This window comes from Pseudomonas sp. GW821-FHT11G12, assembly GCF_058808055.1.
This window is the reverse complement of sequence record NZ_JBXARH010000002.1, coordinates 677,634-735,304: the sequence shown is the minus strand read 5'-3', so window position 1 is coordinate 735,304 and position 57,671 is coordinate 677,634. Positions and strand designations below refer to the sequence as shown.

Annotated in this window: 51 protein-coding genes and 1 tRNA gene (2 of these 52 cut by a window edge); 32 read left to right on the top strand and 20 right to left on the bottom strand. The window is 61.4% G+C overall.

Going from position 1 to position 57,671, the window contains the following annotated elements:
• From AC1RR7_RS11110 to AC1RR7_RS11055, 12 genes are all read left to right on the top strand, one after another.
• Window positions 1-1,843: the 3' end of a bifunctional diguanylate cyclase/phosphodiesterase gene (locus tag AC1RR7_RS11110; protein ID WP_102619783.1), read on the top strand. Its footprint begins 1,904 nt before the window's first position; only the last 1,843 of its 3,747 coding nucleotides appear in the window; the start codon falls outside the window, past its left edge; the stop codon is at window positions 1,841-1,843.
• A 15-nt stretch (window positions 1,844-1,858) separates the two neighbouring features.
• Window positions 1,859-1,935 (top strand) — tRNA-Ile (locus AC1RR7_RS11105).
• A gap of 56 nt (window positions 1,936-1,991) precedes the next feature.
• Entirely contained in the window at window positions 1,992-2,453 is a 462-nt protein-coding gene (locus AC1RR7_RS11100) for an Lrp/AsnC family transcriptional regulator (RefSeq protein ID WP_493157400.1), read from the top strand.
• A gap of 146 nt (window positions 2,454-2,599) precedes the next feature.
• The gene (locus tag AC1RR7_RS11095) at window positions 2,600-4,282 is read left to right on the top strand and encodes a flavin monoamine oxidase family protein (RefSeq protein ID WP_096817873.1); all 1,683 of its coding nucleotides are present in this window, start codon (window positions 2,600-2,602) and stop codon (window positions 4,280-4,282) included.
• Between the two features lie 12 nt (window positions 4,283-4,294).
• A complete protein-coding gene (locus AC1RR7_RS11090) occupies window positions 4,295-5,089 on the top strand; it encodes a carbon-nitrogen hydrolase family protein (protein WP_096817871.1) in 795 nt (264 codons plus the stop codon).
• A 38-nt stretch (window positions 5,090-5,127) separates the two neighbouring features.
• Window positions 5,128-7,554, top strand: a complete 2,427-nt coding sequence (gene pqqF / locus AC1RR7_RS11085) for a pyrroloquinoline quinone biosynthesis protein PqqF (protein WP_493157398.1) — start codon at window positions 5,128-5,130, stop codon at window positions 7,552-7,554.
• A 159-nt stretch (window positions 7,555-7,713) separates the two neighbouring features.
• Window positions 7,714-7,788, top strand: a complete 75-nt coding sequence (gene pqqA, locus AC1RR7_RS11080; RefSeq protein WP_003444522.1) for a pyrroloquinoline quinone precursor peptide PqqA — start codon at window positions 7,714-7,716, stop codon at window positions 7,786-7,788.
• Between the two features lie 84 nt (window positions 7,789-7,872).
• On the top strand, window positions 7,873-8,784 hold the full coding sequence (gene pqqB / locus AC1RR7_RS11075) for a pyrroloquinoline quinone biosynthesis protein PqqB (RefSeq protein ID WP_493065745.1): 912 nt from the start codon (window positions 7,873-7,875) through the stop codon (window positions 8,782-8,784).
• A 21-nt stretch (window positions 8,785-8,805) separates the two neighbouring features.
• Window positions 8,806-9,558, top strand: a complete 753-nt coding sequence (gene pqqC, locus AC1RR7_RS11070) for a pyrroloquinoline-quinone synthase PqqC (protein ID WP_011336228.1) — start codon at window positions 8,806-8,808, stop codon at window positions 9,556-9,558.
• Window positions 9,555-9,830, top strand: coding sequence for a pyrroloquinoline quinone biosynthesis peptide chaperone PqqD (pqqD, locus tag AC1RR7_RS11065; RefSeq protein ID WP_476199381.1), 276 nt, complete (start codon window positions 9,555-9,557; stop codon window positions 9,828-9,830). The genes pqqC and pqqD overlap by 4 nt, the downstream gene beginning before the upstream one ends.
• 7 nt (window positions 9,831-9,837) lie before the next feature.
• Window positions 9,838-10,974, top strand: coding sequence for a pyrroloquinoline quinone biosynthesis protein PqqE (gene pqqE / locus AC1RR7_RS11060; protein ID WP_493157438.1), 1,137 nt, complete (start codon window positions 9,838-9,840; stop codon window positions 10,972-10,974).
• The gene (locus AC1RR7_RS11055) at window positions 10,940-12,748 is read left to right on the top strand and encodes a S9 family peptidase (protein ID WP_493157396.1); all 1,809 of its coding nucleotides are present in this window, start codon (window positions 10,940-10,942) and stop codon (window positions 12,746-12,748) included. Before pqqE ends, AC1RR7_RS11055 begins: the two co-directional genes overlap by 35 nt.
• A 3-nt stretch (window positions 12,749-12,751) precedes the next feature.
• Here the strand turns inward: AC1RR7_RS11055 and AC1RR7_RS11050 are convergent, their stop codons facing one another.
• The gene (locus tag AC1RR7_RS11050) at window positions 12,752-12,910 is read right to left on the bottom strand and encodes a YqaE/Pmp3 family membrane protein (RefSeq protein WP_003228885.1); all 159 of its coding nucleotides are present in this window, start codon (window positions 12,908-12,910) and stop codon (window positions 12,752-12,754) included.
• Between the two features lie 206 nt (window positions 12,911-13,116).
• Entirely contained in the window at window positions 13,117-14,400 is a 1,284-nt protein-coding gene (locus tag AC1RR7_RS11045; RefSeq protein ID WP_493157394.1) for an aspartate aminotransferase family protein, read from the bottom strand.
• Between the two features lie 169 nt (window positions 14,401-14,569).
• Between AC1RR7_RS11045 and AC1RR7_RS11040 the strand changes: the two genes are divergently transcribed.
• Entirely contained in the window at window positions 14,570-15,499 is a 930-nt protein-coding gene (locus AC1RR7_RS11040; RefSeq protein ID WP_102619775.1) for a LysR family transcriptional regulator, read from the top strand.
• A 227-nt stretch (window positions 15,500-15,726) separates the two neighbouring features.
• Here AC1RR7_RS11040 and AC1RR7_RS11035 read toward each other — a convergent pair whose 3' ends face one another.
• From AC1RR7_RS11035 to bioB, 11 genes are all read right to left on the bottom strand, one after another.
• Entirely contained in the window at window positions 15,727-17,505 is a 1,779-nt protein-coding gene (locus AC1RR7_RS11035; RefSeq protein WP_102619774.1) for an acyl-CoA dehydrogenase C-terminal domain-containing protein, read from the bottom strand.
• A 184-nt stretch (window positions 17,506-17,689) separates the two neighbouring features.
• Window positions 17,690-19,486 carry an acyl-CoA dehydrogenase C-terminal domain-containing protein gene (locus tag AC1RR7_RS11030; RefSeq protein WP_102619773.1) on the bottom strand — a complete coding sequence of 599 codons (1,797 nt, stop codon included), beginning with the start codon at window positions 19,484-19,486 and terminating at the stop codon, window positions 17,690-17,692.
• A 90-nt stretch (window positions 19,487-19,576) separates the two neighbouring features.
• A complete protein-coding gene (locus AC1RR7_RS11025) occupies window positions 19,577-20,866 on the bottom strand; it encodes a GGDEF domain-containing protein (RefSeq protein ID WP_096817856.1) in 1,290 nt (429 codons plus the stop codon).
• Between the two features lie 208 nt (window positions 20,867-21,074).
• Window positions 21,075-23,189 carry a cytochrome-c peroxidase gene (locus AC1RR7_RS11020; RefSeq protein WP_493157391.1) on the bottom strand — a complete coding sequence of 705 codons (2,115 nt, stop codon included), beginning with the start codon at window positions 23,187-23,189 and terminating at the stop codon, window positions 21,075-21,077.
• Between the two features lie 260 nt (window positions 23,190-23,449).
• Complete coding sequence (locus tag AC1RR7_RS11015) at window positions 23,450-25,255, bottom strand: phenylacyl-CoA dehydrogenase (RefSeq protein WP_096817852.1); 1,806 nt, start codon at window positions 25,253-25,255, stop codon at window positions 23,450-23,452.
• Window positions 25,256-25,530: 275 nt separating this feature from the next.
• The gene (locus AC1RR7_RS11010; protein ID WP_085731685.1) at window positions 25,531-25,827 is read right to left on the bottom strand and encodes a pyrroloquinoline quinone biosynthesis protein PqqE; all 297 of its coding nucleotides are present in this window, start codon (window positions 25,825-25,827) and stop codon (window positions 25,531-25,533) included.
• 106 nt (window positions 25,828-25,933) lie between these two features.
• Window positions 25,934-26,614: a dethiobiotin synthase gene (gene bioD, locus AC1RR7_RS11005; protein ID WP_096817848.1), complete on the bottom strand. Its 681-nt coding sequence runs from the start codon at window positions 26,612-26,614 to the stop codon at window positions 25,934-25,936.
• A complete protein-coding gene (gene bioC, locus AC1RR7_RS11000) occupies window positions 26,611-27,423 on the bottom strand; it encodes a malonyl-ACP O-methyltransferase BioC (RefSeq protein ID WP_096817846.1) in 813 nt (270 codons plus the stop codon). The genes bioD and bioC overlap by 4 nt, the downstream gene beginning before the upstream one ends.
• Entirely contained in the window at window positions 27,416-28,147 is a 732-nt protein-coding gene (locus AC1RR7_RS10995; RefSeq protein WP_493157389.1) for an alpha/beta fold hydrolase, read from the bottom strand. Before AC1RR7_RS10995 ends, bioC begins: the two co-directional genes overlap by 8 nt.
• Entirely contained in the window at window positions 28,140-29,318 is a 1,179-nt protein-coding gene (bioF, locus tag AC1RR7_RS10990; protein WP_493157386.1) for an 8-amino-7-oxononanoate synthase, read from the bottom strand. The genes AC1RR7_RS10995 and bioF overlap by 8 nt, the downstream gene beginning before the upstream one ends.
• 67 nt (window positions 29,319-29,385) lie before the next feature.
• Window positions 29,386-30,441 (bottom strand): biotin synthase BioB, encoded by a 1,056-nt coding sequence (gene bioB / locus AC1RR7_RS10985; RefSeq protein ID WP_085731680.1) that lies wholly within the window; start codon window positions 30,439-30,441, stop codon window positions 29,386-29,388.
• Window positions 30,442-30,532: 91 nt separating this feature from the next.
• Here bioB and AC1RR7_RS10980 point away from each other — a divergent pair, with 91 nt between their 5' ends.
• The 5 genes from AC1RR7_RS10980 to rarD all read left to right on the top strand — a co-directional run bounded on the left by AC1RR7_RS10980 (window position 30,533) and on the right by rarD (window position 36,115).
• Window positions 30,533-31,273: a ComFC family protein gene (locus AC1RR7_RS10980; protein WP_493157384.1), complete on the top strand. Its 741-nt coding sequence runs from the start codon at window positions 30,533-30,535 to the stop codon at window positions 31,271-31,273.
• A gap of 58 nt (window positions 31,274-31,331) precedes the next feature.
• The gene (locus AC1RR7_RS10975) at window positions 31,332-32,096 is read left to right on the top strand and encodes a TOBE domain-containing protein (protein ID WP_102619768.1); all 765 of its coding nucleotides are present in this window, start codon (window positions 31,332-31,334) and stop codon (window positions 32,094-32,096) included.
• 72 nt (window positions 32,097-32,168) lie between these two features.
• Complete coding sequence (locus AC1RR7_RS10970; RefSeq protein ID WP_096817837.1) at window positions 32,169-34,070, top strand: PhoX family protein; 1,902 nt, start codon at window positions 32,169-32,171, stop codon at window positions 34,068-34,070.
• Window positions 34,071-34,186: 116 nt separating this feature from the next.
• Complete coding sequence (locus AC1RR7_RS10965) at window positions 34,187-35,161, top strand: serine/threonine protein kinase (protein WP_096817835.1); 975 nt, start codon at window positions 34,187-34,189, stop codon at window positions 35,159-35,161.
• Window positions 35,162-35,227: 66 nt separating this feature from the next.
• Window positions 35,228-36,115 (top strand): EamA family transporter RarD, encoded by an 888-nt coding sequence (rarD, locus tag AC1RR7_RS10960; protein WP_096817833.1) that lies wholly within the window; start codon window positions 35,228-35,230, stop codon window positions 36,113-36,115.
• 223 nt (window positions 36,116-36,338) lie between these two features.
• Here rarD and AC1RR7_RS10955 read toward each other — a convergent pair whose 3' ends face one another.
• Complete coding sequence (locus AC1RR7_RS10955) at window positions 36,339-36,857, bottom strand: glycine cleavage system transcriptional repressor (RefSeq protein WP_011336250.1); 519 nt, start codon at window positions 36,855-36,857, stop codon at window positions 36,339-36,341.
• Between the two features lie 454 nt (window positions 36,858-37,311).
• On the opposite strand from AC1RR7_RS10955, the gene AC1RR7_RS10950 reads away from it, so the two are divergent.
• Window positions 37,312-39,489, top strand: coding sequence for a malate synthase G (locus tag AC1RR7_RS10950; RefSeq protein ID WP_493157382.1), 2,178 nt, complete (start codon window positions 37,312-37,314; stop codon window positions 39,487-39,489).
• Between the two features lie 70 nt (window positions 39,490-39,559).
• On the opposite strand, the gene AC1RR7_RS10945 is transcribed toward AC1RR7_RS10950, so the two are convergent.
• A complete protein-coding gene (locus tag AC1RR7_RS10945) occupies window positions 39,560-40,006 on the bottom strand; it encodes a response regulator (protein WP_096817828.1) in 447 nt (148 codons plus the stop codon).
• Window positions 40,007-40,259: 253 nt separating this feature from the next.
• Here AC1RR7_RS10945 and AC1RR7_RS10940 point away from each other — a divergent pair, with 253 nt between their 5' ends.
• The 8 genes from AC1RR7_RS10940 to AC1RR7_RS10905 all read left to right on the top strand — a co-directional run bounded on the left by AC1RR7_RS10940 (window position 40,260) and on the right by AC1RR7_RS10905 (window position 49,170).
• Window positions 40,260-42,200, top strand: a complete 1,941-nt coding sequence (locus AC1RR7_RS10940; protein WP_096817826.1) for a putative nucleotidyltransferase substrate binding domain-containing protein — start codon at window positions 40,260-40,262, stop codon at window positions 42,198-42,200.
• Window positions 42,197-42,904: a 3'-5' exonuclease gene (locus tag AC1RR7_RS10935; RefSeq protein ID WP_192559153.1), complete on the top strand. Its 708-nt coding sequence runs from the start codon at window positions 42,197-42,199 to the stop codon at window positions 42,902-42,904. The genes AC1RR7_RS10940 and AC1RR7_RS10935 overlap by 4 nt, the downstream gene beginning before the upstream one ends.
• Window positions 42,905-43,015: 111 nt before the next feature.
• Window positions 43,016-43,534 carry an RNA polymerase sigma factor gene (locus AC1RR7_RS10930; protein ID WP_096817822.1) on the top strand — a complete coding sequence of 173 codons (519 nt, stop codon included), beginning with the start codon at window positions 43,016-43,018 and terminating at the stop codon, window positions 43,532-43,534.
• Window positions 43,531-44,502, top strand: a complete 972-nt coding sequence (locus AC1RR7_RS10925) for a FecR family protein (protein WP_273539992.1) — start codon at window positions 43,531-43,533, stop codon at window positions 44,500-44,502. The genes AC1RR7_RS10930 and AC1RR7_RS10925 overlap by 4 nt, the downstream gene beginning before the upstream one ends.
• Before the next feature lie 164 nt (window positions 44,503-44,666).
• Window positions 44,667-47,093, top strand: a complete 2,427-nt coding sequence (locus AC1RR7_RS10920) for a TonB-dependent siderophore receptor (protein ID WP_096817819.1) — start codon at window positions 44,667-44,669, stop codon at window positions 47,091-47,093.
• Window positions 47,094-47,167: 74 nt separating this feature from the next.
• The gene (locus tag AC1RR7_RS10915) at window positions 47,168-48,298 is read left to right on the top strand and encodes a PepSY-associated TM helix domain-containing protein (protein ID WP_096817817.1); all 1,131 of its coding nucleotides are present in this window, start codon (window positions 47,168-47,170) and stop codon (window positions 48,296-48,298) included.
• Window positions 48,295-48,474: a hypothetical protein gene (locus AC1RR7_RS10910; RefSeq protein ID WP_096817815.1), complete on the top strand. Its 180-nt coding sequence runs from the start codon at window positions 48,295-48,297 to the stop codon at window positions 48,472-48,474. The genes AC1RR7_RS10915 and AC1RR7_RS10910 overlap by 4 nt, the downstream gene beginning before the upstream one ends.
• A gap of 66 nt (window positions 48,475-48,540) precedes the next feature.
• Entirely contained in the window at window positions 48,541-49,170 is a 630-nt protein-coding gene (locus AC1RR7_RS10905) for a glutathione S-transferase (protein ID WP_493157380.1), read from the top strand.
• An 87-nt stretch (window positions 49,171-49,257) separates the two neighbouring features.
• Here the strand turns inward: AC1RR7_RS10905 and creD are convergent, their stop codons facing one another.
• Entirely contained in the window at window positions 49,258-50,628 is a 1,371-nt protein-coding gene (gene creD / locus AC1RR7_RS10900) for a cell envelope integrity protein CreD (protein ID WP_493157378.1), read from the bottom strand.
• A gap of 165 nt (window positions 50,629-50,793) precedes the next feature.
• Here creD and AC1RR7_RS10895 point away from each other — a divergent pair, with 165 nt between their 5' ends.
• Complete coding sequence (locus AC1RR7_RS10895) at window positions 50,794-51,804, top strand: acyltransferase family protein (RefSeq protein WP_493157376.1); 1,011 nt, start codon at window positions 50,794-50,796, stop codon at window positions 51,802-51,804.
• A 24-nt stretch (window positions 51,805-51,828) separates the two neighbouring features.
• On the opposite strand, the gene creC is transcribed toward AC1RR7_RS10895, so the two are convergent.
• The 3 genes from creC to rloA2 form a co-directional block, all read right to left on the bottom strand.
• Window positions 51,829-53,247 (bottom strand): two-component system sensor histidine kinase CreC, encoded by a 1,419-nt coding sequence (gene creC, locus AC1RR7_RS10890; protein WP_493157374.1) that lies wholly within the window; start codon window positions 53,245-53,247, stop codon window positions 51,829-51,831.
• The gene (gene creB, locus AC1RR7_RS10885; RefSeq protein WP_096817806.1) at window positions 53,247-53,927 is read right to left on the bottom strand and encodes a two-component system response regulator CreB; all 681 of its coding nucleotides are present in this window, start codon (window positions 53,925-53,927) and stop codon (window positions 53,247-53,249) included. The genes creC and creB overlap by 1 nt, the downstream gene beginning before the upstream one ends.
• Before the next feature lie 68 nt (window positions 53,928-53,995).
• Window positions 53,996-54,502 carry a retropepsin-like aspartic peptidase RloA2 gene (rloA2, locus tag AC1RR7_RS10880; RefSeq protein WP_102619757.1) on the bottom strand — a complete coding sequence of 169 codons (507 nt, stop codon included), beginning with the start codon at window positions 54,500-54,502 and terminating at the stop codon, window positions 53,996-53,998.
• 173 nt (window positions 54,503-54,675) lie between these two features.
• Between rloA2 and yihG the strand changes: the two genes are divergently transcribed.
• Window positions 54,676-55,563: a 1-acylglycerol-3-phosphate O-acyltransferase, YihG family gene (yihG, locus tag AC1RR7_RS10875; protein WP_102619756.1), complete on the top strand. Its 888-nt coding sequence runs from the start codon at window positions 54,676-54,678 to the stop codon at window positions 55,561-55,563.
• A gap of 1 nt (window position 55,564) precedes the next feature.
• On the opposite strand, the gene AC1RR7_RS10870 is transcribed toward yihG, so the two are convergent.
• A complete protein-coding gene (locus AC1RR7_RS10870; RefSeq protein WP_096817801.1) occupies window positions 55,565-56,122 on the bottom strand; it encodes a DUF2780 domain-containing protein in 558 nt (185 codons plus the stop codon).
• A gap of 158 nt (window positions 56,123-56,280) precedes the next feature.
• Between AC1RR7_RS10870 and AC1RR7_RS10865 the strand changes: the two genes are divergently transcribed.
• The 3 genes in view from AC1RR7_RS10865 to AC1RR7_RS10855 are tightly spaced (at most 57 nt apart) and all read left to right on the top strand, a layout consistent with a single transcriptional unit that may run on beyond the window.
• Complete coding sequence (locus AC1RR7_RS10865; RefSeq protein ID WP_493157437.1) at window positions 56,281-56,907, top strand: sigma-70 family RNA polymerase sigma factor; 627 nt, start codon at window positions 56,281-56,283, stop codon at window positions 56,905-56,907.
• Complete coding sequence (locus tag AC1RR7_RS10860; protein ID WP_493070037.1) at window positions 56,904-57,578, top strand: anti-sigma factor; 675 nt, start codon at window positions 56,904-56,906, stop codon at window positions 57,576-57,578. The genes AC1RR7_RS10865 and AC1RR7_RS10860 overlap by 4 nt, the downstream gene beginning before the upstream one ends.
• A gap of 57 nt (window positions 57,579-57,635) precedes the next feature.
• A protein-coding gene (locus tag AC1RR7_RS10855; RefSeq protein WP_493157372.1) for a hypothetical protein crosses the window boundary here: on the top strand, window positions 57,636-57,671 show its 5' end (the start). It continues 345 nt past the right edge of the window; 36 of the gene's 381 nt are visible here — the first part of the coding sequence; it begins with the start codon at window positions 57,636-57,638; the stop codon falls past the right edge of the window.

The following is a 57,671-nucleotide window of genomic DNA, read 5'->3' as shown; positions in this document are numbered from 1 at the left end:
TTTCACCTGCCACATCCGCCGCAGTGACGGGCAGATCCGCCTCTGCGAGGTGTCCAGTCGTCCACTGCCGATCGGCGACGAAGACTGCATGCTGACCATCGCCCGGGACATCACCGAGCGCCACCTGATGCAGGAAAAACTGCAACAGGCCGCGACTGTGTTCGAGAGCACCGCTGAAGGCGTATTGATCACCGACACTCAACAGCACATCAGTGCGGTGAACCGTGCGTTTACCGAAATCACCGGATACAGCGAAAGCGAGGCGCTCGGGCATACCCCGCGCCTGCTGGCCTCAGGGCTGCACGACAGCGCGTTTTACGCGGCGATGTGGCATCAATTGACTGACGAAGGCCACTGGCAGGGCGAGATTTCCAACCGACGCAAGAATGGCGAGTTATACCCCAGTTGGCTGACCATCAGCGCCGTGCGCAATCGCGACAAGTTCATCACCCACTTCGTCGCGGTGTTTGCCGATATCTCCAGCCTCAAGCACGCCCAGGCCAAACTCGATTACCAGGCCCACCACGATCCGCTGACCGGCCTGCCGAATCGCACGCTGTTCGAAAGCCGTCTGCAGATGGCGCTGAACAGCCAGCAGGAAAACGGCAGCCTGGGCGCAGTGTTGTTCCTCGACCTCGACCGCTTCAAGCACATCAACGACAGCCTCGGCCACCCGGTTGGCGACCTGCTGCTCAAGGGCATTGCCGTACGCCTCAAAGAACAGCTGCGCGACATCGACACCGTGGCGCGACTGGGGGGTGACGAATTCATCATCCTGCTGCCAGGGCTGCAACAGGCCGGTGATGCCGACAACATTGCCACCAAACTGCTGAACTGTTTCGGCGCACCGTTCCAGGCGGGCGAGCACGAGTTTTTCATCAGCGCCAGCATCGGCACCAGTCTTTATCCCCGTGACGGCTGTGACGTCGCCACCCTGATCAAGAACGCCGATGCGGCGATGTACCGTTCCAAGGCCAAGGGCCGCAACCGCGTCGAAAGCTACACCCGCGACCTCACCGCCCAGGCCAGCGAACGGGTGGCGCTGGAACATGAACTGCGCCGGGCTATCGAACGCGAGGAGCTGTACCTCTACTACCAACCGAAAATCAGCCTCGACGATCACTCTCTGGTCGGCGCCGAAGCCCTGATCCGCTGGCGCCACCCGACCTTCGGCGAGGTGCCGCCGGAGCACTTCATACCGTTGGCGGAAGAGAACGGCATGATCCTGCAAATCGGCGACTGGGTGCTGGAAACCGCCTGCCGGCAGATGTTCGAGTGGAACCAGATTTACGAATCCCTGGGCCCACTGTCGGTCAACCTCGCCGGCGCACAGCTGCGCCAGCCGAACCTGCTCGGACGCATCGAACAACTGCTCAAGGACAACCGCCTCAGGCCGGATTTACTGCAACTGGAAATTACCGAAAACTTCATCATGAGCCAGGCCGAAGAAGCCCTGGCGGTGCTGCATCAACTCAAACACCTCGGCGTGCAGCTGGCCATCGACGACTTCGGCACCGGTTACTCCTCGCTGAGCTACCTCAAACGCCTGCCGCTGGACATCCTCAAGATCGACCAGTCTTTCGTCCGCGGCCTGCCCGACGACCCGCACGACGCGGCGATTGTCCGCGCCATCATCGCCCTGGGCCGCAGCATGCAATTCACTGTGATCGCCGAAGGCGTGGAAACCCAGGCCCAACAACAATTCCTCGCCGCCGAAGGCTGTGAACAGATCCAGGGCTACATCGTCAGCCTGCCGCTACCGCCGGAGGAATTCGCCGCAACGTTTCTTCGCATAGCCGTATCAGATTTTTCGGATAGCACAGCCGAGAAACCGTCGCTATAATCCGCGGCCTACTGAGGGCCTATAGCTCAGTTGGTTAGAGCAGAGGACTCATAATCCTTTGGTCCACGGTTCAAGTCCGTGTGGGCCCACCAAACATGAAAAAGCCGCGCATATGTGCGGCTTTTTCGTATCTGCGTGGAGAAGTCCCTTGCCCGACATCCGCCCACCCGTGCTTGATGAAATCGACCGCCAGCTGATCGCTGCCCTGCAAATCAACGCCCGTGAAAGCGTGGCAATGCTGGCCAGGCAACTGGGCATCGCACGCACGACCGTGACTTCTCGGCTGGCGCGACTGGAAAAGGCCAAAGTCATCACCGGTTATGGCGTGCGCCTGGGCCAACGCGTCGTGGATGGCGGGTTGCAGGCGTATGTCGGGATCAAGGTGCAGCCGCGCTCCGGCAAAGAGGTGTTGCGGCGGTTGAGTGCGATGGCCCAGGTGCAGCAGTTGTGTGCGGTGAGTGGCGAATTTGATTATGTGGCGTGGCTGCAAACCGACTCGCCGGAACAACTGGATCAATTGCTGGATCAGATCGGCAGCGTAGACGGCGTGGAGAAGACCACGACTTCAATCATCCTCAGCAGCAAAATTGATCGCGGACATCCAGTCTGATCATTATATTCGTCAGATTGCAGCACCAACGCTCAAAACGACGACACTTTGCGTCTTATTAACGTGTTCTACGCTCCCTAGAATGGCTGGCATCTTTTCCTATACTCAGACGCGCATCCAGCGTCGGGTCGCCAGCAAGGTCAGCCATGAACAAGAACAATCGCCATCCTGCAGACGGTAAGAAACCGATCACCATTTTCGGCCCGGACTTTCCTTTCGCCTTCGACGACTGGATCGAACACCCGGCCGGTCTCGGCAGCATTCCCGAGCACAATCACGGCGCCGAAGTGGCGATCGTCGGTGCCGGCATTGCAGGTCTGGTGGCGGCTTACGAGCTGATGAAACTGGGCTTGAAACCCGTCGTTTATGAGGCCTCGAAGCTTGGCGGCCGTTTGCGCTCCCAGGCATTCAACGGCACTGACGGCATCGTCGCCGAGCTCGGTGGCATGCGCTTCCCGGTGTCTTCCACCGCGTTCTATCACTACGTCGACAAACTCGGTCTGGAGACCAAGCCTTTCCCCAACCCGCTGACGCCGGCCTCCGGCAGTACCGTGATCGACCTGGAAGGTAAAACCCATTACGCACAGAGCCTGAAGGATCTTCCTGCACTGTTCCAGGAAGTGGCTGACGCCTGGGCCGACGCTCTGGAGGCCGGTTCGCAGTTCGCCGATATCCAGCAAGCAATCCGCGACCGCGACGTGCCACGCCTCAAAGAGTTGTGGAACACCCTGGTGCCGCTGTGGGACGACCGCACGTTCTACGACTTTGTCGCCACGTCGAAAGCCTTCGCCAAACTGTCGTTCCATCACCGCGAAGTGTTCGGCCAGGTCGGTTTCGGTACCGGCGGCTGGGACTCGGACTTCCCCAACTCGATGCTGGAAATCTTCCGTGTGGTGATGACCAACTGCGACGATCACCAGCACCTGGTGGTCGGCGGTGTGGAACAAGTGCCGCAGGGCATCTGGCGTCATGCGCCGGAGCGCTGCGTACACTGGCCGCAAGGCACCAGCCTCAAGTCGTTGCACCATGGCGCACCGCGCTCCGGGGTGAAGAAAATCGCCCATGCGCCTGACGGACGTTTCGCGGTCACCGACAACAACGGTGACACCCGCGAATACGCCGCCGTGTTGACCACTTGCCAGAGCTGGCTGCTGACCACCCAGATCGAATGCGACGAAACCCTGTTCTCGCAAAAAATGTGGATGGCGCTGGACCGCACTCGCTACATGCAATCGTCGAAGACGTTCGTGATGGTCGACCGGCCGTTCTGGAAGGACAAGGACCCGGAAACCGGCCGCGACCTGATGAGCATGACCCTCACCGACCGCCTGACCCGTGGCACCTACCTGTTCGACAACGGCGACGACAAACCGGGCGTGATCTGCCTGTCGTACTCGTGGATGAGCGACGCGCTGAAGATGCTCCCGCACCCGGTGGAAAAACGCGTGAAACTGGCGCTGGATGCATTGAAGAAGATTTACCCGAAAGTCGACATCGCCGCGCGGATCATCGGCGATCCGATCACCGTGTCGTGGGAAGCCGACCCGCACTTCCTCGGCGCATTCAAGGGCGCCCTGCCCGGCCACTATCGCTACAACCAGCGCATGTACGCGCACTTCATGCAGGACGACATGCCGGCGGAGCAGCGCGGGATCTTCATCGCTGGCGACGACGTGTCGTGGACGCCAGCCTGGGTCGAAGGTGCAGTGCAGACTTCGCTCAACGCGGTGTGGGGAATCATGAAGCACTTCGGCGGGTCCACACATAAAGAGAACCCCGGCCCGGGTGATGTGTTCAACGACATCGGCCCGATCGCCCTGCCCGAGTAAGAGGAATCCCTGATGCGTGTAGCCCTTTACCAATGCCCACCGCTGCCGCTGGAACCCGCCGCCAACCTCCAGCGCCTGCAACAACTGGCGATGGAGGCCAAAGGCGCCGACCTGCTGGTGGTGCCGGAAATGTTCCTGACCGGCTACAACATCGGCAAGGAAGCGGTCGCGACGCTGGCCGAGGTCTACAACGGTGAATGGGCGCAACAAGTCGGGCGGATCGCCAAGGCTGCCGGCCTGGCGATTCTCTACGGATACCCCGAGCGCACGGCGGATGGGCAGATTTACAACGCCGTGCAGCTAATCGACTCGAACGGCGATCGCTTGTGCAATTACCGCAAGACGCATCTGTTCGGCGATCTGGATCGTTCGATGTTCAGCCCCGGCGATGGCGAATTTCCCATCGTCGAACTCAACGGCTGGAAGCTCGGGTTCCTGATCTGCTACGACCTGGAGTTCCCGGAGAACGCCCGGCGCCTGGCCCTTGAAGGTGCCGAGCTGATTCTGGTGCCGACGGCGAACATGATTCCTTTCGATTTCATTGCCGATGTTTCCGTACGCTCTCGCGCTTTCGAAAACCAGTGCTACGTGGCTTACGCCAACTACTGCGGCCACGAAGGCGATATCCATTACTGCGGACAAAGCAGCATTGCCGCGCCGGATGGCAGCCGCATCGCCCAGGCCGGACTGGATGAAGCCTTGATCGTCGGTGAGCTCAATCGCCAGTTGATGGTCGACTCCCGCAGCGCCAACCGCTACTTCAACGACCGCCGCCCCGAACTTTACGACGCGCTCAACAAGCGCTAATCCGCTAGCATTGGCACTTCACTGTTCTGGAAGTGCCCATGCCTGCGCCGACTCATCCCCGCCCCCACACCGAAACCCTGGCCAACGGCTTGCGCGTGACCCTGCGTCACGTGCCCGGCCTGAAGCGCAGTGCCGCCGCGTTGCGGGTGGCTGCCGGTAGTCATGACGTGCCGTTGGCGTGGCCGGGACTGGCGCATTTCCTTGAGCATTTGCTGTTTCTCGGCACCGAGCGTTTTCCTGCAAGCCAAGGGCTGATGGCCTACGTGCAAGGTCACGGCGGCCAGGTGAATGCCAGCACCCGCGAGCGCACCACCGATTTCTTCTTTGAGTTGCCGCCAGCGTCCTTCAACGGTGGGCTAGAGCGTCTGTCAGACATGCTCACCCATCCCCGTATGAATCCGGACGATCAGTTGCGGGAACGGGAAGTGTTGCAGGCAGAGTTTGTCGCGTGGTCCCAGGACGCCAAAGCTCAGCAGCAAGAGGCGCTGTTCGAGGGATTGTCAGCAGAGCATCCGTTGCGCGGCTTTCATGCAGGGAACCGCGACAGTCTGCCGGTAGAACACGCGGAGTTTCAACAGGCACTGAAAGACTTCCATCAGCAGTTTTACCGCACGGGGCAGATGACCCTGAGTCTGGTCGGGTCGCAGAGCATTGAAGAGCTGCGAGTGCTGGCCGAGCAGTTTGCCGCCGCGCTGACCGCTGGGGATAAAACTGCACAGGCAGCACCAGCTCGCTTGATGGACAACCCACAGACAAGTTATCAACAGGTCGGCGAGCGGCGCGGCAATCTGCTGTTTGCGCTGGAGGACCTGCCGGAGTCGTCGGCCGAAGCGCTGGCGTTTCTCTGTCACTGGTTGAACAGCGCCAAACCCGGCGGGCTGCTCGCCCACTTGCAGCAGCAGGGTCTCGCTGACAGCTTGCAAGCCTGCGTGCAGTACCAGTTCGCAGGGCAAGCCTTGCTGCATCTTCAGTTCACTGCACCCTGCGGGTCACTCGATGCCATTCGCGAGCAATGGCTGGATTGGCTGAGTTTCTTCGCCGCACAGCAGGACTGGCCGGTATTGCGTGAGGAATATGCGGCGCAGCTTCAACGTCAGCAGCAAGTCAGCGGTGCACTGAATCTGGCGCGACTCGACAGCGAACAACTCGAAAGCGGCTTGTCCGAATCGGCCGTTGCGGCGCTCAAAGAGATTCTCGGCAAAATTGGCACTGTGGATAACTTCAGCGGCCACTGGCATCTGCCCGCCGCCAACCCGTTTCTGCGTACAGCCGAACCGCTGGCCAACGCTGGCCTGATCCGTGGCCAGACCAGCGCTCACCGAGGTCTGCGCACGTTTGCTCAGGATCGCTCGCGCACCCGCCGCGAACGCTCCCCAATGCAATTCAGCCAGGCGCTGCCGGATAACAGTGACGAAGGTGCGGTGTATGTGCGCTGGCAGATGGAAGCGGCGGCCACGGCCGACCTGCAAGCGAAACTGCAACGCAGTCTGCGGGAAGTGTCGGATGAAGCACGCCAGGCCGGGGTCGAGCTTTCGTTCAGCACCACGGGCAATCAGTGGCTATTGAAGGTGTCCGGTCTGCAGGACATATTGCCCAGCGTCCTCGAGCATGCGCTGAAACATCTGACGCAAGTTGATCCCGATTCCGCGCGAAGTGAACCGGAAACTCCGTTGATGCCGATTCGCCAATTGCTCAAGGCATTACCCGAACACGCCCTGCAATCGCGAACGACGTCTGACAATGCCACGCACCTGTGGACAACTTCGCGCTGGGACGGCCTGGCGTTGGGACTCAACCCACAGACCCAATCCGCCATGGGCCTGGCCCTGAGCCGCATCCCCGGCATCCCGGACAGTCAATTGCCCGCCCCCTGGGCAACCAATGCCCAATACCTGTGGCAGCAAATCGACAGCGACTCCAGCGAACACGCCTTGCTGCTGTTCTGCCCGACCGCCAGCCACGAAATCGCCGATGAAGCCGCGTGGCGCCTGCTCGCCCACCTGTGCCAGACGCCGTTCTACCAACGCCTGCGAGTCGAACTGCAACTCGGTTACGCGGTGTTCAGCGGGTTGCGTCAGATTCATGGCCAGAGCGGATTGCTGTTCGGCGTGCAATCGCCCTCGGCTACCGCCGCGCAACTGCTCGACCACATTCAGCAGTTTCTCGATGGCCTGCCAGCCCTGATCGAACAACTCGATGACGCCAGCCTCACCCAGCAACGCCAGACGCTTGCCGATCAGTTCGATGACAGCGCCCTGTCCGGCAAAGATGCGGCCGAGTTCCTGTGGCAGGCCCGACTCGCCGGCCACTCGTCGGATTATCTGGCACAACTGCGCTGCGCCATCGCTCAACTGGATCGCCCGGCATTACTGGCCGCCGCACAACGCCTGATCCGCGCCGAGGGCGGCTGGCACGGCCTGTCCAACAACCTTGCGCCGGGCACGCCCTGGCAAGCGGCAAAATGATCATTACCGGGGCTGCAAGGAGCTTTCTCAAAGATTCACGGGCCAACCCCCTGAAATTTTGAGTAACATAGCCACCTAACTATTTGGAACATCCCTGCGCTGCCGTGGACTATACCTATGGATAGCGCTATCTCACCCACCTGAAAAAGGAGTCACCCGATGGCCTGGACCAAACCTGCTTACACCGACCTGCGCATCGGCTTCGAAGTCACCATGTACTTCGCCAGCCGCTGAGTCCTGCCTCAAGCAGAACACTGCAGTGCAACGCCTCGGCTCGCCGGGGCGTTTTATTTTCAGCGTTGAAATGATGGAGCGTTCATGTTCGTCCAGATTCTGGGTTCGGCCGCCGGTGGCGGTTTTCCGCAGTGGAACTGCAACTGCGTCAATTGCGCCGGTTTTCGCGACGGCAGCCTGAATGCCAAGGCCCGCACCCAATCGTCCATTGCCATCTCCGATGACGGCGTGAACTGGGTGCTGTGCAACGCCTCGCCGGACATCCGCGCGCAGCTTCAGAGCTTCGCCCCGATGCAACCGGGCCGAGCCCTGCGTGACACCGGCATCAGCGCGATCATCCTGATGGACAGCCAGATCGACCACACCACCGGCCTGCTCAGCCTGCGCGAAGGCTGCCCGCATCAGGTCTGGTGCACGGACATGGTCCACGAAGACCTGAGCACCGGTTTCCCGTTGTTCACCATGCTCAAGCACTGGAACGGCGGGCTGGACTGGAACCGCATCGAACTCGATCAGAGCTTCACCGTCGCCGCCTGCCCGAACCTGCGCTTCACCCCGCTGCCGTTGCGCAGCGCCGCACCGCCCTATTCGCCACACCGTTTCGACCCGCACCCGGGCGACAACATTGGCCTGATCGTCGAAGACCTCAGCACCGGCGGCAAACTGTTCTATGCCCCGGGCCTGGGCAAGGTCGACGCGCCGTTGCTGGACATCATGGCCGGCAGCGACTGCGTGCTGGTGGACGGGACGATGTGGGACGACGATGAAATGCAGCGCCGTGGCGTCGGCACCCGCACCGGTCGCGAAATGGGCCACCTGGCGCAGAACGGCCCCGGCGGCATGCTCGAAGTGCTGGAACAGCTTCCCGAGCAGCGCAAGGTGCTTATCCACATCAACAACACCAACCCGATCCTCGACGAAGACTCGCCGGAGCGCGCGGAACTGGTGCGACGCAATGTTGAAGTGGCGTATGACGGCATGAGCATTGTCCTGTAACGAATGCCCCGGAGAACCGCAATGACCGACACCCCGCTGTCCCCCGCCGAATTCGAAGCGGCCCTGCGCGCCAAGGGCGCCTATTACCACATTCATCACCCGTATCACGTGGCGATGTATGAAGGCCGGGCCACCCGCGAGCAGATCCAGGGCTGGGTCGCCAATCGCTTCTACTATCAGGTGAACATCCCCCTGAAAGACGCGGCAATTCTGGCCAACTGCCCGGATCGCGAAATCCGCCGCGAGTGGATTCAGCGCCTGCTCGACCACGACGGCGCCCCAGGCGAAGACGGCGGCATCGAAGCCTGGCTGCGTCTCGGCCAGGCCGTCGGTCTCGATCCGGATCAACTGCGCTCCCAGGAACTGGTGCTGCCCGGCGTGCGTTTCGCCGTCGACGCCTACGTCAACTTCGCCCGCCGCGCCAGTTGGCAGGAAGCCGCCAGCAGCTCGCTGACCGAGCTGTTCGCGCCGCAGATCCACCAGTCGCGTCTCGACAGCTGGCCGCAGCATTACCCGTGGATCGACCCGGCCGGCTACGAATATTTCCGTACCCGTCTCGGTCAGGCCCGGCGCGATGTCGAGCATGGTCTGGCGATCACGCTGGAGCACTACAAGACCCGCGAGGGTCAGGAGCGCATGCTGGAAATTCTCCAGTTCAAACTGGACATCCTTTGGAGCATGCTCGATGCCATGAGCATGGCCTACGAACTGAACCGCCCGCCGTATCACAGCGTCACCGATCAACGGGTCTGGCATAAAGGAATCGCCTTATGAGTTTCGACCGCAGCAAGACCCCGACCTGGCGTCCCGGCTACCGTTTCCAGTACGAACCGGCGCAGAAAGGCCATGTGCTGCTGTACCCGGAAGGCATGATCAAACTCAATGAAAGCGCCGCGCTGATCGGCGGTCTGATCGACGGTGAGCGGAATGTCGCGGCAATCATCGCCGAACTCGACCAACAGTTCCCCGGCGTGCCCGAGCTCGGTGACGACATCGAGCAATTCATGGAGGTTGCCCGTGCGCAGCACTGGATCGAACTTGCCTGAGTCATCGGTGCAAGTCCCGGCCAAACCGGAAATCGGCCTGCCGCTGTGGCTGCTCGCCGAGCTGACTTACCGCTGCCCGCTGCAATGCCCGTACTGCTCCAATCCGCTGGATTTCGCCGAGCAGGGCAAAGAGCTGAGCACCGAGCAGTGGATCAAGGTATTTCGCGAAGCGCGGGAGATGGGTGCGGCGCAACTGGGCTTTTCCGGGGGCGAGCCGCTGGTGCGCCAGGACCTCGCCGAGCTGATCCGTGAAGCGCGCCAGTTGGGTTTCTACACCAACCTGATCACCTCCGGCATCGGCCTGACCGAGCAGAAGATCAGCGACTTCAAGAAAGCCGGGCTCGACCACATCCAGATCAGTTTCCAGGCCAGCGACGAGCAAGTGAACAACCTCCTCGCCGGCTCGAAAAAAGCCTTCGCGCAGAAACTGGAAATGGCGCGCGCCGTGAAGGCCCACGGCTATCCGATGGTGCTGAACTTCGTCACGCATCGGCACAACATCGACAAGATCGACCGCATCATCGAGCTGTGCATCGCGCTCGAAGCGGACTTCGTCGAGCTCGCCACCTGCCAGTTCTACGGCTGGGCACAGCTCAATCGTGTCGGCCTGTTGCCGACCAAGGAACAACTGGTCCGCGCCGAACGCATCACCAATGAATACCGCGCCAAACTGGAAGCCGAAGGGCATCCGTGCAAGCTGATTTTCGTCACCCCGGACTACTACGAAGAGCGCCCGAAAGCCTGCATGAACGGCTGGGGCAGCCTGTTTCTGACGGTCACGCCGGACGGCACTGCCCTGCCCTGTCATGGCGCCCGACAGCTGCCGGTACAATTTCCCAATGTGCGCGACCACAGCATGCAGCACATCTGGTACGACTCGTTCGGCTTCAACCGCTTTCGTGGTTATGACTGGATGCCCGAGCCGTGCCGATCCTGCGACGAAAAGGAGCAGGACTTTGGTGGCTGCCGCTGCCAGGCGTTCATGCTCACCGGCGATGCCAGCAATGCCGACCCGGTGTGCAGCAAATCCGAACATCACGGTGTGATCCTCAAGGCCCGCGAAGAAGCCAAGCACGCCACCCAGACCATCGAACAACTGGCCTTTCGCAATGAACGAAACTCGCGCCTCATCGCCAAAGGCTGAGCCTTTCAGCGCCACTGCCGCGGTTGCCGCCGGCGTGGATTTCGCCGAATTGCAGCTCGGTGCCCATGGCTTGTTCTGGAATGAATACCGCCCCGCAGACGCCGCATGCCGGATCTGGCACTGGCGCGAAGGCGTGGCGAAATGTCTGACGCCTGCGGGTTTCAGCGTACGCAGCCGGGTGTACGAATATGGTGGTGGGGCGTTTTGTCTGACGCCTGATGGGATTGTTTTCGTCAACGAGGCGGATCAACAGCTGTATCGCCAGACGTTGGATGGAGAGCCCGAGGTTCTGACGTCGGACGAGTGCCGATATGGTGATCTGCACTTTGCCGATGGGCAGGTGCTGGCCGTTGAAGAGAACGGTGATTGCCATCGGCTGGTGGCCATCGATCTGGCGACTGGTGCCCGCCACAGGCTGGCTGAAGGCGCGGACTTCTACGCCTCGCCAATCATCAGCCCGGATGGCCAGCGCCTGGCGTGGATCGAGTGGAGCCGCCCGCATCAACCGTGGACGTCCACCCGTTTGATGCTCGCCGAGCGCACAGGTAATGGGTTTTCTGCCCCACGTTGCGTGGCCGGTGAAACGCTTGAAGAGTCGATCCAGCAACCGCGCTTCGATGCCAATGGCCGACTGGGCTGCCTGACCGACCGTAACGGATATTGGCAGCTGTGGAGCGAGTCTGCAGACGGCTTGCAACCGTCACCTTGCGCTCCGGCCGATCACGCGCCGGCCCCATGGCAACTCGGCGGCTGCACCTGGCTGCCCATCGACGAAGGCTTTTTGGCGAGCTGGAGCGAAGGCGGTTTTGGTCGTCTGGCCCTCAACGGCGAAGACTTCACCGGCGACTACAGTCGCTTCCGTCATCTGGCTGTCGATGATCAGTTCATTTACTGCATCGCCGCTTCACCGATCAGCCCTTCAGCGGTACTCGCCATTGATCGCGAGTCGCGTGAAGTGAAGGTGCTGGCCGGCGGCATTGCACCGCTGCCTGCCGAGCGCATCAGCCGCCCGCAAACCCTGCGCTATCCCAGCGGTTCGGGCGAGGCTCACGGCTTCTTTTACCCGACCACGAATTGCGAAAAGAAACCGCCACTGGTGGTGTTCATCCATGGCGGCCCGACATCGGCGTGCTACCCGATGCTCGACCCGCGCATCCAGTACTGGACGCAACGCGGCTTCGCCGTTGCCGACCTCAACTACCGCGGCAGCAGCGGCTATGGCCGGGAGTATCGACAGGCGCTACATCTGAGTTGGGGCGCAGTGGATGTCGAGGATGCTTGCGCAGTGGTGGCCTATCTGGCTGAACGCGGCATGATCGACGGCGAGCGTGCATTCATCCGTGGCGGCAGCGCCGGTGGTTACACGACGTTGTGTGCCCTGGCGTTCCATCAGGTGTTCCGCGCTGGCGCCAGCCTGTACGGCGTCAGTGACCCGGTCGCCCTGGGCCGCGCGACACACAAGTTCGAAGGCGATTATCTGGACTGGCTGATCGGCGATCCCGAGCAAGACGCCGAACGCTACGCGGCCCGCACGCCGTTGCTGCACGCCAGCAACATTCGCGTACCGGTGATTTTCTTCCAGGGTGAACTGGACGCCGTGGTCGTGCCGCAACAGACCCGCGACATGGTCGCGGCTCTGGAGCAAAACGGCATTGAGGTCGAAGCGCATTACTACGCCGACGAACGTCACGGCTTCCGCCGGGCCGTCAATCAGGCCCATGCGCTGGAGCAGGAGTGGCGCTTCTACCGGCGAGTGATGGGTCTGGCGGACTGAAACTCAGCGCTTGGCGATGATGTATACCGCATGCACGATCCCCGGGATGTAACCGCACAGCGTCAGCAGAATGTTCAGCCAGAACGCACCGCCGAACCCGACCTGCAGAAACACACCCAGTGGCGGCAACAGAATGGCGATGATGATTCGAATGAAGTCCATGGGGCAGCTCCTGATTGGGGGTTGGCTCGACTGAGCCATACAAGCTAATCGACCTGTGCCGTTTGTCAGGGTTCAGTACAACCCGCGATCTCGCCATTTGAATGCCATTACCCGGCCACAAAAAAACGCCCCACGCCAAAAGAATCAGGCGTGGGGCGTGCGTTATACCGCGAGACGGTTCTTGAATTCGGGTGGGAAACTTCAGCTCAGACGGCAATCCCTTTGCGGCATTGCAGTTGCGCGGTGCGTACCCGGGAGAAGGCGCGCGCCAGACGCAGGATCATTTCGTCGATGTTGGCCTTGCTGACGGTGAGCGCCGGGGTAAAGCGCAGGCAGTTGGCCTGCGGGGCGTTGAGCAGCAAGCCTTCATGGAGCGCCGCTTTGACGACGGCCTCGGCGGAATCTTCCGACAAGGTCAGTCCCCAAAACAGCCCTTGCCCGCGCAACTCGCCATGTTCATAACGATGGGCCAGACGAGCGAGCCCTTCGCGCAGATGCTGGCCGTTGTCCCGGATCTGTTCGAGGAATGCGCGGTCCTGCACGCTGTCGAGCACCACTAGCCCTGCAGCGGTCATCAGCGCGTTGCCGTGATGAGTACCGCCCAACTCGCCGGAGTCGAAACAGCAGGCCTTGCCTCGCGCCAGCAATGCCGCCAGTGGCACGCCACCGCCGAGGCCTTTGCCGAGTACGACGATATCGGCGCGCACGCCGTAGGATTGTTCGGCGAGCAAGGTGCCGCAGCGGCCGATGCCGGTCTGCACCTCGTCGAGAATCAGCAGAATCCCCAGCTCACGGCACAGGCGCTCGACACCCTTGAGGTAATGCTCAGTCGCAGGAATCACACCGGCATCGCTCTGGATCGGTTCGAGCATGATCGCCACGGTCTGCGCATCGACCGCTGCATGCAGCGCTGGCAGGTCATTGAACGGCACCAGATCAAAGCCCGGCAGCAACGGCGCGAAGCGGTTGTGCAGGTTGCAACTGTCCGACGCCGAAATCGTCGCCAGACTACGTCCGTGACAACCTTGTCTGGCGACAATGATCCGCGAGGCACCACCGCGATGCAGTTGACCCCATTTACGCGCCAGCTTGATTGCGGCTTCACAGGCTTCGCTGCCACTGTTGAGCAAATATGCTTGATCGCTTGAGGTACTGGCACACAGACGCTCGGCGAGGCTGAGCATGCCGCGATTGTGCAGATTGAAGCCGGGATTGATCAGGGCCTGGGCCTGGCTGGCGATGGCTTTGACCAGTGCCGAAGGGCTGTGGCCGAGGCTGTTGGCGCCACCGGCCTGGGAAAAGTCCAGATAGGCGCGGTCATTGCTGTCCCACAACCAGGAACCCTGGCCGCGAACAAATACCTGTTGCGGGCGTTCGACGCTGGGCATCAGCCGCTCGGCATTCAGGCCGTCAGCGGCATCCGATTCATGGGTTTCAAAAGCCAGGTCATCGAGGCTTGGTGTCTGGCGCCGCAGGCTGAACAGGTTCATTGCAAAAAGCCTCGCTGGAGGTTTTTTGAACTGCCTATGTAATCGTTATCGAAACAATTGCTGGTCATTGCCCTTTCCGGCCCTGTAAGCCCCGTGGATGCGGTTAGACTAGGCTCACACACGGCCGCCGGCCATTTCGATTTCCCAGCATTTTCGATAAGTGTTACTTATGGATTTCAAACAACTGCGTTATTTCGTCGCGGTCTACGAAGAAGGTCACGTCGGACGTGCCGCCGAGCGCTTGTCGATCTCTCAGCCTGCGCTGTCCCAGCAGATCCGCCATCTGGAACAGAACCTCGACGTCACCCTGTTCGAACGCAGCAGCAAACGCCTGCTGCCGACCCTCGCCGCCCATACGCTGTACAACCACGCTCTGCCCCTGCTCGACGGCATGCAACGCGCGCGTGAGGCGCTGGGCAACTTCAAAGGTCAGGCACTGCGTACGCTGGCGATTGGCGTGCTGCAAACCGTGCACACCAGCCTGGTGCCGCAAATGCTGGAACGGGTGCGCAAGGCCCAGCCGCATCTGGTGGTGCAGATTTATGAACTGACAGGATTGGAGATCGAGCGGCGCCTGCTCAATGGCTCGCTGGACATTGGCATCAGTTATCTGCCGCCACGCCAGCCGGGGCTGCACGGCGTGATGCTGTACGAAGATGAACTGACGCTGGTCATCCCGGCGGATCATCCGCTGCGTGAATTCAAGAAAGTTTCGATGAGTCAGGCGGCCGAATTGCCGATGCTGCTATTGGGTGAAGAATTTCAGATCCGCCAGATCTGGCAGGCGCAACTGGCCAGCCTCGGACGTCGCCCGCAAGTGCAGGCGGAACTGAACAACATGGTGGGGATTCTCGACAGCCTGCCGCACACACGTCTGGCGACGGTGCTGCCCGGTCGTTCGCAAAAGGAGTACGACGATCAGGATCTGCTGTGGAAACCGCTAAGTGAGCCGCGTGTGCCGCTGAAGGTCGGGCTGGTGTGTCGCGACGTACAACGCCAGCAGGCGCCATTGGCCTTGCTGCGAACCTTGCTGGAGGAAGTGATGCAGCGCGAGGACAAACCGCTCAAAGGCACGCCGGCCATGGATCCGCTGAGCTGAAAACTTTTCTACGGGCAAAAGAAAACCCCGCCGAAGCGGGGCTTTGCAGACTGTTTCCCTGACATCCATTTCACTCCGCCACCCTGGCAGAATCCTACGTGTCCGTGTTGTTGCTTTGCGCTTCCTGCGCGACGTCCATGAAATGTAGATTAGCTCTGGATCCAATTTGCGCATATGGGAGAACAGCAGCACGTCATGTAAGAGATTGCTTACATGACGTTACATCATCAGAACTGCCCGGCATCCAACAGGAACAGCGACTCGCTGCCAGCCTTGACCGACGCGCTCAACGAGTGAATCCGCGGCAGCAGACGGGCGAAATAGAACCGCGCGGTGCCGAGTTTGCTCGCGTAGAAATCGTCCTGCGCTTCTTTGCCCAGCGATGCCTTGGCCATCAGCGCCCACATGTAGGCGTAGGAAACGTAGCCAAACACCTGCAGATACTCGACCGACGCCGCACCGATTTCGTTCGGATTGGTTTTCGCCCGGTCCAGCAGCCACGAGGTCAGTTCGTCGAGGGTGTCGACGGCGTCATTCAGCGGCTTGGTGAACTCACCCAGATCGGCACTGGCGGTCGCGGTGAAATGGCGGATCTCGTCGGCGAACAGTTTGTAGAACGCACCGCCGCTGCCGACGATCTTGCGACCCACCAGGTCCAGCGCCTGAATGCCGTTGGTGCCTTCGTAGATCTGGGTGATGCGTACGTCACGCACCAGTTGCTCCTGGCCCCACTCGCGGATGTAGCCGTGGCCGCCGAAGATCTGCTGGCCATGGACAGTGGTTTCCAGACCCAGATCGGTCAGGAACGCCTTGGCCACTGGCGTCAGCAAGGCAACCAGGTCCTCGGCACGTTTACGGGTGGCAGCGTCTTCACTGAACTTGGCGGTGTCGAGTTGCATCGCCACGTAGGTGGAGAACGCACGGCCGCCTTCGTTCGAGGCTTTCATGGTCAGCAACATGCGACGCACGTCCGGGTGGACGATGATCGGGTCGGCAACCTTGTCCTTGTTCTGCGCGCCGGTCGGCGAACGGCTTTGCAGGCGGTCGCGGGCGTATTCGATGGCGTTCTGGTACGAGCGCTCGCCGGTAGCCAGGCCTTGGATACCGACACCCAGACGCTCGTAGTTCATCATGGTGAACATCGCGGCCAGGCCTTTGTTCGGCTCGCCGACCAGGTAACCCACGGCTTCGTCGAAGTTCATCACGCAGGTGGCGGAGGCCTGGATGCCCATCTTGTGTTCGATCGAACCGCAGTTCGCCGGGTTGCGCGCGCCCAGGCTGCCATCGGCGTTGACCATGAACTTCGGCACCAGGAACAGCGAAATGCCTTTCGGCCCCGCCGGCGCGTCCGGCAGCTTGGCCAGCACCAGGTGGATGATGTTTTCGGTCAGGTCGTGCTCACCGCCGGTGATGAAGATCTTGGTGCCGCTGACCTTGTAGGAACCGTCCGCCTGAGGTTCGGCCTTGGTACGAATGATGCCCAGGTCGGTGCCGGCATGCGGCTCGGTCAGGCACATGGAACCGGCCCAGATCCCCGCGTACATGTTCGGCAGGTAAGCGGCTTTCAGCTCTTCGCTGGCGTGGGCGTTGATCGACAGGCAGGCGCCGGCAGTCAGCATCGGATATAGACCGAAGGACAGGCTGGCGGAGTTGACCATTTCTTCGACCTGGGCCGACACGGCTTTGGGCATGCCCATGCCGCCGTATTCCGGATCACCGCCAACACCGACCCAGCCGCCTTCGGCATAAGTCTGATAGGCCTGTGGGAAACCGGCCGGCGTGGTGACGGCACCGTCGGCCCAGTGGCAGCCTTCTTCGTCGGCCGCACGGCTCAGGGGCGCGATGCTTTTGCTGGTGACCTTGCCGGCCTCTTCGAGGATGGCTTCGACGGTTTCGGCGTCGACAGTCTCGGCCAGGGCCGGCAGTTCGGCCCAGAGTTTGGCGACTTCGAACACTTCATTGAGGACGAAGCGCATATCGCGCAGCGGCGCTTTGTAGTCAGCCATGGCAAACCTCGCAAAGATCTAAACAGGTGATTCGTGGAAAGGTGATTTCGTTGAGCTGGAGTGTAACCCAACAACTTTTGCGACACATAGGGTCAGGCGGTGACTGATTTGTTATTTTTAGTCACCAGCAATCAGCCATAAAGAAGCCCGCAATCAGCGGGCTCTTTTGTTTAACAGTGGCGTGTTACAGCGAGAACAACTGCGCCGGCAATTTCATCAGGCAATCACTGCCCGCCTCGATCGCCGCGCGATGCGCCGCAGTACGTGGCAACAACCGCTTGAAGTAAAACTCGCACGTCGCCAGTTTGCCCTGGCAGAAATCGCCATCACCCTCGCCCGACTCCAGCTGTGCCTGGGCGACCAGCGCCATGCGCAACCACAGATAGCCGAGGACGATGTAACCGCTGTACATCAGGTAATCCACCGACGCGGCGCCGACTTCATCCGGATTCTTCATCGCGGCCATGCCGACCTGCATGGTCAGCTCGCCCCACTGCTGGTTGAGGCTATCGAGTTGCGCCACAAACCCGCCCAGTTGCGCATGCCCGGCGTTGGCGGCGCAGAACTTGTGGACGATCTTGGTGAAGTTGCGCAGCAGTTTGCCTTGGCTGCCGAGGACTTTGCGCCCCAGCAGATCCAGTGCTTGAATGCCGTTGGTGCCCTCGTAGATCGGCGCGATCCGGCAATCGCGAACCAGTTGCTCCATGCCCCACTCGCGGATAAAACCGTGGCCGCCGAACACCTGCATGCCGTGGTTGGTCACCTCCAGACCGGTGTCGGTCATGAACGCCTTGCAGATCGGGGTCAGGAACGCCAACAGATCTTCAGCGTCCTGACGCGCGTCGGCGTCCGGGCTCAGGTGCGCGACATCGAGCATTTGCGCGGTGAAATAGGTCAGCGCGCGGTTGCCTTCGTTGAAGGCTTTCATGGTCAGCAGCATGCGTCGCACGTCCGGGTGGACGATGATCGGATCCGCCGGTTTGTCCGGGGCTTTGGCGCCGGTCAGGGCGCGCATCTGCAGACGGTCGTTGGCGTATTTGATTGCGCCCTGGAAACTCGCCTCGCCCAGACAAAGGCCCTGCATCCCGGTGCCGAGGCGCGCATGGTTCATCATGGTGAACATGCAGTTCAGGCCTTTGTTCGGCTCGCCGATCAGGAAGCCTTTGGCGTCATCGAAGTTCAGCACGCAGGTGGCCGAGGCCTTGATGCCCATCTTGTGCTCGATCGAACCGCAGGAAACGCCGTTGCGTTCCCCCGCCTCACCGGCTGCATCCGGCAGGAATTTCGGCACGATGAACAGCGAAATCCCCTTGGTCCCGGCCGGCGCGTCCGGCAGTTTGGCCAACACCAGATGAATGATGTTGTCGCTCATGTCGTGCTCGCCGGCGGAGATGAAAATCTTGCTGCCGGTGACCGCATAACTGCCGTCGGCCTGGGGTACGGCGCGGGTCTTGATGATGCCCAGGTCGGTGCCGCAATGGGCTTCGGTCAGGCACATGGTGCCGGTCCACTGGCCCGCAGTGAGTTTGCGCAGATAAGTGTTTTTCTGTTCCTCGGTGCCGTGGGCGTGGATCGCCGACATGGCGCCGTGGGTCAGGCCCGGGTACATGCCCCAGGAAGTGTTGCTGGAGGCGACCATTTCGCTGATCACCAGCCCCAGCGAACTCGGCAGGCCCTGACCGCCGTAAGCCGGGTCTGCCGCCAGACCGTGCCAGCCGCCTTCCACGTATTGTGCAAAGGCTTGCTTGAAGCCTGTAGGCGTTGTCACCACGCCGTTGTCGAAATGGCAGCCCTCTTCGTCACCACTGCGATTGAGCGGTGCCAGAACGTTCTCACAGAACTTCGCGCCTTCGTCGAGGATCGCGTTGACCATGTCCGGGCTGGCGTCGTGGGCGCCGAGGGCCGCGTACTGGGTGTGAAAGTCGAAGACGTGGTCGATCAGAAAGCGCATGTCGCGCAGGGGTGCTTTGTACTCGGGCATGGTGGCTTCTCCTTCAGCAGATTTCTCCAACCTACTGCCGGCCACCCTGCCCCACAATCACTGTCCAGACGCTGAATGCGCCGTCATCACTCAACCTGCGGCGCTGTCCATGCGCACCGCGCCACGACGGTTCTGACCGAACGCCATCACGCAGTTTCGACCTGCCCCTTTGGCGGCATAGAGCGCTTCGTCGGCGGATTTGAGCACTTGCTCCGGGTTACGCTGCTCCACACGCTCGGCGACGCCGATGCTCACCGTGACGGACACACTGGACGCACCGGAACCGGCACGACGCTGGCGACCCTGCTGGTCGTCCTGCGGGCGGTTTTCCTGGTTGCGCAACTGGATGTTGTAGGACGCGATCGACTCGCGGATGACTTCCAGGTGCGGCATGCACTCTTCAAGGGTCTTGCCCGCAAACACCAGGGCGAATTCCTCACCCCCGTAGCGATACGCCCTACCGCCACCGCTGATTTTGGACAGCTTGCTGGCCACCAGTCGCAGGACCTGGTCACCCACGTCGTGACCGTGGGTGTCGTTGAATTTCTTGAAATGATCGACGTCGCTCATCGCCAGCACATAGTTGCGCCCCAGACGCTGCATGCGCTCGTTGAGTGCGCGACGGCCCGGCAGGCCGGTGAGCTCGTCACGGAAGGCCATTTGGTAAGCCTCGTGCGCTACGGCCGCCGCAATCATCAGCATCACCTGGCTGCACATGATGTTCAGGGTAAACGGCAGGATGAAGGTTTTCGGCAGCATCCAGAACACTCCGAGCAACCCCACCAGTTGCGCCGCGTGCAGCGGTCGCGGGTTGCGCCAGTACTGCCAGGCCAGCAACAGGAACGCCGAGAGGAACACCGGATAGGACATCTGGATCAGGCTCATCCATGCGCCGTGCAGGGCTGGCCAGCGAATCTCCGAGAGCCACATCAGCAACGCCTGCGGGTAACTTTGCTCAAGCCCCAGCGCCACGCTGCCAAACGCCAGCAGCACGGCAAACCGCGCCACCATGTCCTGAAACAGGTGCGTGCGCTCCTGCCACGCAGCGAACAGCCCGAACAACAAGGGCAACAGCAGGCAGACCAGATGGAACACCACGGCCGCGTCTTCGCGCACCTTGCCGTTGTCACGGTAATAGTCGGTCTGGGTATCGAGCAAAAAGTAGGCGATGTACACCGTGACCATCAGAAACAGTTCGCGCTGGCGTCGATAAACCGCGCAATACGACCCGCCCAGCAACAGCACCAGGGTTGGCAGCACGTTGAACAGCGAGGTGAAGAACACGTTGAGGTCTTTGACGTACGCAGCCGCCAACCCCGCAAGCAACAACAGCAGTGAAGGTATGAAATGACTGAAACGTACAGCGGAAGAACGCGGCAAGGGTAAAGCTCCGACCGTCTTGGCAAAGAGATGGCATTGTGCCTGCAATGTGGCCAGTTAAGCACACACAATGTGATCCAGATCACAGGCTGTCTCTTTAACGGCCGAATCCCTCGGTTTCTGAGCCTTCAATCAAGGTTTTTTGCCTGAGAAGCATGAAACTTTCGTCATGGCCATCATGCTTGATGGCCATGACGATCATTTCCACTCAAAGATCGTTGTAGAACGGCTGCAACGGCCCCTCCGCCGCCGGCCGGCCTTCAGCGCCGTAAGGCTTGAGATTCAGCGATGCATCCGTTGCCTGACGAGTCGTGACCTTCGGACTGGCCGGGCGCTGGGTCACGGCATTCTCATCCCCGATGTGGCCCTGCGGGATGACCAGCGACGGATGATCGAATGGCGCCCGTTCCCAGGCAACGCGCGGATCAGTCAGGCCGACTTCCATGAATTTCACCAGGGCGTCAACTTCGTCAGGGGTCAGGTTCAGCGCCGTCATGTCCGGATCGAGGTTGGAGGTGTTGTGCTGATTCACCGCCGGGTGCTCGAACCCGCTGGTGTTGTTGGCGTCCTCGCCGCGCCGGTCACCGCCACGGTTGTAGAACTCCATGACCTGCTTGAGCGTGGCGCGACTGCCGTTGTGGAAGTACGGACCAGTCAGGGCGATGTTGCGCAGGGTCGGCGTCTTGAACGCGCCGTCGACAGAATCACGGAACCCGACATTCGGCTTGAGCGTGGCGTCGCACGGTATCGCTGCACTCAGCGGTGCTTCGAAGGTGCACACGTCGACATCCAGTGGATCGACCGTCCGGCCGCCCTGCAACACGGTGTTGTACTGACGGGTGAACGACCACGGATTGCCCCAGGCATCCGCGCCACCGAGGGCCAGATCTTCGGAAGTCGGACGCACACCGGTGTTGTAGAAACCGTTGTCATAAAGGGTGGTCAGGTTGTCAGCCATCACCATCCGTTCGATGCGCTCGCGCGGGTGCATCAGCAAGCGACTGGCAGCGTTGGTCAGCTCAGCGCCGCCGTGGCAATTGACGCATTTGCCCTTGCCGAGGAACAGGTTCATCCCCTCGACCTGCTGCGCGTTCATCGCAGTGTGGTCACCTTGCAGATAGGCATCGATCGGCGCCTGATCGGACACCAGTGTGGCTTCGTACATCTGAATTGCCAGACCAAAGAACAGCGGGAAGTTGGCCTCCATCTGGGTGTACGGCGCGCCGCCCACCGAGACGTTTTGCGTGGCGTTCCACAACCGGGGCTGGAAGGCATTCTTGATCAGTTCGCGATAGGTCGGACGCCGTGCGCCGGACACTGGCCCCAGCACCGAATCACTGGACGAGATCCGTTGCTGCTTGAGCATCAGGGTGTCGAGCATCCTGCGACCGATGTCGGCAAAGGTACGGCCACCGCAGGACATTTCCACCGGGCTGCCGGGCGGGCCGACGGCTTGCGAGGCGGCAGAAGCATCGTTGAGTGCCAGCCTGACTTTGGTGGCGACCGTGCTGCGTTCGCTGGTCACGTAGATCCCCGCATCCGGGTCGCGATTGCCGAACGGCGAAAATCCGTTGAACACGTTGTTGGCCCGACCGTCCCAGAAGTTGCGCACGTTGAACGCGGCGTTGATCACCGACGGCGCGTTGCGACCGGTGCTGCGCCGTACGTTGATGCCGCCGACCTGAAACAGGCCGTCCGGCTGCTGGGTGCACTTGTCGAACCGTGGCTGGTTGGGTTTGACGAAGTTGGCGTCGAACACGCCTTGGGAACCGACCACATCGTCGGTCGAGTAAACGATCGGCGAGTTGCGCTCCAGTGGATTACTCAGCACGTGGGTCGGGAAGTCGGTTTTTTTCAGCGTGTAGTTCGGGCCACCCTTGCCGCCGGACAACGTGGCGTAGGTCGCCACGTCGCCGGGAATGTCGGAAGCCACAAACGGCTTGTTGAAAATCGACGCGACGTTGGCGTTGGTGTTGGCCTGGCCGGGATTGAGCTGGTTGGTGATGCGGTGATCGACACCGGCATGGTAGTGACAGGAGGCGCACGCAGTCGCGCCGTCGCTGCCGATCTCCATGTCCCAGAACAACGCCTTGCCCAACAGGATCGCGGCAGAGCGGTTGAGCACGTAGTCGGTCATCAGGTCGACCTTGCGCCCGCCTTCGGTTCCGGACGGATCGGGAGGCACCATCCCGCGCAACGATTGCAGCGACGGGACTTCCGGCACCGGGGGATCGACTTCGGCGGGGTCGGCGGCCCATGCGCTGTGGACTGACAGCGCGATGGGTAACCAGAAGGTCAAACGAGCGAGTCGACTGATGTTCATAGGCTTCACCCTGACTGTTGTTGTTAAGTGCCGGGCGTCATGCTTCTTTGAGCAGGCAGTTCTCGTTAGCACCGGTAATTCGGACAGTGCAATTAATTGGCCACCCTTCTGGAAACATCTTGAATCAATAAGCGCAGGGGTTCAGCTGAGCAAAGCCGTCATCAATGCTGGGGAATCAGCCCCGGGATTGGGGAAATCCGGGCACAAAAAAACCGCTGCCCCCGAAGGAGCAGCGGTTTTCAGAACGACCGCGTTAAGGCTTAGTAGCCCAGCGAGAAGTTCTCTTCTTTCATGTCCATCAGGTTGTTTGCGCCCGACAGCATGGTTGCCACGTGCGTACGGGTACGCGGCAGGATGCGCTGGAAGTAGAAGCGCGCGGTTTGCAGCTTGGCGGTGTAGAAGGCCTCGTCGGTGGTACCGGCAGCCAGTTTTTCAGCAGCCAGACGCGCCATGTCGGCCCAGAAGTAGGCCAGGCAGGCGTAACCGGAGTACATCAGGTAGTCCACGGAGGCTGCGCCGACTTCTTCGCGATCTTTCATGGCAGCCATACCGACCTTCATGGTCAGCTCGCCCCACTCTTTGTTCAGTGCAGCCAACGGTGCAACGAATTCTTTAACGGCTTCGTTGCCTTCGTTGTTCTGGCAGAACTTGTGGACGATCTTGGTGAAGCCTTTCAGGGCCTCGCCTTGAGTCATCAGCACTTTACGACCCAGCAGGTCGAGTGCCTGGATGCCGGTGGTGCCTTCGTACAGCATCGAGATGCGGCTGTCGCGAACGTTCTGCTCCATGCCCCACTCGGCGATGAAGCCGTGGCCGCCGTAGATCTGTACGCCGTGGTTGGCGGATTCGAAACCGACTTCAGTCATGAACGCTTTGGCGATCGGAGTCATGAAGGCCAGCAGTGCGTCGGCTTTCTTTTTCTCTTCTTCGTCCACGCCGTACTTGACGATGTCGACCTGTTTGGCGGTGAAGTACACCATCGCACGGTTGCCTTCGGCGAATGCCTTCATGGTCAACAGCATGCGGCGTACGTCTGGGTGCACGATGATCGGGTCAGCGGCCTTTTCCGGCGCTTTCGGGCCAGTCAGGGAGCGCATTTGCAGGCGATCGCGAGCGTATTTCAGGCCGCCCTGGAAGCCGATTTCGGCGTGGGCCAGACCTTGCAGCGCGGTGCCCAGACGTGCGGTGTTCATGAAGGTGAACATGCAGTTCAGGCCTTTGTTCGCCGGACCGATCAGGAAACCGGTCGCGCCGTCGAAGTTCATCACGCAAGTGGCGTTGCCGTGGATGCCCATCTTGTGTTCCAGCGAGCCGCAGCTCACAGCGTTGCGAGCGCCAACGGTGCCATCGGCATTCGGCATGAACTTCGGAACGATGAACAGGGAAATGCCTTTGGTGCCAGCCGGTGCATCCGGCAGGCGGGCCAGTACGATGTGGACGATGTTGTCGGCCATGTCGTGTTCACCGGCCGAGATGAAGATCTTGGTGCCGGAGACTTTGTAGGAACCGTCGGCCTGAGGTTCGGCCTTGGTGCGCAGCATGCCCAGGTCGGTGCCGCAGTGCGGCTCGGTCAGGCACATGGTGCCGGTCCATTCGCCGGAGACCAGTTTGGTCAGATAGGCTTCTTGCTGCTCTGGAGTACCGTGCTCGGAGATGGTGTTCATCGCGCCGTGCGACAGGCCCGGGTACATGCCCCACGACCAGTTGGCTTCGCCGACCATTTCGCTGACAGCCAGACCCAGCGACTCAGGCAGACCCTGACCACCGTGCTCGACGTCATGGGCCAGGCTTGGCCAGCCGCCTTCGACGAATTGCTTGTAGGCCTCTTTGAAGCCGGTCGGGGTTTTCACGCCGGACTCGCTCCAGGTGCAACCTTCGATGTCGCCCACGCGGTTCAGCGGTGCCAGCACCTGCTCACAAAACTTGGCGCCCTCTTCGAGAATGGCGTCAACCATGTCCGGCGTTGCGTCTGCGCACGCTGGAAGGCTCTGATAGTGCGCTTCGTAGCCGAGCAGTTCGTCACGAACGAAGCGAATATCACGCAAGGGGGCCTTGTAGTCAGGCATAGCGATAAACCTCTGCTGATGTAACCGGGAATGAACGACCGCATTGATTTGTTGTGACGGTCAAACAGTTGTTTGAAACATACGTTTACGCCGAAATCTTGTCAAGCGTCGATCTTTTGCCATTCGTCATCACATTTTTCGAACGCCGGACACAGCACCGCGACATGCGCCCGGACGAGCCATGTGCAATGAGAAAAGATTAGTTGAGGGAGAAGGACTTACAACGAAAAACGCCGCGAACAGTCGCGGCGTCTGGCAAAGCGGATATCAGAAAATCAGGCGAATGTATCGATGATCGTACCGAGCATTTCATCGGAAGCCTTGGCGACTTTGGTGCCCAGCTCCACTTGAAACTTGCCCTGGGCCATCTCGGCCATGGCGCTGCCCGGATCCATTTGCTGGCTGCGATCCACGCCGCGCAGGCGATCAATCTGGGCTTCGGAAGACTGGCTGGTGACCGAACGCTCAATGGTGTTGTTGGCGATCTGGCTGGCAGCCTGATCGACACGGTTCTGCCCGGTCTGAATGCTGCTCAGACCTGCATAAAAAGCTGTGTTTCCGGAGATTTCCATGGGAGCTCTCATCCTTGGGAAGGATCAATGGGTGCCATTGAACCAGAGGCGTCAGAAAAACACCCGTCAAAAACACTAATGGCACAGTGCCTTCCCATAGTCAAAATCAGTCGAGCAGATCCAGTTGCAAGTGATCGGCGACCGCCTCGGCGCTGACCGCCTTGAGTTTCGGCACCCGCCCCAGACATGGCGCCGGAATACGCTCGGCCAGCGTCGCCAGGTTTTCTTCCAGTCGCGACGTCTTCGGATCAATGATGTTCGCTACCCAACCGGCCAGTTGCAGCCCGTCCCGGGCAATCGCCTCGGCCGTCAGCAATGCATGGCTGATACAACCCAGACGCACGCCCACCACCAGAATCACCGGCAGATTCAGCGCAATGGCAAGGTCCGACAGATTGTCCTGATCCGCCAACGGCACCCGCCACCCGCCCGCGCCTTCAATCAATGTGAAGTCGGCGTTCATGGCCAGAATCTCGCGCATCGGCGCCAGCAGCGATTGCACGGTCAACGCCACGCCTGCCTCACGGGCCGCCAGATGCGGCGCGATGGCCGGCTCGAACGCCACCGGATTGACCTGTTGATACGTCAGCGGCAACGAGCACTCGGCCTGCAACGCCAAGGCATCGGAGTTGCGCAGACCTCTGGGCGTCACGACACAACCGGACGCCACCGGCTTGCCCGCCGCCGTACTCAACCCTGCCGATCGGGCGGCATGCAGCAACCCGGCGGCGACCGTCGTCTTGCCGACGTCGGTGTCGGTTCCGGTGATGAAATAGGCTGCGCTCATACGGGTTTCTCCAACACGGCGTAGACCACCTGATAAGTCGCCGGCAAGCCCTGCGGCTGACGGAACTGCTCGTAGGCTTCGACCAGCCCCAGAATCCGCGCCCGACCGGTCAATCCGCCCGGCCGACCGGGGTTCAGGTTATGCGCGCCCAGCGCCTTGAGTTCGTGCGTCAGGCTGCGCACATCCGGGTAATGCAGCACATGCGGCCGATTCTCCAGACTGACCGTGCGCAGACCACTGGCCGCACACAATTGCTCGTACCGAGCGAACTCGCGGAAACGGTTGACGTGCACCAGGCCATCGACCTGACGCCAACTGTCGCGCAATTCGTACAGCGTCCCTACACAAAGACTAGCAAACGCGAAAATCCCTCCCGGTTTCAGTACTCGGAAGGCTTCGCCGAGCACCGATTCGAAGTCTGCGCACCACTGCACGGCGAGGCTGGAGAAGATCAGATCGCAGGTCGAGTTCTGCAACGGCAGACGCTCAGCATCACCAGCAATAAAGTGCGCGGCCCCGCCCAATGGCCGGGCGTGATTGAGCATGCCCTCGGCGATGTCCAGCGCCAGCCCTTCGTTACCCGCAAAACGTTCAGCCAGCGCCCGAGTGAAATACCCGGTGCCGCAGCCCAGATCCAGCCAGCGCGACGGCAGAAAATCCACCGGCAGACGATTCAGCAACTGCGTGCCGACATCACGCTGCAACTCGGCGACGCTGTCGTAGCTGGCCGCTGCGCGGGAAAAGGAAGCCGCTACCTGGCGCTTGTCAGGCAAGCCGCCGGGCAGCGCAGCAAGAGACAAATCAGTCATCACCACACTCACTTAAAAACGCCTGGATCGCACCGGCCACACCGTGGGGGTCTTCCAGAAGAAACGCATGGCTGGCCTGCTCGATCAGCCCGACCTCGACATCCGCCAGCAAGGCGAACAGCTCGCCCGCGGCTTCCGCCGGCACCAGCCCGTCCAGCCCGGCAAACAAATGCAATTGCGGGCCTCGAAACACCTGCAAGGCATTGCGCGTATCGATCTGCGCCAACAACTCCAGACCCGCCATCAAGGCGATCGGTGAAGTATTCGGCGCGCCGCCGAGCAACAGTCGCGACAAGCCGCGAGAGTCTTGCGCACCCTGAGCGCACAGCAACGAAAAACGCTTGAGGGTCTGACGCGGGTCAGCGCTGCAACCGGCCAGAAATGCATCGAAGGTTTCCCCCGGCATAGCGCTCGGCCACTGGTCATGGGCAACAAAAGAAGGATTGCTCGCCAGCGTCAGCAAGCCGCAGCAATGTTCACCACGCCGCGCCGCCAGCTCTGAGGCCAGCATACCGCCCAGCGACCAGCCACCCAGCCAGACGTCCTGGGGAATGCGCTCATCGAGTTCGTCGAACCAGTCCGCAGGATCGCTGGATTCCAGCTCCGGCAACGGTTCGATTTCGACCGTCAGGTGTTCATCGAGCCCACGCAGCGCAGCCGCCAAAGGTTCCAGCGGGGAAACACCGAGGCCCCAGCCGGGGAGCAGAATCAGACGATCACGCATGGCTTGGCTCCGACTTCAGTTGGGCAAAGCAATCGGCCAGTCCTTCTAACAATAGTTGCACCTGCGCCTCGCTGTGAGCGGCGGTCAGCGTGACCCGCAGCCGAGCACTGCCGGCGGGCACAGTCGGCGGGCGGATCGCGGTGACCATCAGCCCACGCTCACGCAACATCTGTGACAAACGTACGGCGCGACCGGCATCGCCAATCATGATCGGCTGAATTGGCGTGAAGCTGTCCATCAGCTCCAGACCGATCTGTTCGGCGCCGTGGCGGAACTGGCGGATCAGCGTCTGCAAATGCTCGCGACGCCAGTGTTCGCTGCGCAGCAGTTCCAGACTTTTCAAGGTTGCGCAGGCCAACGCCGGTGGCTGGCTGGTGGTGTAGATGTACGGACGGGCGAACTGGATCAGGCTTTCGATCAGCTCTTCACTGCCAGCGACAAACGCGCCCGCCGTGCCGAACGCTTTGCCGAGGGTACCGACCAGCACCGGCACGTCATCCTGGCTCAAGCCGAAATGCTCGACGATCCCGCCACCGTTCGAACCCAGAGGACCGAAACCGTGGGCGTCATCGACCATCAACCACGCGCCTTTGGCCTTGGCTTCACGGGCCAGCGCCGGCAGGTCGGCGAGATCACCGTCCATGCTGAACACGCCGTCGGTGACCACCAGCGTATTGCCGGTGGCTTTCTCCAGACGTTTGGCCAGGCTGTCGGCGTCGTTGTGCAGATAACGATTGAACCGCGCGCCGGACAACAGTCCGGCATCCAGCAACGACGCATGATTGAGCCGGTCTTCCAGCACCGTATCGCCCTGCCCGATCAGCGCCGTGACCGCGCCGAGGTTGGCCATGTAACCGGTGGTGAACAACAGCGCACGTGACCGTCCGGTGAGGTCGGCCAGAGCTTCTTCCAGTGCGTGATGCGGGCCGCTGTGGCCGATCACCAGATGCGAGGCTCCGCCGCCGACGCCCCACTTCGAGGCACCGGCGCGCCAGGCTTCGATCACTTGCGGATGATTGGCCAGGCCCAGGTAATCGTTGTTGCAGAACGCCAGCAATGGCTGACCGTCGACCACCACTTGCGGCCCCTGGGGGCTTTCAAGCAGCGGTCGCTGGCGATAGAGATTTTCGGCACGACGGGCAGCAAGGCGTGCGGCGAGATCGAAAGACATGCAAGCCTCACGGGTGGCAAATGAATCAGCAGACGCCGCCCGAGGCAGCGCCTGAAAGAACGGACGATCAGACTGCCGCGTTGTAGAACTGCTCGCTGCTCTTCTGCTCCACCAGCGCCTGCTCGATGGCGGCCTGATGCACTTCGTCGGCATGTTCTTCGCGGGCTTCCGGCTGAATGCCCAGACGCGCAAACAGCTGCATGTCCTTGTCGGCCTGCGGGTTGGCGGTGGTCAGCAGTTTGTCGCCGTAGAAAATCGAGTTGGCGCCGGCGAAGAACGCCAGGGCCTGCATCTGCTCGTTCATCGCTTCGCGGCCAGCGGACAGACGCACGTGGGATTGCGGCATCAGGATCCGCGCCACGGCGAGCATACGGATGAAGTCGAACGGATCGACGTCGTCAGCGTTTTCCAGCGGCGTGCCGGCGACTTTCACCAGCATGTTGATCGGCACCGACTCCGGATGCTCCGGCAGGTTGGCCAACTGGATCAGCAGGTTCGCGCGGTCATCGAGGGACTCGCCCATACCGAGGATGCCGCCGGAGCAGATTTTCATGCCGGCATCGCGCACGTAGGCCAGGGTCTGCAGACGCTCGCTGTAGGTGCGGGTGGTGATGATGCTGCCGTAGAACTCCGGCGAGGTGTCCAGGTTGTGGTTGTAGTAGTCGAGCCCGGCCTTGGCCAGCGCTTCGGTCTGATCCTGATCGAGACGACCGAGGGTCATGCAGGTTTCCAGGCCCATGGCCTTCACGCCTTCGACCATCTTCAACACGTAGGGCATGTCCTTGGCCGACGGATGTTTCCACGCCGCGCCCATGCAGAAACGGGTCGAGCCGATGGCCTTGGCGCGGGCAGCCTCTTCGAGGACTTTCTGCACTTCCATCAGCTTTTCTTTTTCCAGACCGGTGTTGTAGTGACCGGATTGCGGACAGTATTTGCAATCTTCCGGGCAGGCGCCGGTCTTGATCGACAGCAGGGTGGAAACCTGGACGCGGTTGGCGTCGAAATGCGCGCGGTGCACCGTCTGCGCCTGGAACAGCAAGTCGTTGAATGGCTGAACGAAGAGTGCTTTGACTTCGGCCAAAGACCAGTCGTGACGCAGGGTGGCAGTGGTGCTGGCGCTCATGGGCGATTCCTTGGTTATGCTTGGCTTGCACCTGGGGAAACGGAATACCCACAGGCACGACACGGATGTTCGGCATATTTAAGGAAGAGCCATGCACTGTCAACCACATCAAGATAGACCGGTTTACATCTGGTTAAATAACAACCAGCATTGTTTGCTTTGCGATGAGCCGGCGGAAGCCGAAACACCCCTCTGCGTGGCCTGCGAAACCGAACTGCCCTGGCTGGGTGATCAATGCGTGACATGTGCCTTGCCGCTGCCCGCTGCGGGCCTGACGTGCGGCGGCTGCCTGAAGGATCCGCCCGCCTTCGAACACGTGGCGGTGCCCTGGTCCTACGGCTTCCCGGTGGACAGCCTGATCACCCGCTTCAAGCACAATGCGAAATGGCCGTTTGGCCGCCTGCTCGGCGATGTTCTCGGGCAATTCCTGCAACATCGCTTCGACGAAGGCCTGCCACGCCCGGATGCCTTGTTACCGATACCGTTGGCGAACAAGCGTCTGCGCCAACGTGGATTCAATCAGGCGGCAATGCTGGCGCGGTGGCTCGGCAAGCAACTGGACCTGCCCTGTGAAGAAAATATCCTGTGCCGAATTCAGGACACCAGCGCCCAGCAGGCACTCGATGCCAAGGCGCGCAAACGCAATCTGCGCAATGCCTTCGAACTTTTGTCAGACGCCCACGTACAAGGTCGGCATCTGGCCTTGGTGGATGATGTGCTGACCACCGGCGCCACCGCCCAGGCATTGGCCCGGCTGCTGGTGGACGCGGGCGCCACGCGGGTCGACGTCTACTGCCTGGCCCGAACACCGAAACCTGGCGACGCGGCTTGACTCACACGCGCCAAGCGGCCAACTTCCTCCACCATCAACCCAGCACAAAGCACCCGACATGTCCTTGCCTTCCCTGTTGTCCCAGCACATTGTCCGCCGCCCGCAGCGCATCGCCCTGCTGCAACACATTGCCGAACAGGGCTCGATCACCCGCGCCGCCAAAAGCGCGGGCCTGAGTTACAAGGCGGCGTGGGACGCCATCGATGAGTTGAACAATCTCGCGCAAAAGCCGCTGGTCGAGCGGGCTGTCGGCGGCAAGGGCGGCGGTGGCGCCAGACTGTCCAGCGAAGGCGAACGGGTGCTGCGTCTTTATCAGAAGCTGCAAGCCTTGCAGGCTCAGGTACTGGAAGCTGCCGAAGACGCCAGCGATCTGGATCTACTGGGGCGTTTGATGCTCCGGACCAGCGCCCGCAATCAATTGCATGGCAAAGTCGTCAGCATCGAACACCAGGGCCGCAATGACCTGATCCGTCTCGAACTGGCCGAAGGCCTGTGCATCGATGCGCAGATCACCCACGACAGCACCGTGCATCTGGAGCTGCAACCGGGCACCGAAGTGGTGGCACTGATCAAGGCCGGCTGGCTGGAGTTGCTGGGGCGAGAACAGGCTGCAACATCTGGTCACAATCTTCTGAGCGGTACCCTCGAAGCCATTCTCGATGCCGAAGACGGCCCCAGCGAAGTACGCGTCGCCCTGCCCAATGGCCAGACACTCTGCGCCCTGGCTGAGCCGCTGCACCTGCGCACCCACGGACTGACCGTCGAACAACCGGTGCAAGTGCAGTTCTCGCCGTCCAATGTGCTGATCGGCACACCGCTTTAGCGCGGGCTCCTGCAACAAAAGCGTCATCGCCTCTCATTAAGGTGGCTGCCAAAACCAAGCAGGGAGCCTGATGTGAGCCTATTAGAAGAAAACCAATCCACTGACCTGGAAAAAATGGTCGGCATGAGCCGTCGCGGTTTCATCGGCGCCGGCGCATTGTGCGGCGCGGCGATGTTCCTCGGTGGCAGCCTGTTGAGCCGCAGCGCGCTGGCCACCGGTGTCAGCGCCGGCAACAGCCGCCTGCTCGGCTTCGACAGCATTCCGGCCGCCACCACCGACGTCATCAGCCTGCCCAAGGGCTACAAGTCGTCGGTGCTGATCAGCTGGGGTCAGCCCCTGCACAAGAACGGCCCGGCCTTCGACCCGAGCGGCAACGGCACTGCGGCTGCACAGGAAGTGCAGTTCGGCGACAACAACGACGGCATGAGCCTGTTCGCCTTCCCGGACGACAAGAATCGCGCCCTGATGGCGATCAACAACGAATACACCAACTACCGCTACCTCTACCCCCATGGCGGCCAGCCGCAATCGGCGGAAGACGTGCGCAAGGCCCTGGCCTGCGAAGGCGTGTCGGTGATCGAAGTGGCGCGCAAGAACGGCCAATGGCAGTTCGTTCAGGGCTCGCGCTACAACCGTCGCATCCACGGCAACTCGCCGCTGCGCATCAGCGGCCCGGCTGCCGGTCATGAGCTGATGAAGACCAGCGCCGACAAGCACGGCAAGAAAGTCCTCGGCACCTTCCAGAATTGCGCCAACGGCAAGACCCCGTGGGGCACTTACCTGACCTGTGAAGAGAACTTCACTGACTGCTTCGGCAGCAGCAACGCCCAGCAGCAGTTCGACCCGGCGCAGAAACGCTACGGCGTGTCGGTCGCCAGCCGCGAGATCAACTGGCATCCGTTCGATCCACGCTTCGACATGGCGAAGAACCCGAACGAGCTCAACCGTCACGGCTGGGTGGTGGAAATCGACCCGTTCGACCCGCAATCAACCCCGGTCAAACGCACCGCCCTCGGTCGCTTCAAACATGAAAACGCCGCCCTGGCCGAGACCGACGACGGTCGCGCCGTGGTGTACATGGGCGACGACGAACGCGGCGAGTTCATCTACAAGTTCATCAGCCGCGACCGCATCAACCACCGCAACGCGAAAGCCAACCGCGACATCCTCGATCACGGCACCCTGTACGTGGCGAAGTTCGACGCGGGCGACGGCAACCCCGACCACCCGAAAGGCCAGGGCCAGTGGATCGAACTGACCCACGGCAAGAACGGCATCGACGCCAGCAGCGGTTTTGCCGATCAGGCGGAAGTGCTGATTCATGCACGCCTGGCGGCCAGTGTGGTCGGCGCCACGCGCATGGACCGCCCGGAATGGATCGTGGTCAGCCCGAAAGACGGCCAGGTCTATTGCACCCTGACCAACAACGCCAAACGCGGCGAAGACGGGCAACCGGTGGGCGGCCCGAACCCGCGCGAGAAGAACGTCTACGGGCAGATCCTGCGCTGGCGCACCGACCGCGACGATCACGGATCCAAGACCTTCGCCTGGGATCTGTTCGTGGTGGCCGGCAACCCGGGCGTGCATGCCGGTACGCCGAAGGGCGGCTCGTCGAACATCACCCCGCAGAACATGTTCAACAGCCCCGACGGCCTCGGTTTCGACAAGGCCGGCCGACTGTGGATTCTCACCGACGGTGATTCGAGCAACGCCGGGGACTTTGCCGGGATGGGCAACAACCAGATGCTCTGCGCCGATCCCAAGACGGGAGAGATTCGCCGGTTCATGGTCGGGCCGATCGGTTGCGAAGTCACCGGGATCAGTTTCTCGCCGGATCAGAAAACCCTGTTTGTCGGGATCCAGCATCCAGGCGAGAACGGCGGCTCGACCTTCCCCGAGCATTTGCCGAACGGCAAGCCGCGCTCTTCGGTGATGGCGATTACCCGTGAGGATGGCGGGATCGTCGGCGCCTGATACGGCAGCGGTCAGATCGTTCCCGCGTTCTGCGCGGGAACGATCCCCCTCAAGACAGCCCGTCTGCGCTACCATGCTGGGCCGGACGCGGCAGCCTGCTGCGCGCAGGAGTCAGCATGGCCCACCCGTTTGAAACCCTCACCCCAGACCTCGTGCTCGATGCCGTCGAAAGCATCGGCTTTCTGAGCGACGCACGCATTCTGGCGCTCAACAGTTACGAAAACCGCGTCTATCAGGTCGGCATCGAAGACTCCGAGCCGCTGATTGCCAAGTTCTATCGCCCGCAGCGCTGGACCAACGAAGCCATTCTCGAAGAACACCAGTTCACCTTCGAACTGGCCGACGTCGAGATCCCGGTGGTGGCGCCACTTATCCACAACGGCCAGACCCTGCACGAACACGCCGGTTTCCGTTTCACCCTGTTTCCCCGTCGCGGTGGCCGGGCGCCGGAGCCGGGCAATCTCGACCAGCTGTATCGCCTCGGTCAGTTGCTGGGTCGCATTCATGCAGTCGGCGCAACACGTCCGTTCGAGCATCGCGAAGCGCTGGCCGTGCAGAACTTCGGCCATGCCTCGCTGAACACTTTGCTGGAAGGCAACTTCATTCCGAAAAGCCTGTTGCCGGCCTACGAGTCCGTCGCCCGCGACCTGCTCAAGCGCGTGGAAGACGCCTACGCCGCCACGCCGCATCAGAACATCCGCATGCACGGCGACTGCCACCCCGGCAACATGATGTGCCGCGACGAGATGTTCCACATCGTCGACCTTGACGACTGCCGCATGGGCCCGGCCGTGCAGGACATCTGGATGATGCTCGCCGGCGATCGTCAGGAATGCCTCGGACAGCTGTCGGAATTGATGGACGGCTACAACGAATTCCACGATTTCGACCCACGCGAACTGGCGCTGATCGAACCGCTGCGCGCCCTGCGCCTGATGCACTACAGCGCCTGGCTGGCCCGACGCTGGGACGATCCGGCGTTTCCTCACAGTTTTCCGTGGTTCGGCACGGAGCGGTATTGGGGCGATCAGGTGCTGGCGTTGCGTGAACAACTGGCGGCATTGAATGAAGAGCCGTTGAAGCTTTTCTGACACGACACGTCTATACAACTGCCCGTACAATCGCTGCTTTGTTAGCTGCCTAAGCAAGGATTCTGCATGCAAGCCGCCAACCCGCGTCGCGGGTACATTCTGGGCCTGAGTGCCTACATCATCTGGGGCCTGTTCCCGCTCTACTTCAAAGCCATCGCCGAAGTGCCGGCGGTGGAGATCATCATCCACCGGGTGTTGTGGTCGGCGCTGTTCGGCGCGCTGTTGCTGATGGTCTGGAAGCATCCGGGCTGGTGGCAGGAGCTGCGCGACAACCCGAAACGCCTGGCGATTCTCGCGCTCAGCGGCACCTTGATAGCGGCCAACTGGCTGACCTACGTCTGGTCGGTGAACAACGGCCGGATGCTGGAAGCGAGTCTGGGTTACTACATCAACCCACTGGTGAACGTGCTGCTGGGCATGCTGATCCTCGGCGAACGCCTGCGGCGCATGCAGTGGCTGGCGGTCGGTCTGGCGGCGGTCGGCGTGGCGCAGCAGGTATGGCAGGTTGGCAGCCTGCCGTGGGTGTCGTTGGTGCTGGCACTGACCTTCGGTTTCTACGGGCTGATCCGCAAGCAGGCGCCGGTCAAGGCACTGCCGGGGCTGGTGGTGGAAACCTGGATGCTGGTGCCGATCGCCCTCGCGTGGCTACTGTTCAATCCGACCGCCACCAGTGCGCAAGCTGCGTTCTGGACCACCTCCGAAGCCTGGTGGCTGGTGGCAGCCGGCCCGGTGACGCTGGTGCCGTTAGTGTGTTTCAACGCGGCCACGCGGCATTTGCCCTACACCACCATCGGCTTCCTGCAATACCTGGCACCGACGCTGGTGCTGTTGCAGGCAGTACTGCTGTTCGGTGAGCACTTGTCGTCGAGTACGCTGATCGCCTTCATGTTTATCTGGGCCGGTCTGGCGGTGTACAGCGTCGATGCGTGGATGAGCCTGCGCCGCCGCAGCTGATCAAAAAACGCACAAACCTCCACAGGCCACGGTTCTCGTGGCCTGTATCGTTCCTTCCCAAGGTTATCCACAGCGTGATCCCCGCCGTTTGTGTGCAAGTCACTGAATGCTGGCGGTTTTTTGATCAATCTTCGCCAAGCCACGGCGGACGTGGCCTGGCGGTCGGTCTCTACAGGTTATCCACAGGCAGGTGCACGTTTAAACTGGATAACCCGATCCGTCTTCACAGGTCGGTGCGCAGCACCAATTCCACCATCAAGTCATCGGCCAGGGTTTCCAGGCGCGATTGCAGCACATCCAGCGACAGGGTCAGCGGCACCGCCAGAATCGCCTCGGCGTGGAACAACGGCTCGCTGCTCATCGGCGCCGGGCGCACTTCGGTCACCAGCCGTTCGAGGTTCACACCCTGCTCGCTCAGCAGCCGGGTGATATCCCGCACGATGCCCGGACGATCATTGCCCACCAGTTCCATGGCAATCGGTTTCCAGGTGCAGGCCTGTTCAATACCGCTTTCGGCGACCAGCACACGAATGCCCTGAGCCGACAAAGCTTGTAGGGCATCGACTAATTCGTCGTAAGCCTCCGCCGGCACGCCGACCCGCAGAATCCCGGCGAACTGCCCGGCCATCCGTGACATGCGGCTTTCCAGCCAGTTGCCGCCGTGTTCGGCGATGCATTGGGCGATGCGCTCGACCTGCCCGGGCTTGTCCGGTGCGAAGACGGTGAGTACGAGGTGATCCATGGCGCAGCCCTCTTGTCATGACTTTTGTTATAGAAAAACAAGTATAGGCAAGCGTTCGACAGACGCCTCAGACGCTCGAAATCACAAATCGTGTACAACTTTTTATATTTAACTGGAACAATCCATTGGTTTTTTGAGAACATCCCGTTCCGCGCCGTGACCGCAATGCGTCATGGGGTCGCAGAACGACGTAATTAGTCTGATTTTCACAACCGCAACTCATCATGTAGTATGCCGCAGCGCGCACTACATAACGTTGGATCGATGTCTGCCCAAGGCACGTTCGCAACCCTGAAAGCCCTGTCAGCAAGGCCCCCAAGCCGTTGATTGGTCCCAGCCCAGCCGCCAGCGATGGCATGTACTGGTCGAGGGGTTTGTGGTTTAAATGGCCAGAGGCTTCATTGTTAAATTGAAGAGCTGAAAAGCGAAATAGCTGAGCAGAGTGAGGCAAGCAATGACTGAACACGTTCAAGTCGGTGGCCTGCAGGTCGCCAAAGTCCTGTTCGACTTCGTGAACAACGAAGCCATTCCCGGTACCGGCCTCACCGCCGACAAGTTCTGGGAAGGCGCCGACAAGGTCATTCACGACCTGGCGCCGAAGAACAAAGCCCTACTCGCCAAACGCGATGACTTCCAGGCCCGTATCGACGGCTGGCACCAGAGCCGTGCCGGTCAACCACACGACGCCGTGGCCTACAAAGCCTTCCTGCAAGAGATCGGTTATCTGCTGCCAGAAGCGGCTGATTTCCAGGCAACGACGCAAAACGTCGATGACGAAATCGCCCGTACCGCCGGCCCGCAACTCGTGGTTCCGGTGATGAACGCCCGCTTCGCCCTCAACGCCTCGAACGCCCGCTGGGGTTCGCTGTACGACGCCCTGTATGGCACCGACGCCATCAGCGAAGCCGGCGGCGCGGAAAAAGGCAAAGGCTACAACAAGGTGCGTGGCGACAAAGTCATCGCCTTCGCCCGCGCATTCCTCGACGAAGCAGCGCCACTGGCGGCCGGCTCCCACGTCGACTCCACCGGCTACAAGATTGCTGATGGCAAACTGGTCGTCACCCTCAAGGGCGGCAGCAACAGCGGCCTGCGCAACGATGCACAGCTGATCGGCTTCCAGGGCGACGCCAATGCGCCGATCGCGATCCTGCTGAAGAACAACGGTCTGCATTTCGAAATCCAGATCGATGCCAGCACCCCGGTCGGCCAGACCGACCCCGCTGGTGTCAAAGACATCCTGATGGAAGCGGCGCTGACCACCATCATGGACTGCGAAGACTCCGTGGCCGCCGTCGATGCCGACGACAAGGTTGTGATCTACCGCAACTGGCTGGGTCTGATGAAGGGCGACCTCGCGGAATCCGTTTCCAAGGGCGGCCAGACTTTCACCCGCACCATGAACCCGGATCGCACCTACACCAAGGTCGACGGCAGCGAACTGACCCTGCACGGCCGCTCGCTGTTGTTCGTGCGCAACGTCGGTCACCTGATGACCATCGACGCGATCCTCGACAAGCACGGCAACGAAGTGCCGGAAGGCATCCTCGACGGCCTGGTGACTTGCCTGGCGGCGATGCACAACCTGAGCGGTAACACTTCGCGCAAGAACACTCGCACCGGTTCCGTGTACATCGTTAAACCGAAGATGCACGGCCCGGAAGAAGCGGCATTCACCAACGAGCTGTTCGGTCGCATCGAAGACGTGCTGGGCCTCAAGCGCAACACCCTGAAAGTCGGGATCATGGACGAGGAACGCCGTACCACGGTCAACCTCAAGGCCTGCATCCAGGCGGCCAGCGAGCGCGTGGTGTTCATCAACACCGGTTTCCTCGACCGCACCGGCGACGAAATCCACACTTCCATGGAAGCCGGCCCGATGGTGCGCAAGGCTGACATGAAGGCTGAAAAGTGGATCGGTGCCTACGAAAACTGGAACGTCGATATCGGTCTGAGCAGCGGCCTGCAAGGTCGTGCGCAAATCGGTAAAGGCATGTGGGCGATGCCCGACCTGATGGCGGCGATGCTCGAACAGAAAATCGCTCACCCGCTGGCCGGTGCCAATACCGCCTGGGTTCCATCGCCGACGGCTGCCGCGCTGCACGCGCTGCACTACCACAAGGTCGACGTGTTCGCCCGTCAGGCCGAGCTGGCCAAACGTGCCCGCGCTTCGGTCGATGACATCCTGACCATCCCGCTGGCGGTCAACCCGAACTGGACGCCGGAGCAGATCAAGAACGAACTGGACAACAACGCCCAGGGCATTCTCGGTTACGTGGTGCGCTGGATCGACCAGGGCGTGGGTTGCTCGAAAGTGCCGGACATCAACGACGTCGGCCTGATGGAAGACCGTGCGACGCTGCGTATCTCCAGCCAGCACATCGCCAACTGGCTGCGCCACGGTGTCGTCACCGAAGCGCAAGTGATGGAAAGCCTCAAGCGCATGGCGCCGGTGGTGGACCGTCAGAACGCCAACGACCCGCTGTACCGTCCGCTGGCCCCGAACTTCGACAGCAACATCGCCTTCCAGGCGGCGGTCGAACTGGTGATCGAGGGCACCAAACAGCCGAACGGCTACACCGAGCCGGTCCTGCACCGTCGTCGTCGCGAGTTCAAGGCTGCCAATAGCCTGTAACCCGCGCTGATGCCGGACATGAAAAAGCCCTGATCTTTCGATCAGGGCTTTTTTGTTTGCGTCGGATTAGCTAGGGCTCGATCCCCAACTCATGCTTGACCAGTCCAAGCAGTTTGGCGGTATCGATCGGCTTGAGCAGAAAATCCACCACGCTCAAATGCATCGCCGCAATCGCATCCTTCACGTCGGCATCACCCGAGACAATGATGATCGGCATCGCCGCCCGTACCGACTCGCGCACCTGGCGGACCAGCTCGAGACCGCCGACATGGCCCATCCGCAGATCCGTGATCACCAGCCCGATGGAAGGTTTTTCCTCGATCATCTTCAGCGCGGATTCGCCGCTGGCCGCCGTCATGCAACGAATGCCGTCCAGTGCCAGGATCTCCGACAGCAACTCGCGGGCGTCTTTGTCGTCATCAACGATCAGTACCCGCTGCGGCGGCAGGTCGGGTTCCAGCATGACGGCGCTGAGCGCTTCCCGCTCGGCGTCGCTCAAAATATCGTGGTCGGACATGGCGTTCTCTACGTTTTCAAATCGATCCCCTGGCACAGTGGTCAGACATCGCTGGGCAGAGCTTCAATGTGCACTTCGTCGGATTTTTTTCCAAGGGGCTAACCTGAGAATTTCCGACTGTTTGTGTAGGGCATATCCGAAAACTACCCAACGGCACGCCAAACCTAGACTTACGTCCAATGGGCACCCCGCGCGCTGGGGTCGACCATGGTTGCAACGATCCAATAACAACAATTCGAAAAAGACTGCGGTAATGGTTATGAGTAAAGCGGACGCCTTCACCCAGGCAGGGAAAACCGCGGTGTTGCAGAACATTCAGGGCACTTTGCAATTCCTCCAGCGCTTCCCCCCTTTCAATCAGATGGAACACGCCCACCTGGCCTATCTGGTGGAGCAATGCCAGCTGCGCTTCTACGGTCAGGGCGAGAGCATCATCAAACCCGCCGACGGGCCGGTCGAACACTTCTACATCGTCAAGCAGGGCCGGGTGGTCGGCGAGCGGCCGCACACGGCCAAGGGCGGCACCGAAACCACGTTTGAAATCACCACCGGCGAGTGTTTTCCCCTCGCCGCACTGCTCGGCGAACGGGCGACCCGCACCGAGCATCTGGCCGGCGAAGACACCTTCTGCCTGCAACTGAACAAACTGGCGTTCATCAAGCTGTTCGCCCTCTCCAACACCTTCCGCGACTTCGCCCTGCGCGGGGTCAGCAGCCTGCTCGATCAGGTCAACCAGCAAGTCCAGCAGAAAGCCGTGGAAACCCTCGGCACCCAATATTCGCTGAACACCCGCCTGGGCGAATTGGCCATGCGCCATCCGGTGACGTGCAGCCCTTCCACTCCACTGCGCGAAGCGGTCAAGCTGATGCACGAACAACAGGTCGGCAGCATCGTCGCGGTTGATGAGCACAAGGCGCCGCTGGGGATTTTCACCCTGCGCGATCTGCGCCATGTGGTGGCTGCGGGCGTTGGCGACTTCAATGAACCGATCGAACGCCACATGACGCCCTCGCCGTTCTATCTGTCGCCGGATCACAGCGCCTTCGACGCGGCGATTGCCATGACCGAGCGGCATATCGCCCACGTCTGTCTGGTCAAGGATCAGCGTCTGTGCGGCGTGGTCTCCGAGCGTGATCTGTTCTCGCTGCAACGGGTCGATCTGGTGCACCTGGCACGGACCATCCGCAGCGCCCAGCGGGTTGAACAACTGGTGACTCTGCGCGGCGAGATCGGCCAACTGGTGGAGCGCATGCTGGCTCACGGCGCATCGTCGACCCAGATCACCCACATCATCACCCTGCTCAACGATCACACCGTGTGCCGGGTAATCGAACTGACTCTCGCCGAGAAAGGCGACCCCGGCGTGCCGTTCAGTTGGCTGTGTTTCGGCAGCGAAGGCCGGCGTGAGCAGACCCTGCACACCGATCAGGACAACGGCATTCTGTTCGATGCGCGAGATGCGGCCCATGCGGCGGAGATTCGCGGCAAGCTGCTGCCCATCGCCCAGCAGATCAATAACAGCCTGGCGCAATGCGGCTTCACCCTGTGCAAAGGCAACGTCATGGCCGGCAATCCACAGCTGTGCCTGTCCCGCGCCGAATGGGCCCGACGCTTTGCCGCGTTCATCCGCGAAGCAACGCCGGAGAACCTGTTGGGCTCAAGCATCTATTTCGACCTGCGGGTGGTCTGGGGCGACGAACAGGGTTGCGAGCAATTGCGCCGGGGGATTCTCGATCAGGTCGGCGACAATCGTTTGTTCCAGCGGATGATGGCCGAGAACGCCTTGCGCAACCGCCCACCGGTGGGGCGTTTCCGTGAATTCGTGCTGACCCGCAAGAACGGCGAGAAAGCCACGCTGGACCTGAAGATCCAGGGCCTGACGCCGTTTGTCGACGGTGCACGTCTGCTGGCTCTGGCCAATGGCATCGACGCCAACAACACCCTCGAACGCTTCCGCCAGTTGGTGGAGAAAGAAGTCATCGACCGACTGGATGGCGCCGCGTACGAGGAGGCTTATCACTTTATCCAGCAGACACGCATGCAGCAGCATCAGCTCCAGACCCGGGAAAACCTGCCGTATTCGAACCGGGTCGATCCCGACAGCCTCAATCATCTGGACCGGCGCATCCTGCGTGAATCCCTGCGTCAGGCCCAGCGCCTGCAAAGCAGCCTGACCCTGCGGTATCAGCTATGAGCCTGTTCTCGTGGCTGCGTCCGGCCAGCCCGGTTCTGCCGGACGATCTACAACAACGCCTGGCGAAACTGCCGGCAATCGGCGAACTGAGCGAATGCAGCCTGCGCGAACAGCGCTGGGTGGTGCTGGATCTGGAAACCACCGGGCTGAACCTGAACAAGGATCGGGTGCTGTCGATTGGCGCGGTGGTGATCGAGGACGGCGCCATCGACTTCAGCCAGCAGTTCGAACGCACCCTGCAATGTCGCGAACTCAAACTCAGCCCCAGCGTGTTGATCCACGGGCTGGGGCCGAATGCGATTGCCGCCGGCAGCGAGCCGGCCGAGGCATTGCTCGAGCTTCTGGAGTTTATTGGCGACAGTCCGGTGCTGGCGTTTCATGCGCCGTTCGATCAGCACATGCTGGGCCGGGCGGTGAAAGAACACCTGGGCCACAAGTTGCAGCAAGTGTTTCTGGATGTCGCCGACATTGCACCGCTGGTTTGCCCCCAGGCGCACATCCGCGAGGCTGGGCTGGACGAGTGGATCGACTGGTTCAAGCTCGAAGTGTTCGAGCGCCACCATGCCAGCGCCGACGCACTGGCCACGGCGGAACTGGCGTTGATTCTGTTCAGCCGGGCACGTCAGCAGCAGATTCACAGCCCATTGAATTTGCAGCAACGCCTGAGTCAGTGGAAGCGCCGCCAGCAGACGCATTCGTTCTGAGCCCCGGGTTGTCGCCCGACAACCCGACCGGTGGCCAATTGCTAACCATTCCCACCTCTGCCACAATCGCGAACAATTCTCGTTAGTTAACATTTCCCAGTCGGTGCCTTCGTGTCGTCAGCCCAAAGCCCTCACAGTGAGCTCGTCGGTGCGTTGTATCGCGACCATCGCGGCTGGCTGCTGGGCTGGCTGCGCCGCAACGTGGCCTGCCCGCAACGCGCCGAAGACCTGAGCCAGGACACCTTCGTCCGCCTGCTCGGTCGCGAGGAACTGCTGACGCCTCGCGAACCCCGAGCCTTTCTGGTGGCCATCGCCAAGGGTCTGCTGTTCGACTACTTCCGTCGCGCGGCACTGGAACAGGCTTATCTCGCTGAGTTGATGCTGATCCCCGAAGGCGAACAGCCGTCGGTCGAAGAGCAGCAACTGATCCTCGAAGACCTCAAAGCTATCGATCGTCTGCTCGGCCAATTGTCGACCAAGGCCCGCGCCGCATTCCTTTATAACCGTCTCGACGGCCTGACCCATGCCGAGATCGCCGACAAACTCGGCGTGTCGGTGCCGCGCGTGCGCCAGTACCTGGCCCAGGGTATCCGTCAGTGCTACATCGCCCTGTACGGTGAGCCAACATGAACCCGGCCAGTTCCAAACCGGTCTCGGCCCATGTGCTAGACGCGGCGATAGCCTGGCAATTGACCCTCGATTCCAGCAGCCCGCTGGAGCGCGAAGAATTCGCCAAATGGCACGCCGCCAACGAAGAACACGCCCGTGCCTGGCGTCAGTTGGGCATGCTCGACCAGCGTTTCAGCGTGGCCAACGGCCCGGCCCGCAGCGCGTTGCTGCAATCGCGCGAAGGCATCCGTCGCCGGGTGCGCAAGCTCGGCAGCGGTCTGGCCAGTGTTGTCGCGGTGGTCGGCCTGTCACTGTTTGCCGCAGAACACTATCTGCCGCTGGATTACTGGCTCGCCGACCAGCGCACCGCTACCGGTGAACAACGCACCGTACGGCTGGCGGACGGCACCGTGATCAACCTCAACACTCACAGCGCCGTGGATGTGCGATTCAATGAAAAGCAGCGGCTGATCGTGCTGCAGGAAGGTGAAATCCTCATCGAGACCGGTCATGGCGATGCACGACCGTTCATCGTCGAAACCCGCGAAGGCCGCATGCGCGCGCTGGGTACGCGGTTTCTGGTCAAACGCGAAGAACAGGGCACGCGCCTGAGCGTGTTGCAGTCGGCCGTCGCGGCGCATCCGCAATCCGATCCGCAGGAACAGATCCTGCGCGAAGGCCAGCAGGTGCTGATCCGCGACAACGGCCTGGACGCCGTCGTCGCGCTCAACCCCGGCGCCGATGCCTGGACCCGCGGCATGCTGGTGGTGGACAACGCGCGTCTGGAAGACCTGGTACACGAGCTCGGCCGCTACCGGCGCGGCCATCTGGGCACAGCGCCGGAAGTGGCCGACCTGCGCATTACCGGCAGCTTCCCGCTGCACGATACCGACAAGGCGTTGAGCGCCCTGCTCCCGACCTTGCCGGTGCAGATCGAGCAGCACACGCCGTGGTGGGTCACCGTGGCCAAGGCTGATCCGAAACCCTGACACACCGCGTTGCCTGCTCGCTCCCCCCATGAAAACGGACTTTCTGCTGACTTGTGCAGCGATGTCGTTCGTTAATCGAAATTATTTTCATCCAGCCCTATCACTTTTCGATTCTCGTCCGGCACACAGGCAATTGAGAAATATTTCCATTCAGGAGCCGCCGTATGTCCCGTTCGCTAGACACCTTGTTGCGCCCCAGTTTGCTGGCGGTCGCCATTGCCCTCTGCACCCCGCTGGCCAGCAGCCAACTGATCGCCGCAGAACAGGCGTCGAGCGTTCGCGCCTACAACCTGCCGGCCGCGCCGCTCTCCACCACCCTGAACCAGATCGCCAGCCAGGGCGGCCTCACGCTGTCGCTGAATCCGTCGCTGGCGGCGGGCAAGACGTCGGCGCCAGTCAACGGCCAATATGACGCGGCAGGCGCACTGAGCGCCGCCCTGCGCGGCACCGGCCTGCAACTGGAACAAAGCAGCACCGGCACGTACACCCTGGTCGCGGTGCCGGAAGGCGTGATGGCCCTGCCGGAAACTTCGGTGATCGGAGTGGAAAACTCTGAAAGCGCCTGGGGCCCGGTCGAAGGCTACACCGCCACTCGCACCGCCGCCGGCACCAAGACCGACACCGCGCTGGTCGAAGCACCGCGTTCGATCTCCGTCGCCACCCGCCAGCAGATGGACGACCGCAGCGTGCACAGCCTCGATGACGCCGTGCGCTACATGCCGGGCATCACCGCCAGCAGCTACGGCAGCGACACCCGCGCCGACTGGCTGCGCGTGCGTGGCTTCGAACCGACCCAGTTCCTCGATGGCCTGCCGCTGCCAAAAGGCGTGTACGCCAACCCGAAACAGGAAACCTGGAACCTCGACCGCCTCGCCCTGCTGCGCGGCCCGGCCTCGTCGGTTTACGGCCAGACCCCGCCGGGCGGCTTGCTGGACATGGTCAGTCGTCGCCCTAGCGATGTGCAGAGCAGCGAAATCCAGTTGCAGTACGGCAGCGACAACCACCGTCAGATCAACTTCGCCAGCACCGGCAAGATCGACGACGCCGGTCAGTTCCTCTACGGCCTCAGCGGCGTGGTACGTGACAGCGGCACGCAGGTCGATCACGTCGACAATAAGCGCTACAACATCGCGCCGAGCCTGACCTGGAACATCGACGACGACACCAAGTTCACCCTGCTGACCCAGTTCACCCGCGACGATACCGGCATCACCAGCCAGTTCCTGCCGGTGCAGGGCACCAAGATCGACATGCCGTTCGGCAAGGTTTCCCACCACAAGAACCTCGGCGATCCGGACTGGGAATACTACGACCGCACCTACTACGCGCTCGGTTATGCCTTCGAACATCGCCTGAACGATGTGTGGCAGTTCAAGCAGAACCTGCGTTACACCAAGTCGGATCTGTCGTTCCAGAGCCTGACCCCGGGTTCGTATCCGTACACCCAGGTGGACAACGCTGGCAACGTCGGTCGCACCAGCACCAGTGTCGAAGAGGACATCAGCCAGTTCGCCGTGGACAACAACTTCCAGGCTGACTTTGCCACCGGTGACATTCGCCATACGCTGCTGCTGGGTCTGGATCACCAGCGCAGCAACACCAACTACACCTCGATCTTCGGTGACGGTCTGACCACCAACGTGCTCAACCCGATCTACGGTCAGCCGATCGTGCGTCCGGCGCGCTCCACCGCGTTCTACGACTACGACCAGAAGACCTACCAGACCGGTCTGTACGTGCAGGATCAGATGGCCCTCGACCAGTGGCGCCTGACCCTCGGTGGCCGTGAAGACTGGGTGCACACCGGTACGAAGTTCATCAACAAGGCCGACGCCACCAACACCGACCGCGACAAGGCCTTCAGCGGCAACGCCGCACTGAGCTACGTGTTCGACTCGGGCTTCGTGCCGTACATTTCCTACGCCGAATCCTTCCAGCCCACCAGTGGCGCCGACGCCTCTTCCACTGAGTCGCTCAAGCCGACCGAAGGCAAGCAGTGGGAACTGGGCATCAAGTACCAGCCGCCCGGCAGCAAGACCCTGCTGTCCGCCGCGGTGTATGACCTGACCCAGAAAAACGTCTCGGTAAGCTCCTTCGTCAACGGCGTATCGATCACCAGCCAGACCGGCGAAGTGAAAGTCAAAGGCCTGGAGCTGGAAGCCACCTCCGATGTCACCGACAACCTGAAAGTCATCGCCGCCTACACCCTGGCCAAGTCCGAAGTGCAGAACGGCGCCGACAAAGGCAACCGCCTGCAACTGATGCCGAACCAGCAAGCCTCGCTGTGGACCGATTACACCTGGCACAGCGGCGTGCTCGACGGCTTCGGCGTCGGCGGCGGTGTGCGCTACACCGGCAACACCTACGGCGACAAGGCCAACACCTGGCTGGGCAAGGCTGACGCCTACACCGTGTTCGATGCTGCCGTGCATTACGACCTCGGTCGCCTGGACAACAGCCTCAAAGGCGCGTCGCTGGCACTCAACGCCACCAACCTGCTGAACAAGGACTACATTTCCACCTGCGACAGCTTCTACTGCTACTACGGCGACCAACGCAGCGTCGTCGCCAGTGCCACCTACAAGTGGTAAGCGCTTGAGCTGAAACAGGCCCTGCAACCAGGCCGTCCCTCGTGGACGGCTTTGGTGTTTTTGAAGGTCATGAAATGAAAAGTAAAACAATCCGCCGCTGGTCGTTCGTCCACACCTGGACCAGCCTGATCTGCACCGTGTTTTTGCTGCTGCTGGCCCTGACCGGCCTGCCGCTGATCTTTCATCACGAGATCGAGCATCTGCTCGGTGACGCACCCCAGGTGCGCGAGATGCCGGCCGATACGCCGCACCTGAATCTGGCGCAACTGGTGCAAGCCGCCGAAGCCCATCGCCCCGGTGAAGTCGTGCAGTACTTCGGCTTCGAAGACGACGAGCCGAACACCGTGCTGACGATCATGGCGAAGACGGCCGGCACCGAGCCGAATTCCTCGCACACTTTCATGCTCGACGCCCGCACCGGCGAAGCCCTGGAAACACCCTCGGCCAACGGCGGCCTGATGCTGTTCATCCTGCGCCTGCACGTCGACATGTTTGCGGGACTGCCGGGCAAGTTGCTGCTGGCGTTCATGGGTGTGCTGTTCGTGGTGGCGATCGTGTCCGGGACGGTGTTGTACCTGCCGTTCATGCGTCGCCTGGACTTCGGCACCGTGCGCCGGGACAAATCCACCCGTCTGCGTTGGCTCGATCTGCACAACCTGATCGGCGTGGTGACCCTGACCTGGGCGCTGGTGGTCGGTGTGACGGGAGTGATCAGCGCCTGTGCCGATCTGATCATCGCGGCCTGGCGCAACGACTCGCTCAACGCCATGATCGCGCCCTACCGCGATGCGCCGCCGCTGACTCACCTCGCCCCGGCCACTCGCCTGCTGGATATCGCCGGCGAAGTTGCACCGGGGATGAAACCGGACTTCATCGCGTTCCCCGGCACCCGGTTTTCCAGCGAGCACCACTACTCGGTGTTCATGAAGGGTGGCACCCACCTGACCTCGCACTTGCTGACGCCAGTGCTGATCGACGCCAGCAACTTGCAGGTCACGGCAGTCGCCGAGCGGCCGTGGTACATGGACGCCATGGGCATGTCGCAGCCGCTGCACTTTGGCGACTACGGCGGCATGCCGATGAAAATCCTCTGGGCCACCCTCGATGTGCTGACTATCATCGTCCTCGGCAGCGGCGTGTACTTGTGGGTGGTGCGGCGCAAGGCCGCGAAACCGGTGCTGGAAACAGCGGAGGCTTCGGCATGAAACCGCGTCAGTCGAACTTCTGGAAAGTCTTCAGCACACCGCTGGTGATCGCGTTGCTCAGTGCGGCGGGGTTGTTCGCCGCGCTGCTGGGCGACGGGATCTGGGATGGCTTGAGCTGGATCGGTCTGGGTGTGCCAGCCGCACTCGCCCTTCGCGGTCTGTTGCAACGGCACTGAATGGCTTGAGCCTGACGGGCAACGCGCTATGCTGCCCGTTCATTGCCCTTGACCGAGACCCTGCCGATGTCCGCTCCCAGCATGACCCTGTTCCACAACACCCTGTCCCCGTTCGTGCGCAAAGTCATGGTGCTGCTGCACGAGACTGGCCAGCAGGATCGCGTCGCCTTGCAGGACTGCGTCCTGACACCGGTCAACCCCAGCACTGCGCTGAACGAAGACAACCCGCTGGGCAAGATCCCGGCCCTGCGCCTGGCTGACGGCAATGTCATCCATGACAGCCGGGTGATTCTCGATTACCTCGACCACCAGCACGTCGGCAACCCGCTGATCCCTCGCGACGGCTCGGCCCGCTGGCGTCGTCTGACCCTGGCCTCGATGGCCGACGGGATCATGGACGCCTCCGTCATGGTGCGTTACGAGCAAGTGCTGCGTGCCCCGGAAAAGCATTGGGACGAGTGGCTCGAGGCCCAGCGCGACAAGATCCGTCGGACCCTGGCGCTGCTGGAGCGCGAAGCCATCGCCGAACTGACCTGCCATTTCGACGTGGCTTCGATCAGCGTGGCCTGTGCGCTGGGTTATCTGGATCTGCGCTTCCCGGATCTGGGCTGGCGTGAAGCAAACCCGCAACTGGCCAACTGGTTCTTTGAAGTGAGCCAGCGGCCGTCGATGATTGCGACAATGCCGAAGGTTTGATGCGCGGGGCGGGAGGCAATGACGCAAAGATCAGCGTCACCAATACCTCTGCCTCCCGCTGATCCTCACGCAACCCCACAAACCGGCTCATTGCACCGCTCCGAGATCAAACGCCAGGGGCTTGGCCGGTTTCTGCCCGACGCCGTACCAGTCCAGGTTACGGGTCAGCACCATGAACACGCCCAACAGGCCGAACAGCAACAGCGAGCCCATCAGCAGCGCGTAATCCTCGGCGCTGAGCAAGCCGTAGAGCAGGCCATACAACGCCGCCAATCCCGCCGAAAAACTCAAGCCATGACGCACGCTGTGCAGCACGTGGCAGACATAGAAGCCAATCAGCAACACACAACCACTGGCCGACAGCAGATACGCCAGGGCAAACCCGATGTGTTCCGACAACGACAGCAACAACAGATAGAAGAACGCCAGCGCCACGCCCACCAGCGCGTATTGCACCGGGTGCACGGCCAGGCTTTTCAATATCTCGAACAGGAAGAAACCGGCGAACGTCAGGACAATGAACAACAGCGCATATTTGATCGCCCGGTCACTCTTCAGGTATTGATCCACCGGATCGATGAAGCTCACCCCGAAACTGCGGCCGTTGAACGCCTCGCAATCGTTGCCCGAGACGCAACGGTTCATGGCCTCTTGCAGGTTGGTGGAGAAAAACGAGGTCTGCCAATCGGCGGTGAAGCCCTGATCGGTGACTTCACGCTTGGCCGGCAGGAAGTTGCCGATGAAGCTCGGGTGCGGCCAGTTGGCGGAAAGATTCACGCGGCTGGTCTTGCCCACCGGCAGCACTTGCAACGAGCCAGTGCCTTGCAAACGCAGGTCGAAACCGAAGGCCAGTTCCGTGACCTGAGCTGTATCGAGTGCCGGCAACGTCGCCCGAACGCCCTCGCCGAGCCAGCCCACTTGCGTGCCCGGCACAAAGTCCAGGCGTTGCGAACCGAGTTCCAGTTTCAGGGCATTTTCGATCCCGCGAATGTCACTGATGCCGATTGCGAGAAATGGCGCATCGAATTTGTAATCAGCAAAATCTTCCTTGATCCCCAACTGCGCCGGCAGCGAAAAATGCCCGCTGATGCGGTTGTCGGCGTGGAACAGTCGCGCTTCATAGATGCCCCGGGCACGCAGTTCGGTCTGCACCTGGCCGTCGAGTTCGAAGCGCTCCGGCAGGAAGTACAAGCGTCCACGTTCCTCGCCGATTTCCTGATAACGCTCATCGGTCTTTTCCTTGGTTTTCCAGGTGCGCACCACTTTACGGTACGGCACCACCATCACCGGCCCGCTGATCTGCTGGCTGTAGCTTGAGCTTCTGGCGATGTCTTCGAGCACACCGTCGCGCAGTTGCTGGCGATCATCGATGACGCCGTCGATCATCAGCAGCGGCACCAGCAGTAACAGGATCAACAGGGCAATGGCCCCGAGCTTGAATGTCAGATTTCGGTTCATCGGAACGCTCCCTTGTTGGAATGGAGCGAGTCTGTAAACGCTGTGTGGGTTTGTGATGGAGGTTGTGTGGGCTTTGTGTGGAAATACCTGTAAAACGCCTTTTCCGTCATCAAGTGCAGGACCACTTCGCGCCATAAGGGCAAGGTTCGAACAAGGATTATTCAATTGCGAAACAACTCATTCGACTTGATCAGGCATTTTGCCGCGCTGATGGTGCTGGTCAGTCACCACTTCGCACTTTGGGGCCAGGAAGAGCCTGGCATCGCCGGCTACAACTCATTGGGCGGCATCGCCGTCATCGCCTTCTTCTCGATCTCCGGCCTGCTGATCACCCACAGTTTCCTCAATGCCAGCAGCGTCACCGACTACCTGGCCAAACGTGTCGCGAGGATTTTCCCGGCGCTGATCGCCTGCGCGTTCATCATGACGTTTGTGGCGGGCGGGATATTTGCCGACGGCTATGTCACCGGTCCTGCGGCGCTGATCGACTTCCTGCGCATCTCGCTGTTCGGCCGCGCGGCAATCGACGAAATCACCAACGGCTTTATCTTCAGCGAGTCGTTCAATGGCAGCCTGTGGACACTGAAGATCGAATTCGCCTTTTATCTGCTGGTGGCGGCCGCGCTGAGTCTGTACCGCCGGGCTGCGACGGCCGGAGCAATGCTGGTGGCGTTCTGTGTTGCGACCTATGTACTGGGCAATGGACCCGTCTCGGCGCTGACGCAGAAACTGGCGGTGTATGGCTGTGCCGGTATCGCCTTTTTTGCCGGATCGCTCCTGGCCTTCTACAAACAATACCTGGGCGCCAGACATCGAATGGCAATGACGCTGGTGGCCTGTCTCGGCCTGATGCCGTTGGCGGCGGGAACCCCGTTGACCGGGGTGGTCGTCACGCTGTGCATTTGCCTGGCCACGTTGAGCCTGGGCCTGCTGTATATCGATAGCACCATTCGTGGCCGGTTCGACCTCTCCTACGGCATCTATCTGTATGCGTTTCCCGTACAGCAATTGGTGATCAACAAGACGTCGCTGACGTTCGTGCCGTCCATGATCGTGTCGGCGCTGATCGTGATCGTGTTGGCCATCGCGTCCTGGCTGTGGATCGAACGACCGGCACTGCAATGGGTGCACCGCCGAAGCAAGGCCCGGATCAATGAGGTGATGACGCCGTCCTGAGCGCAAGACGGCTCGCCCGAGTGTTCACGGCAGGTGCAATTGCACCTGCACGCCACCGTCAAGGTTGTCGATGCGCAGAGAGCCACCGTGCAACTTGACCACCTCTTCGACGAAGTTCAGCCCAAGCCCCGTGCTTTTGCGGCCACTGTCCGGACGCGGCAATGAATAGAATCGCTCGGTCAGACGCGCCAGCGCGTAATCGGGAATCGGCGCGGCTTCGTTGAACAACCGAAACTCGATCTGCTCGCCAACCCGCTCGGCGTCAAATCGCAGCAACCCCCGTGGCGGTGTGAAATCCAGTGCGTTCTCCAGCAGATTGCCCAAAGCCTGACGCAGCAGAAACGGCTCGCCGATCAGCGACAGATCCGCCGGTATGGCGCACTCGATTCGCAACTGTTTACCTTCAATGCGCGCAGCCTGTGCCTGCAACACTTCATCGACCAGAGCAGCGAGCGGCACAGCGACGCGTTCTTCCAGCGCCTGACGCTGCTCGACCTGCGCCAGATCGAGCAGTCGCTCAATCAGTTGCTGCATGCGCGCACTTTCGCTGTCGATGTTGCCGACGAAACGCTGCCGTTGCGCCAGCGGCATTTCGCTTTGCAACAACTCCGCAGCGCCACGAATTGCCGCCAACGGGCTCTTCAATTCATGGGTCAAGGTGTGGACATAGCGTTCGACGTAGGCCTTGCCTTCAAGCTGGGTGCGCATCTGTTCCACGGCGCTCGCCAGTTGTTCCAGCTCGCCGCCACGGTAATGCGGCACTTCCACCCGACGCCCTTCGCTCACGGCCTCGGCATAACGGGTCAAACGGTGCAGTGCCCGGCTCAGCCACCACGACAACAGCGCACCGAGCAGCAGACCCAGGACGATCAGCCCGGCGCCATAACCCAACAAGCGGCGCTCGGTACGGTCGACATAGGGTTGCAAGGAGCTGTTGGGTTTGGCCACGGTGACCACGCCGATGATCTGGCCAGCGTCGCGGATCGGCGCACCGACGTGCATGACCGAAGAGTTCGGATCATTGGGGTCGCTGCGGCTGGAGCGCGCGCCGTATTCGCCGCGCAGGGTCAGGTAGACGTCGTTCCAGCGCGAGTAATCCTGACCGACCGCGAGGCCACTGGAATCCAGAACCACGATGCCCTTGGCGTCAGTGACGTAGATGCGGTGGTTGACCTGGTTTTTCGGCAGGCCCCAGATCGTCGCTTTTGGCTGGCGCTCGCCATAGGCACGGAGCAGTTCCGGCCAGCGATTCTGGCTGAGGGTGCCGGCCTTGAAATCGTCCTTGAGGATTTCCGCCATCAGGTTGGCCGTGTCGACCAGGGTTTCCTCGGTGGACTGACGCACGCCGGGGCGGATTTCCTCCATCACGGTGTTGAGCACGAAATAACCGGTGAGGCCGATAAACAACACGTACACCAGGAAAATCCGCAGCCCCAGCGACATCAGCTGTGCCCCGGGCTGTAGCTGTAGCCGAGGCCGCGATGGGTCTGGATCGGCTCGGCTTCGGCGCGAATCAGGCGCAACTTGGCGCGTACGCTCTTGATGTGGCTGTCGATGCTGCGCTCGTAGCCGGCATCCGCCGCCACCCCCAGCGCATCGAGCAGTTGCTCGCGGCTGAACACCCGCTCCGGTTGTTCGAGCAGGCATTGCAGCAGACGGAATTCATGACGGGTCAGGCTCAACGCCTGGCCGCGATAGCTGATCTGCACGCGCTCGGGATCGATGCGAAACACCCCCGACCACGCTTCGGCCGGCGGACGCGGTGCCATGCGCTTGAGAATTGCCCGGACCCGCGCCGCCACTTCACGAGGGCTGAACGGCTTGACCACGTAGTCGTCGGCGCCGATTTCCAGGCCCACCACGCGGTCGATTTCGGCATCCCGGGCGCTGAGGAACAGCACCGGTACTTCGCTGAACCGGCGCAGTTGCTTGCAGGTTTCGAAGCCGCTGATGTCCGGCAGACCAATGTCGAGGATGATCAGGTCGGCCGGCGTCTGGCGCTGATGCTCCAGCGCCGCCGCGCCGAGGCTCAGCCAGGTCGTGGTGAAGCCCTCGCCCTGCAAGGCAAAAATCAGCGTGTCGGCAATTGCCGCTTCGTCTTCGACAATCAGGATATGAGGCATGGCGTCCGAGCCTGTGGATTAAGTGCGCGAACGGTGCCCCAAGCCTGACGTTACGTCAATGAGACCACTTAGCAGTCTGGCTTGTCGGCGGTGAATCGACGCGCCGGGTTTACCGCTGCGCCGAACTCACGCAAGGCCTTGGCACCGATCAGCAGCGGGTAGTTGAAATGGCTGCGGTCGGTCAGGTTGACCTCCACGGTACGCTTGACGTTGCCCAGGCACAGCTCCAGATCGACCACCGGGCGCTTGGCGGCTTCCGTGGTGTCGCGATCCTCGTCGTCCTCGTCGGAGCGGCTCTTGATCTTGCTGATCCGCGCAATCTTGTGTTCGAACACCTTGTTGCTGGCGTCCTTGGTCGCGAGACGGAAACGCACCCAGTCTTCGCCGTCGCGGGTGAAAGTCTCGATGTCCTTGGCCGACAGCGAAGCGGTCAGCGCGCCGGTGTCCATTTTTGCCTTGAGCACTTGCCCGCCGATTTCCGGCAGCGCGATGTATTCGTAACGCCCGTACAGGGTCGGCTCGGCGGCCAGCACCGGCAGGGCAACAAGGGAAAGCAAAGCAAGGAGGGATTTCACGTAAGGGGCTTCCTTGAGAAATGGGGCGTCAGACGCGAGATTTTAGACCGCTGTTCACTTGATCGTTCCCGCAAGGCTAACGCGCCAAAGGTGAAACATTCGTAACCCGCGATTTGGCCTGTCGCCCGAAGCCACTTATCATGGCGCGCCCATCCGCTTTCATAGAGTTGCTTATGCGCCGCCTGCTCACCGGCTGTTTCGTCACCCTGCTGTTATTACTCAACACCCTGGTGCTGTTCGGCCCGCTGATGGTGTTCGCCCTGCTCAAGCTGATCCTGCCGGGACGCTTTCGCGATTACGCCTCGTGGGCGGTGATGTGGATCGCCGAGACCTGGGCGGAAATCGACAAACTGATCTTCCGCCTGTGCATCCCGACGCAATGGGACATTCGTGGCGGCGATGATCTGCGTGGCGACACGTCGTATCTGGTGATCAGCAACCATCAGTCCTGGGTCGACATCCCGGCGTTGATCCAGACCCTTAACCGGCGCACGCCGTTCTTCAAGTTCTTCCTCAAGAAAGAATTGATCTGGGTGCCGTTCCTGGGCCTGGCCTGGTGGGCGCTGGATTACCCGTTCATGAAACGCTACACCAAGGCGTTCCTGGCGAAGCACCCGGAACTGGCCGGCAAGGACCTGGAAATCACCAAAGCCGCGTGCGAGCTGTTCAAGCGTCAGCCGGTGACGGTGGTCAACTATCTGGAAGGCACTCGCTATACCGCGGCCAAAAGCACGCAGCAACAATCACCGTTCAGCCATCTGCTCAAGCCCAAGGCGGGCGGTGTGGCGTTTGTGCTGGCGGCGATGGGTGAACAGCTGGACGCGATTCTGGATGTGACCGTGGTTTATCCACAGCCGAAGATTCCGGGTTTCTGGGACCTGATCAGCGGTAACGTGCCGCGCGTGATCATCGATATCCGTACTCGTGAACTCGACCCGGCGCTGTGGCAGGGCGACTACGAAAACGATCCGGTGTTTCGCGAGAAGATCCAGAACTGGGTCAACCAGCTCTGGACCGAGAAAGATCAGCGCATCGCCGAACTGCGCGGCGGGCGCCGTTGAATCAACTGCCGGCGCCGGTGCCCCAGATGCTGCCCAGGCTTTGCAACAGCGAGCCGCCGACACCCTGCTGACCGAGGTATTGCAGCAGTATCGGGGCAAACTGGCCAACCATGCCGCTGTCCATGCCCAACGCCCCAAAGGCATTGTTCAAGTCATTGGTGTCCTTGACGTTGCCCAGCGCGTTTTCCAGCCCGGCGGATTTGCCGGACGATCCGAGCAACCCGCTCAACGCCGCCAGATTGCCGCCGCCACCGGAAAGTTTGTCGATCCCCGGCACATCCTTGGCCAACTGCGAATAGTCAGTGTTGCTGAGCTGGTTTTTCGCCAGCCCCAGCATGGCACTGGTACCGCCGACCGCTTGCTGCGGCGTGACATTCAGCGCGCTCAGTGCACTCAACAGACCGGCGGTTTCCGAGGTTGGCGCCGCTGCCGCAGCCTTGTCACCGCCCTGCATGCCCGACACCGCACCGGCAACGTCGCTCAGGCTGAAACCGGCAAATACCGGACCTGCCGCCAGGGTCAGGAGCGATGCCAGGGCAAAACCGCGTGAAATCTTCATTCAGACATCCTCTTGTGGCGTAAAAACCCTTCGTCAGCGAAGGGACAAACTGCCGGTTTGACCGAGTATCCGCCAGCATGTTCCGAGCGTAGCGCATCCATTCTGAACCCGGCCGCGTATATGAAACGTGAAACCCCGGAAACCCCGGAAACCCCATGATGAATGGCACGAGCGCAGCAGCTGAACTAGCCTGTGAACTACCCGAAACCAGCGCCCGCCCTGTCTGGAGACTTGTCATTACCCTCGCCGACACCGATCAGCTGCGGCAATTGCTGGCCCAGTGTTCACTGGGCGACCGCCGTGCCTTCGAAACGCTGTACCGCAGCGTGGGCCCGCGCCTGCACGGCGTTGCCCTGCGGTTCATGGGGCGCCCGGATCTGGCCGAGGAAGTGTTGCAGGAAAGCTTCGTGCGGATCTGGAACAACGCCTCGCGCTACGAATCGCACCTGTCGGCGCCAATGACCTGGATGATCAACATCACCCGCAACCAGGCCATCGACCAATTGCGCAAGCACCGAGACCGGCCTCTGACCGATGTTGAACAGGACGCTCTGGCGGACGAAAGCCCGTCGGCCCATGACCAATTGAACAGCGCCCGCGAGGCCATAGCCCTGAACCGCTGCCTGGAAACCCTCGAAGGCATGCAGCGCCGGTCGATTACCGTGGCGTACTTTCAGGGTTTGTCCTGCTCGGAACTGGCCGAGCATCTGGCGGCGCCGCTCGGCTCGGTCAAATCATGGATTCGCCGTGGCATGGAACGCCTGCGCCGGTGCCTTGAATCATGAACTACCAGACCCCTGCCCTGCGCCGCGCCCTCGCCGCCGATTACGCCATCGGCTTGATGGCTGCGCCGGCCCGTCGGCGTTTCGAGCAGTTGCTGCTGGAAGACGCGGCCCTGCGCGTCGAACTGGCGCACTGGCAGGAAAGCCTCGCCAGCCTCACCGAAACATTGCCGGAGATTCCAGTGCCGGAGCGCGTGTGGCACGGCGTTACTGCGCGTATCGAGCCGCAGGTGCTGCACGTCCCCGAGAAGCGTCCGTTCTGGAACTGGCTGCGGGTGACGGCGGCACTGGCTTCAATCGTGGTGCTGGTGTTCCTCGGCTCGCTGTACACCCACGACGACGCCCGCTACCGCGCCACCCTGCTGAGCGCCGACGCGAAACCGGCGCTGAAGGTCGAGGCGCATGACGATTACCTGCAAGTCGAGCCGCTGACATTGGCGGCGGTCGATCCTCAGCGCAGTCTGGAACTGTGGGCGATTCCGGCCGATGGCAAGCCGATCTCGCTGGGTGTGATCCCGGCGGGCGGCAAAGGCAAGGTTGAATTGAACGACGCGCAGAAGGCGTTGATCGGCAAGCCGATTGCGCTGGCGGTGAGCCTTGAACCGAAAGGTGGATCGCCGACCGGGCAGCCGACGGGGCCGGTATTGTATCAAGGGGCATTGGCGGGATTATGAAGTCAATCAAATCCGGCTCAAGGTCCAGAGGTCTTTTTACTCCAGAGGGTTTAAAAGATGCGATCACAACTATTGCTGGGTGCACTTTCTTTT

Excerpts from the sequence above, each read along its gene's own strand:
- AC1RR7_RS11095 (WP_096817873.1), top strand. The coding sequence starts at position 2,600 with ATGAACAAGAACAATCGCCATCCTGCAGACGGTAAGAAACCGATCACC.
- AC1RR7_RS11090 (WP_096817871.1), top strand. The coding sequence starts at position 4,295 with ATGCGTGTAGCCCTTTACCAATGCCCACCGCTGCCGCTGGAACCCGCC.
- pqqF (WP_493157398.1), top strand. The coding sequence starts at position 5,128 with ATGCCTGCGCCGACTCATCCCCGCCCCCACACCGAAACCCTGGCCAAC.
- pqqB (WP_493065745.1), top strand. The coding sequence starts at position 7,873 with ATGTTCGTCCAGATTCTGGGTTCGGCCGCCGGTGGCGGTTTTCCGCAG.
- pqqC (WP_011336228.1), top strand. The coding sequence starts at position 8,806 with ATGACCGACACCCCGCTGTCCCCCGCCGAATTCGAAGCGGCCCTGCGC.
- pqqD (WP_476199381.1), top strand. The coding sequence starts at position 9,555 with ATGAGTTTCGACCGCAGCAAGACCCCGACCTGGCGTCCCGGCTACCGT.
- AC1RR7_RS11055 (WP_493157396.1), top strand. The coding sequence starts at position 10,940 with ATGAACGAAACTCGCGCCTCATCGCCAAAGGCTGAGCCTTTCAGCGCC.
- AC1RR7_RS11050 (WP_003228885.1), bottom strand. The coding sequence starts at position 12,910 with ATGGACTTCATTCGAATCATCATCGCCATTCTGTTGCCGCCACTGGGT.
- AC1RR7_RS11045 (WP_493157394.1), bottom strand. The coding sequence starts at position 14,400 with ATGAACCTGTTCAGCCTGCGGCGCCAGACACCAAGCCTCGATGACCTG.
- AC1RR7_RS11040 (WP_102619775.1), top strand. The coding sequence starts at position 14,570 with ATGGATTTCAAACAACTGCGTTATTTCGTCGCGGTCTACGAAGAAGGT.
- AC1RR7_RS11035 (WP_102619774.1), bottom strand. The coding sequence starts at position 17,505 with ATGGCTGACTACAAAGCGCCGCTGCGCGATATGCGCTTCGTCCTCAAT.
- AC1RR7_RS11030 (WP_102619773.1), bottom strand. The coding sequence starts at position 19,486 with ATGCCCGAGTACAAAGCACCCCTGCGCGACATGCGCTTTCTGATCGAC.
- AC1RR7_RS11020 (WP_493157391.1), bottom strand. The coding sequence starts at position 23,189 with ATGAACATCAGTCGACTCGCTCGTTTGACCTTCTGGTTACCCATCGCG.
- AC1RR7_RS11015 (WP_096817852.1), bottom strand. The coding sequence starts at position 25,255 with ATGCCTGACTACAAGGCCCCCTTGCGTGATATTCGCTTCGTTCGTGAC.
- AC1RR7_RS11010 (WP_085731685.1), bottom strand. The coding sequence starts at position 25,827 with ATGGAAATCTCCGGAAACACAGCTTTTTATGCAGGTCTGAGCAGCATT.
- bioD (WP_096817848.1), bottom strand. The coding sequence starts at position 26,614 with ATGAGCGCAGCCTATTTCATCACCGGAACCGACACCGACGTCGGCAAG.
- bioC (WP_096817846.1), bottom strand. The coding sequence starts at position 27,423 with ATGACTGATTTGTCTCTTGCTGCGCTGCCCGGCGGCTTGCCTGACAAG.
- AC1RR7_RS10995 (WP_493157389.1), bottom strand. The coding sequence starts at position 28,147 with ATGCGTGATCGTCTGATTCTGCTCCCCGGCTGGGGCCTCGGTGTTTCC.
- bioF (WP_493157386.1), bottom strand. The coding sequence starts at position 29,318 with ATGTCTTTCGATCTCGCCGCACGCCTTGCTGCCCGTCGTGCCGAAAAT.
- bioB (WP_085731680.1), bottom strand. The coding sequence starts at position 30,441 with ATGAGCGCCAGCACCACTGCCACCCTGCGTCACGACTGGTCTTTGGCC.
- AC1RR7_RS10980 (WP_493157384.1), top strand. The coding sequence starts at position 30,533 with ATGCACTGTCAACCACATCAAGATAGACCGGTTTACATCTGGTTAAAT.
- AC1RR7_RS10975 (WP_102619768.1), top strand. The coding sequence starts at position 31,332 with ATGTCCTTGCCTTCCCTGTTGTCCCAGCACATTGTCCGCCGCCCGCAG.
- AC1RR7_RS10965 (WP_096817835.1), top strand. The coding sequence starts at position 34,187 with ATGGCCCACCCGTTTGAAACCCTCACCCCAGACCTCGTGCTCGATGCC.
- rarD (WP_096817833.1), top strand. The coding sequence starts at position 35,228 with ATGCAAGCCGCCAACCCGCGTCGCGGGTACATTCTGGGCCTGAGTGCC.
- AC1RR7_RS10955 (WP_011336250.1), bottom strand. The coding sequence starts at position 36,857 with ATGGATCACCTCGTACTCACCGTCTTCGCACCGGACAAGCCCGGGCAG.
- AC1RR7_RS10950 (WP_493157382.1), top strand. The coding sequence starts at position 37,312 with ATGACTGAACACGTTCAAGTCGGTGGCCTGCAGGTCGCCAAAGTCCTG.
- AC1RR7_RS10945 (WP_096817828.1), bottom strand. The coding sequence starts at position 40,006 with ATGTCCGACCACGATATTTTGAGCGACGCCGAGCGGGAAGCGCTCAGC.
- AC1RR7_RS10940 (WP_096817826.1), top strand. The coding sequence starts at position 40,260 with ATGGTTATGAGTAAAGCGGACGCCTTCACCCAGGCAGGGAAAACCGCG.
- AC1RR7_RS10935 (WP_192559153.1), top strand. The coding sequence starts at position 42,197 with ATGAGCCTGTTCTCGTGGCTGCGTCCGGCCAGCCCGGTTCTGCCGGAC.
- AC1RR7_RS10925 (WP_273539992.1), top strand. The coding sequence starts at position 43,531 with ATGAACCCGGCCAGTTCCAAACCGGTCTCGGCCCATGTGCTAGACGCG.
- AC1RR7_RS10920 (WP_096817819.1), top strand. The coding sequence starts at position 44,667 with ATGTCCCGTTCGCTAGACACCTTGTTGCGCCCCAGTTTGCTGGCGGTC.
- AC1RR7_RS10915 (WP_096817817.1), top strand. The coding sequence starts at position 47,168 with ATGAAAAGTAAAACAATCCGCCGCTGGTCGTTCGTCCACACCTGGACC.
- AC1RR7_RS10910 (WP_096817815.1), top strand. The coding sequence starts at position 48,295 with ATGAAACCGCGTCAGTCGAACTTCTGGAAAGTCTTCAGCACACCGCTG.
- AC1RR7_RS10905 (WP_493157380.1), top strand. The coding sequence starts at position 48,541 with ATGTCCGCTCCCAGCATGACCCTGTTCCACAACACCCTGTCCCCGTTC.
- creD (WP_493157378.1), bottom strand. The coding sequence starts at position 50,628 with ATGAACCGAAATCTGACATTCAAGCTCGGGGCCATTGCCCTGTTGATC.
- creC (WP_493157374.1), bottom strand. The coding sequence starts at position 53,247 with ATGTCGCTGGGGCTGCGGATTTTCCTGGTGTACGTGTTGTTTATCGGC.
- creB (WP_096817806.1), bottom strand. The coding sequence starts at position 53,927 with ATGCCTCATATCCTGATTGTCGAAGACGAAGCGGCAATTGCCGACACG.
- yihG (WP_102619756.1), top strand. The coding sequence starts at position 54,676 with ATGCGCCGCCTGCTCACCGGCTGTTTCGTCACCCTGCTGTTATTACTC.
- AC1RR7_RS10870 (WP_096817801.1), bottom strand. The coding sequence starts at position 56,122 with ATGAAGATTTCACGCGGTTTTGCCCTGGCATCGCTCCTGACCCTGGCG.
- AC1RR7_RS10865 (WP_493157437.1), top strand. The coding sequence starts at position 56,281 with ATGAATGGCACGAGCGCAGCAGCTGAACTAGCCTGTGAACTACCCGAA.
- AC1RR7_RS10860 (WP_493070037.1), top strand. The coding sequence starts at position 56,904 with ATGAACTACCAGACCCCTGCCCTGCGCCGCGCCCTCGCCGCCGATTAC.